At 40.2% G+C, this 57,671-nt stretch carries 60 protein-coding genes and 2 riboswitches (1 of these 62 running past the window's edge); of the genes, 11 read left to right on the forward strand and 49 right to left on the reverse strand.

Translation table 11 applies throughout. The features are described from left to right. Positions 1-206 precede the first annotated feature (206 nt). A complete protein-coding gene (locus tag CYJ36_RS20925; protein ID WP_101569200.1) occupies positions 207-653 on the reverse strand; it encodes a SprT family protein in 447 nt (148 codons plus the stop codon). 104 nt (positions 654-757) lie between these two features. Here CYJ36_RS20925 and cmpA point away from each other — a divergent pair, with 104 nt between their 5' ends. Then, positions 758-871, forward strand: coding sequence for a cortex morphogenetic protein CmpA (gene cmpA / locus CYJ36_RS20930; protein ID WP_101569201.1), 114 nt, complete (start codon positions 758-760; stop codon positions 869-871). A gap of 14 nt (positions 872-885) precedes the next feature. Here cmpA and CYJ36_RS20935 read toward each other — a convergent pair whose 3' ends face one another. The 14 genes from CYJ36_RS20935 to acpS all read right to left on the reverse strand — a co-directional run bounded on the left by CYJ36_RS20935 (position 886) and on the right by acpS (position 11,801). Continuing rightward, entirely contained in the window at positions 886-3,048 is a 2,163-nt protein-coding gene (locus CYJ36_RS20935) for a Tex family protein (protein ID WP_101569202.1), read from the reverse strand. A gap of 91 nt (positions 3,049-3,139) precedes the next feature. After that, the gene (locus tag CYJ36_RS20940) at positions 3,140-3,739 is read right to left on the reverse strand and encodes a PP2C family serine/threonine-protein phosphatase (RefSeq protein WP_101569203.1); all 600 of its coding nucleotides are present in this window, start codon (positions 3,737-3,739) and stop codon (positions 3,140-3,142) included. Beyond that, positions 3,739-4,527 carry an RNA polymerase sigma factor SigB gene (gene sigB, locus CYJ36_RS20945; RefSeq protein WP_101569204.1) on the reverse strand — a complete coding sequence of 263 codons (789 nt, stop codon included), beginning with the start codon at positions 4,525-4,527 and terminating at the stop codon, positions 3,739-3,741. The genes CYJ36_RS20940 and sigB overlap by 1 nt, the downstream gene beginning before the upstream one ends. Further along, positions 4,493-4,975, reverse strand: a complete 483-nt coding sequence (rsbW, locus tag CYJ36_RS20950) for an anti-sigma B factor RsbW (protein WP_101569205.1) — start codon at positions 4,973-4,975, stop codon at positions 4,493-4,495. Before rsbW ends, sigB begins: the two co-directional genes overlap by 35 nt. Then, positions 4,972-5,304 carry an anti-sigma factor antagonist gene (locus CYJ36_RS20955; RefSeq protein ID WP_101569206.1) on the reverse strand — a complete coding sequence of 111 codons (333 nt, stop codon included), beginning with the start codon at positions 5,302-5,304 and terminating at the stop codon, positions 4,972-4,974. Before CYJ36_RS20955 ends, rsbW begins: the two co-directional genes overlap by 4 nt. A gap of 55 nt (positions 5,305-5,359) precedes the next feature. Beyond that, the gene (locus tag CYJ36_RS20960; protein ID WP_101569207.1) at positions 5,360-6,367 is read right to left on the reverse strand and encodes a PP2C family protein-serine/threonine phosphatase; all 1,008 of its coding nucleotides are present in this window, start codon (positions 6,365-6,367) and stop codon (positions 5,360-5,362) included. An 11-nt stretch (positions 6,368-6,378) separates the two neighbouring features. After that, positions 6,379-6,780, reverse strand: a complete 402-nt coding sequence (locus CYJ36_RS20965) for an anti-sigma regulatory factor (RefSeq protein WP_101569208.1) — start codon at positions 6,778-6,780, stop codon at positions 6,379-6,381. Positions 6,781-6,782: 2 nt separating this feature from the next. Beyond that, entirely contained in the window at positions 6,783-7,148 is a 366-nt protein-coding gene (locus CYJ36_RS20970) for an STAS domain-containing protein (protein ID WP_101569209.1), read from the reverse strand. Beyond that, on the reverse strand, positions 7,145-7,981 hold the full coding sequence (locus CYJ36_RS20975) for an STAS domain-containing protein (RefSeq protein ID WP_101569210.1): 837 nt from the start codon (positions 7,979-7,981) through the stop codon (positions 7,145-7,147). The genes CYJ36_RS20970 and CYJ36_RS20975 overlap by 4 nt, the downstream gene beginning before the upstream one ends. Positions 7,982-8,120: 139 nt before the next feature. Continuing rightward, on the reverse strand, positions 8,121-8,471 hold the full coding sequence (gene ndoA, locus CYJ36_RS20980; protein WP_029286376.1) for a type II toxin-antitoxin system endoribonuclease NdoA: 351 nt from the start codon (positions 8,469-8,471) through the stop codon (positions 8,121-8,123). A gap of 4 nt (positions 8,472-8,475) precedes the next feature. Further along, the gene (locus CYJ36_RS20985) at positions 8,476-8,757 is read right to left on the reverse strand and encodes a CopG family ribbon-helix-helix protein (protein WP_029286378.1); all 282 of its coding nucleotides are present in this window, start codon (positions 8,755-8,757) and stop codon (positions 8,476-8,478) included. A 143-nt stretch (positions 8,758-8,900) separates the two neighbouring features. Then, the gene (alr, locus tag CYJ36_RS20990; protein ID WP_101569211.1) at positions 8,901-10,085 is read right to left on the reverse strand and encodes an alanine racemase; all 1,185 of its coding nucleotides are present in this window, start codon (positions 10,083-10,085) and stop codon (positions 8,901-8,903) included. Between the two features lie 203 nt (positions 10,086-10,288). Then, a complete protein-coding gene (locus CYJ36_RS20995) occupies positions 10,289-11,299 on the reverse strand; it encodes a LolA family protein (protein ID WP_101569212.1) in 1,011 nt (336 codons plus the stop codon). A gap of 136 nt (positions 11,300-11,435) precedes the next feature. Then, positions 11,436-11,801, reverse strand: coding sequence for a holo-ACP synthase (acpS, locus tag CYJ36_RS21000; RefSeq protein ID WP_101569278.1), 366 nt, complete (start codon positions 11,799-11,801; stop codon positions 11,436-11,438). 302 nt (positions 11,802-12,103) lie between these two features. On the opposite strand from acpS, the gene CYJ36_RS21005 reads away from it, so the two are divergent. Further along, a complete protein-coding gene (locus CYJ36_RS21005) occupies positions 12,104-12,706 on the forward strand; it encodes a rhomboid family intramembrane serine protease (RefSeq protein WP_101569213.1) in 603 nt (200 codons plus the stop codon). A gap of 45 nt (positions 12,707-12,751) precedes the next feature. On the opposite strand, the gene CYJ36_RS21010 is transcribed toward CYJ36_RS21005, so the two are convergent. The 7 genes from CYJ36_RS21010 to CYJ36_RS21040 all read right to left on the reverse strand — a co-directional run bounded on the left by CYJ36_RS21010 (position 12,752) and on the right by CYJ36_RS21040 (position 21,785). After that, complete coding sequence (locus tag CYJ36_RS21010; protein WP_101569214.1) at positions 12,752-14,203, reverse strand: PH domain-containing protein; 1,452 nt, start codon at positions 14,201-14,203, stop codon at positions 12,752-12,754. Beyond that, positions 14,193-14,672, reverse strand: coding sequence for a PH domain-containing protein (locus CYJ36_RS21015; RefSeq protein ID WP_101569215.1), 480 nt, complete (start codon positions 14,670-14,672; stop codon positions 14,193-14,195). The genes CYJ36_RS21010 and CYJ36_RS21015 overlap by 11 nt, the downstream gene beginning before the upstream one ends. Before the next feature lie 116 nt (positions 14,673-14,788). Beyond that, complete coding sequence (gene uvsE / locus CYJ36_RS21020; RefSeq protein ID WP_101569216.1) at positions 14,789-15,757, reverse strand: UV DNA damage repair endonuclease UvsE; 969 nt, start codon at positions 15,755-15,757, stop codon at positions 14,789-14,791. 761 nt (positions 15,758-16,518) lie between these two features. Beyond that, on the reverse strand, positions 16,519-18,009 hold the full coding sequence (locus CYJ36_RS21025) for a DEAD/DEAH box helicase (RefSeq protein WP_142382732.1): 1,491 nt from the start codon (positions 18,007-18,009) through the stop codon (positions 16,519-16,521). Between the two features lie 165 nt (positions 18,010-18,174). Next, positions 18,175-18,897, reverse strand: a complete 723-nt coding sequence (locus tag CYJ36_RS21030) for an alpha/beta hydrolase (RefSeq protein ID WP_308315390.1) — start codon at positions 18,895-18,897, stop codon at positions 18,175-18,177. Positions 18,898-19,240: 343 nt separating this feature from the next. Next, positions 19,241-20,611, reverse strand: coding sequence for a UDP-N-acetylmuramoyl-tripeptide--D-alanyl-D-alanine ligase (locus tag CYJ36_RS21035; protein WP_101569218.1), 1,371 nt, complete (start codon positions 20,609-20,611; stop codon positions 19,241-19,243). Positions 20,612-20,699: 88 nt separating this feature from the next. Next, complete coding sequence (locus CYJ36_RS21040; protein WP_101569219.1) at positions 20,700-21,785, reverse strand: D-alanine--D-alanine ligase; 1,086 nt, start codon at positions 21,783-21,785, stop codon at positions 20,700-20,702. A 515-nt stretch (positions 21,786-22,300) separates the two neighbouring features. Between CYJ36_RS21040 and CYJ36_RS21045 the strand changes: the two genes are divergently transcribed. Then, positions 22,301-22,621, forward strand: coding sequence for a thioredoxin family protein (locus CYJ36_RS21045; RefSeq protein ID WP_101569220.1), 321 nt, complete (start codon positions 22,301-22,303; stop codon positions 22,619-22,621). A 59-nt stretch (positions 22,622-22,680) separates the two neighbouring features. After that, positions 22,681-22,788: riboswitch (SAM riboswitch) on the forward strand. Positions 22,789-22,943: 155 nt separating this feature from the next. Continuing rightward, positions 22,944-24,008 (forward strand): LLM class flavin-dependent oxidoreductase, encoded by a 1,065-nt coding sequence (locus tag CYJ36_RS21050; protein ID WP_101569221.1) that lies wholly within the window; start codon positions 22,944-22,946, stop codon positions 24,006-24,008. A 13-nt stretch (positions 24,009-24,021) separates the two neighbouring features. Here CYJ36_RS21050 and CYJ36_RS21055 read toward each other — a convergent pair whose 3' ends face one another. The 8 genes from CYJ36_RS21055 to CYJ36_RS21090 all read right to left on the reverse strand — a co-directional run bounded on the left by CYJ36_RS21055 (position 24,022) and on the right by CYJ36_RS21090 (position 29,634). Further along, positions 24,022-24,777: a class I SAM-dependent methyltransferase gene (locus tag CYJ36_RS21055; protein WP_101569222.1), complete on the reverse strand. Its 756-nt coding sequence runs from the start codon at positions 24,775-24,777 to the stop codon at positions 24,022-24,024. Between the two features lie 90 nt (positions 24,778-24,867). After that, positions 24,868-25,467, reverse strand: coding sequence for a DedA family protein (locus CYJ36_RS21060; protein ID WP_101569223.1), 600 nt, complete (start codon positions 25,465-25,467; stop codon positions 24,868-24,870). 72 nt (positions 25,468-25,539) lie between these two features. Continuing rightward, positions 25,540-26,574 (reverse strand): sporulation integral membrane protein YtvI, encoded by a 1,035-nt coding sequence (gene ytvI, locus CYJ36_RS21065; RefSeq protein WP_101569224.1) that lies wholly within the window; start codon positions 26,572-26,574, stop codon positions 25,540-25,542. 292 nt (positions 26,575-26,866) lie between these two features. Continuing rightward, positions 26,867-27,112, reverse strand: a complete 246-nt coding sequence (locus CYJ36_RS21070) for a hypothetical protein (protein WP_101569225.1) — start codon at positions 27,110-27,112, stop codon at positions 26,867-26,869. A gap of 97 nt (positions 27,113-27,209) precedes the next feature. Continuing rightward, a complete protein-coding gene (locus tag CYJ36_RS21075) occupies positions 27,210-27,533 on the reverse strand; it encodes a DUF3889 domain-containing protein (RefSeq protein WP_101569226.1) in 324 nt (107 codons plus the stop codon). Between the two features lie 48 nt (positions 27,534-27,581). Further along, positions 27,582-28,460, reverse strand: coding sequence for a GNAT family N-acetyltransferase (locus CYJ36_RS21080; RefSeq protein WP_101569227.1), 879 nt, complete (start codon positions 28,458-28,460; stop codon positions 27,582-27,584). Beyond that, the gene (locus CYJ36_RS21085; RefSeq protein ID WP_180850522.1) at positions 28,457-29,011 is read right to left on the reverse strand and encodes a GNAT family N-acetyltransferase; all 555 of its coding nucleotides are present in this window, start codon (positions 29,009-29,011) and stop codon (positions 28,457-28,459) included. Before CYJ36_RS21085 ends, CYJ36_RS21080 begins: the two co-directional genes overlap by 4 nt. Beyond that, positions 29,011-29,634, reverse strand: coding sequence for a TetR/AcrR family transcriptional regulator (locus CYJ36_RS21090; RefSeq protein ID WP_101569229.1), 624 nt, complete (start codon positions 29,632-29,634; stop codon positions 29,011-29,013). Before CYJ36_RS21090 ends, CYJ36_RS21085 begins: the two co-directional genes overlap by 1 nt. Before the next feature lie 179 nt (positions 29,635-29,813). Then, positions 29,814-29,920, forward strand: a riboswitch (SAM riboswitch). Positions 29,921-29,998: 78 nt separating this feature from the next. On the opposite strand from CYJ36_RS21090, the gene CYJ36_RS21095 reads away from it, so the two are divergent. Further along, complete coding sequence (locus tag CYJ36_RS21095) at positions 29,999-31,285, forward strand: Na+/H+ antiporter NhaC family protein (protein ID WP_101569230.1); 1,287 nt, start codon at positions 29,999-30,001, stop codon at positions 31,283-31,285. A gap of 283 nt (positions 31,286-31,568) precedes the next feature. Here CYJ36_RS21095 and CYJ36_RS21100 read toward each other — a convergent pair whose 3' ends face one another. From CYJ36_RS21100 to CYJ36_RS21135, 8 genes are all read right to left on the reverse strand, one after another. After that, a complete protein-coding gene (locus CYJ36_RS21100) occupies positions 31,569-32,921 on the reverse strand; it encodes a glucoamylase family protein (protein ID WP_101569231.1) in 1,353 nt (450 codons plus the stop codon). Between the two features lie 264 nt (positions 32,922-33,185). Beyond that, positions 33,186-33,854: a TetR/AcrR family transcriptional regulator gene (locus CYJ36_RS21105; protein ID WP_101569232.1), complete on the reverse strand. Its 669-nt coding sequence runs from the start codon at positions 33,852-33,854 to the stop codon at positions 33,186-33,188. Positions 33,855-33,913: 59 nt separating this feature from the next. After that, positions 33,914-34,927 (reverse strand): ABC transporter permease, encoded by a 1,014-nt coding sequence (locus tag CYJ36_RS21110; protein ID WP_101569233.1) that lies wholly within the window; start codon positions 34,925-34,927, stop codon positions 33,914-33,916. Next, entirely contained in the window at positions 34,924-35,640 is a 717-nt protein-coding gene (locus tag CYJ36_RS21115) for an ABC transporter ATP-binding protein (protein ID WP_101569280.1), read from the reverse strand. The genes CYJ36_RS21110 and CYJ36_RS21115 overlap by 4 nt, the downstream gene beginning before the upstream one ends. 142 nt (positions 35,641-35,782) lie before the next feature. After that, the gene (locus tag CYJ36_RS21120; RefSeq protein ID WP_374702846.1) at positions 35,783-37,165 is read right to left on the reverse strand and encodes an aldehyde dehydrogenase; all 1,383 of its coding nucleotides are present in this window, start codon (positions 37,163-37,165) and stop codon (positions 35,783-35,785) included. Positions 37,166-37,365: 200 nt separating this feature from the next. Beyond that, a complete protein-coding gene (locus CYJ36_RS21125; RefSeq protein ID WP_101569234.1) occupies positions 37,366-37,854 on the reverse strand; it encodes a cupin domain-containing protein in 489 nt (162 codons plus the stop codon). Continuing rightward, on the reverse strand, positions 37,829-38,029 hold the full coding sequence (locus CYJ36_RS21130) for a hypothetical protein (RefSeq protein ID WP_101569235.1): 201 nt from the start codon (positions 38,027-38,029) through the stop codon (positions 37,829-37,831). The genes CYJ36_RS21125 and CYJ36_RS21130 overlap by 26 nt, the downstream gene beginning before the upstream one ends. 74 nt (positions 38,030-38,103) lie before the next feature. Next, entirely contained in the window at positions 38,104-38,712 is a 609-nt protein-coding gene (locus CYJ36_RS21135; protein WP_101569236.1) for a class I SAM-dependent methyltransferase, read from the reverse strand. 194 nt (positions 38,713-38,906) lie between these two features. Here CYJ36_RS21135 and CYJ36_RS21140 point away from each other — a divergent pair, with 194 nt between their 5' ends. Beyond that, entirely contained in the window at positions 38,907-40,154 is a 1,248-nt protein-coding gene (locus CYJ36_RS21140) for an MFS transporter (RefSeq protein ID WP_257962587.1), read from the forward strand. Positions 40,155-40,212: 58 nt separating this feature from the next. On the opposite strand, the gene CYJ36_RS21145 is transcribed toward CYJ36_RS21140, so the two are convergent. The 4 genes from CYJ36_RS21145 to CYJ36_RS21160 all read right to left on the reverse strand — a co-directional run bounded on the left by CYJ36_RS21145 (position 40,213) and on the right by CYJ36_RS21160 (position 44,097). After that, positions 40,213-40,947, reverse strand: a complete 735-nt coding sequence (locus tag CYJ36_RS21145; protein ID WP_101569238.1) for a YqcI/YcgG family protein — start codon at positions 40,945-40,947, stop codon at positions 40,213-40,215. 239 nt (positions 40,948-41,186) lie between these two features. Continuing rightward, positions 41,187-42,011 carry an ABC transporter ATP-binding protein gene (locus tag CYJ36_RS21150; protein WP_101569239.1) on the reverse strand — a complete coding sequence of 275 codons (825 nt, stop codon included), beginning with the start codon at positions 42,009-42,011 and terminating at the stop codon, positions 41,187-41,189. Positions 42,012-42,022: 11 nt separating this feature from the next. Beyond that, entirely contained in the window at positions 42,023-43,030 is a 1,008-nt protein-coding gene (locus tag CYJ36_RS21155; protein WP_374702847.1) for a FecCD family ABC transporter permease, read from the reverse strand. Between the two features lie 5 nt (positions 43,031-43,035). Next, positions 43,036-44,097: a FecCD family ABC transporter permease gene (locus tag CYJ36_RS21160; RefSeq protein ID WP_412059661.1), complete on the reverse strand. Its 1,062-nt coding sequence runs from the start codon at positions 44,095-44,097 to the stop codon at positions 43,036-43,038. A 214-nt stretch (positions 44,098-44,311) separates the two neighbouring features. Between CYJ36_RS21160 and CYJ36_RS21165 the strand changes: the two genes are divergently transcribed. Further along, on the forward strand, positions 44,312-46,027 hold the full coding sequence (locus tag CYJ36_RS21165) for an ABC transporter ATP-binding protein (RefSeq protein ID WP_101569241.1): 1,716 nt from the start codon (positions 44,312-44,314) through the stop codon (positions 46,025-46,027). Between the two features lie 233 nt (positions 46,028-46,260). On the opposite strand, the gene CYJ36_RS21170 is transcribed toward CYJ36_RS21165, so the two are convergent. Beyond that, a complete protein-coding gene (locus CYJ36_RS21170; RefSeq protein ID WP_101569242.1) occupies positions 46,261-47,244 on the reverse strand; it encodes a ring-cleaving dioxygenase in 984 nt (327 codons plus the stop codon). 381 nt (positions 47,245-47,625) lie between these two features. Between CYJ36_RS21170 and CYJ36_RS21175 the strand changes: the two genes are divergently transcribed. From CYJ36_RS21175 to CYJ36_RS21185, 3 genes are all read left to right on the forward strand, one after another. Further along, positions 47,626-48,573: an ATP-binding protein gene (locus CYJ36_RS21175; protein WP_101569243.1), complete on the forward strand. Its 948-nt coding sequence runs from the start codon at positions 47,626-47,628 to the stop codon at positions 48,571-48,573. Between the two features lie 3 nt (positions 48,574-48,576). Beyond that, positions 48,577-49,545, forward strand: coding sequence for a tetratricopeptide repeat protein (locus CYJ36_RS21180; protein WP_101569244.1), 969 nt, complete (start codon positions 48,577-48,579; stop codon positions 49,543-49,545). A gap of 130 nt (positions 49,546-49,675) precedes the next feature. Beyond that, positions 49,676-50,122: a DUF4385 domain-containing protein gene (locus CYJ36_RS21185; RefSeq protein ID WP_101569245.1), complete on the forward strand. Its 447-nt coding sequence runs from the start codon at positions 49,676-49,678 to the stop codon at positions 50,120-50,122. Between the two features lie 61 nt (positions 50,123-50,183). Here CYJ36_RS21185 and CYJ36_RS21190 read toward each other — a convergent pair whose 3' ends face one another. The 4 genes from CYJ36_RS21190 to CYJ36_RS21205 are packed head-to-tail and all read right to left on the reverse strand — an operon-like array spanning position 50,184 to position 55,609. Further along, positions 50,184-51,314 carry a mannitol-1-phosphate 5-dehydrogenase gene (locus CYJ36_RS21190; RefSeq protein WP_101569246.1) on the reverse strand — a complete coding sequence of 377 codons (1,131 nt, stop codon included), beginning with the start codon at positions 51,312-51,314 and terminating at the stop codon, positions 50,184-50,186. Between the two features lies 1 nt (position 51,315). Next, on the reverse strand, positions 51,316-51,750 hold the full coding sequence (locus CYJ36_RS21195; RefSeq protein ID WP_101569247.1) for a PTS sugar transporter subunit IIA: 435 nt from the start codon (positions 51,748-51,750) through the stop codon (positions 51,316-51,318). Positions 51,751-51,762: 12 nt separating this feature from the next. Next, the gene (locus tag CYJ36_RS21200) at positions 51,763-53,838 is read right to left on the reverse strand and encodes a BglG family transcription antiterminator (RefSeq protein WP_101569248.1); all 2,076 of its coding nucleotides are present in this window, start codon (positions 53,836-53,838) and stop codon (positions 51,763-51,765) included. Positions 53,839-53,860: 22 nt separating this feature from the next. Then, positions 53,861-55,609 (reverse strand): PTS mannitol-specific transporter subunit IIBC, encoded by a 1,749-nt coding sequence (locus CYJ36_RS21205; protein ID WP_101569249.1) that lies wholly within the window; start codon positions 55,607-55,609, stop codon positions 53,861-53,863. 193 nt (positions 55,610-55,802) lie between these two features. On the opposite strand from CYJ36_RS21205, the gene CYJ36_RS21210 reads away from it, so the two are divergent. Beyond that, positions 55,803-56,300, forward strand: coding sequence for a GNAT family N-acetyltransferase (locus CYJ36_RS21210; protein WP_101569250.1), 498 nt, complete (start codon positions 55,803-55,805; stop codon positions 56,298-56,300). Positions 56,301-56,416: 116 nt separating this feature from the next. On the opposite strand, the gene CYJ36_RS21215 is transcribed toward CYJ36_RS21210, so the two are convergent. Beyond that, positions 56,417-57,025 carry a flavin reductase family protein gene (locus CYJ36_RS21215; RefSeq protein ID WP_101569251.1) on the reverse strand — a complete coding sequence of 203 codons (609 nt, stop codon included), beginning with the start codon at positions 57,023-57,025 and terminating at the stop codon, positions 56,417-56,419. Between the two features lie 14 nt (positions 57,026-57,039). Continuing rightward, positions 57,040-57,671, reverse strand: the 3' portion of a protein-coding gene (locus CYJ36_RS21220) for a ring-cleaving dioxygenase (RefSeq protein ID WP_101569252.1). It continues 298 nt past the right edge of the window; only the last 632 of its 930 coding nucleotides appear in the window; the start codon falls outside the window, past its right edge — the gene reads right to left on this strand; it ends in the stop codon at positions 57,040-57,042.

The following is a 57,671-nucleotide window of genomic DNA, read 5'->3' on the forward strand; positions in this document are numbered from 1 at the left end:
TAGGACTCGAACCTACGACCGATCGGTTAACAGCCGATAGCTCTACCACTGAGCTACTGCGGAATAATTAATCATGACAGACTTCTTTAATTATAAGAAGGTTTGTTGATACTGTCAAGCCTTCATTTCATTTTCAAATGACGTCTCTTACGACGGCTTTTATAATTTATCATAGCTTGAAGCCCTTCGTCAACCCCTTTTTGCAGCTAAGATATAAGTTTAATTTTACCGCCGCATTTTCCGCAAACGTATTTGTTAATATTCATCCGTTTATAACGTTTATATAAGAGCAAACATGAGCTGCACTGATATTCAATTGTCTTCTTTGTTCTTGCTGCAGTCTGAAGAGGTTTGCAAAATCTCGGAGCTTTCACTTTTGCCAGCAATTCTTTAAATTCTGGATCGCCATGCTTGTACCCTCTTCCTTCAATGTGCAGATGGTAATGACACAGTTCATGTTTAATGATTCCAACGACTTCTTCTAATCCTTCGGCTAAGTATTTTGGATTGATTTCAATGTTGCTGGTCCTTAATAAGTATCTTCCGCCCGTTGTACGAAGGCGATTGTTAAAAGAAGCTTTATGTAAAAACTTTTTATTAAAGTGAGTGATAGAAATCGATTCTACAAGTTCTTGCAGCTGCGCTTCATTCATCGGTAACACCTCGCAATAGTTTGTATCTCCGAACAGGACATCTTGCGCCCGCATATAATAAGTAATACACATACTCCATTATAAACAATAAGGAGGAACGAGCAATGCCATCATGGTTAAAAAACCAAATGCAGCGTGCTTTTTTTGAAAAGGATCGGTATCAGATAAAAATGCTGAATCAGTGCTGGTATTTCTATAGAAAAAAACACTGCCCATAAGCAGTGTTTTTCAATTATTCATTGACCATCGTTAAAGCGACCCGGCCTTTATGCATATCTACAGAGTCCACCCAAACTGTTACAACATCACCTACCGAGACAACATCAAGAGGGTGTTTAACAAATGAGTTGCGCAGCTTTGAGATATGGACAAGGCCATCTTGTTTGACCCCTACATCTACAAAAGCACCGAAGTCTACAACATTTCGAACTGTGCCTTGAAGTTCCATTCCTGTTTGAAGATCCTCTAATTTCAGAACTCCTTTTTTCAAGAGCGGTTTGGCAATTTCATCTCGTGGATCTCTTCCCGGACGCACAAGCGAGTCACAAATATCTTTTAGTGTAAGTTCACCAAGCTGGATTGAATCAGCTATTTCTTTGATATCAATACCTGCTATTTTTTCTCTAAGCTGCTCCGTTCCAACATCTTTTAATGATAGACCCAGTTTTTTCAGAAGCTCTTCAACCTCTTTGTAGCTTTCTGGGTGAATGCCGGTTGAATCGAGCGGATGCTTTCCCTCAGGGATTCTGAGGAACCCGATGCATTGTTCAAACGTTTTTGCTCCCAGTCTTGGAATCTTCTTTAACTGCTTGCGGTCTTTGAACTTCCCGATTTCATCTCTTTGCTTCACAATATTTGTCGCAACTGCTTTGCTTAACCCAGCGACATACTGCAGCAATGATGAGGACGCAGTGTTGACATTGACACCTACCTGGTTAACTACTGTCTCAACGACGAAAGTCAGTGAATCATTTAATTTCTTTTGAGTTACATCATGCTGATATTGCCCGACGCCGACAGATTTAGGATCAATTTTCACAAGCTCTGCAAGTGGATCCTGCAGCCGTCTTGCAATTGAAACTGCACTTCTTTCTTCTACTTGAAATTCGGGGAACTCTTCTCGCGCAAGATCTGATGCTGAGTACACACTCGCACCCGCTTCATTGACAATGATATAAGCAAGATCAGAATCAAGTTCATCAATCAGATCTGCGATAAACTGTTCTGTCTCTCTCGAAGCTGTTCCATTTCCTATTGCAATTAATTCAATCTTGTTCTTTTTGATCACATCAATTAATTTCTGCTTCGCTTCTTTTGCTTTATTTACTGGGGGATGAGGATAGATGACACCAATTTCAAGCACCTTGCCCGTATCATCAACTGCCGCAAGCTTGCACCCTGTTCTGTAAGCAGGATCAACTCCAAGGACTATCCGTCCTTTTAATGGAGGCTGAAGCAGCAGATTGCGCAAGTTTTCGGAAAAAATATGGATGGCACGATCATCTGCTTTTTCTGTCAGTTCTTTTCTGATCTCCCGTTCTATCGAAGGCTGGATCAAGCGTTTATACGCATCTTCAATCGCCTCCACATAGACATCTTTTACTGATGTTTGGCGATTTTTTATTTCTTTTGTTTCAAGATATGAAGTTATTTGATCTGCAGGTGCCTGTATTGATACCTTTAGGACCCCTTCCTTTTCTCCGCGATTCATCGCCAGCACTCGATGAGGGACAACCTTTTGAATTGGTTCTTCATATTCATAGTACATTTCATAAACGTTCTTCTCATCTATTTCTTTATCCTTTGCAGCTGTGATGATTTTGCCTTTTCGGAAGGTTTGCTCACGTATCCATTGACGATACATAGGTTCATCTGAGATCCATTCTGCTAATATATCCTTGGCACCTTCAATAGCTTCTTCAACAGTTAAAATTTCATTCTCTTCGTTAATAAACTCAGCCGCTTTATTTTCTGGCGTTCCAGCTGAAGGCTGCTCCTTTATCCACACTGCCAAAGGCTCTAATCCTCTTTCTTTTGCAACAGTCGCCTTCGTTCTTCGTTTTTGCTTGTAAGGGCGGTAAAGATCTTCTACCTTTTGAAGCTTCAAAGCCTTTTCTATCTCTTTCTTTAAATCTTCCGTTAGCTTCCCTTGTTCATCGATCAATCGGATTACTTCTTCTTTTCTTGATTCAAGATTTTGAGTATACTGCCATTTTTCTGAGATATCCCGAATTTGAACCTCATCTAAAGCACCGGTCTGCTCTTTGCGGTACCTCGCAATAAAAGGAACTGTGTTACCGTCTTCTAACAATGCAATCACATTGGATATTTGTTTATATGTAATGGATAGATCCGCACTTATCGTTTTCATAATACGTTCGATTTTTTCTGACATCCTATTACCTCCCCAAAATATAGACTTAGAAACATTTTACCAAAAGAAGAGAATGATAAAAAACTTATTAAAATAAAAAATAGCCGTTCAACTAGAATAGCTGACCGACTACGTACGTTAAATCATCCTGTCTTGAAACGGTATATGGTTCAAGATGATGTGAGATATCTTCAATTGTCCTGTAATCCTTTAACAAAGATTTTACTGCAGGAATATTCAGTCCATCTGAATGGATAATAAATTTCGATCCAGCATCATACGGAAAGGATTGCACACGGAATTTTTGAGGTTTCCCTGACAGATACCCCAATACAGGAAGAGGATAGACAAATGTGCCGGCTGGAGAATAAAGGACAAAACGAATATTTCCTACAGAACTGAATGTAAATTGATTCTGTTTAAAGTATGCCTTTAAAATTGCAACTGTTGCGCCTCGCTTGTTTTTCAGGACCTCATTTGATTTTTTGATCAGGACTTCAACATCTTCTTCATGAAATTCTTCAACGACATCTTTTATGGCAGAAGATGATTCATTGGCACGCTCACCGCTGCCAAGTCCATCAGCGACGGCACAAATGAAATAATCTTCAGTTGCTTTTATAAGGAAACTGTCCCCGCATAACGTTTTACCTTTCTTTTGCATTTGGTATGCCAGTGCGTAGACATGTTTATTTTCTTCAATTTGAATCATTAATGCAACCCCAATGATAAGTCAGCCGAAAGGGCTTCTTTCAGTTTCGTAATCGCTCTTCTTTGCAGCCTGGAGACATGCATTTGGGAAATTCCCAAAATTTCTCCTGCTTCCTTTTGACTCTTATTTAAAATATATGTGTAGTGAATAATTTCTTTTTCACGATCAGAAAGGACGTGAAGAACACTTTCAAGCATAAGCTTCTGATTCACTTGCTCATACCCTTCTTCTTTTGAACCGACAATATCTAAAATGGTAACCGTACTGCCGTCAGAGTCCGCTTCAATCGAATGATCGACAGATAAAGCCTGATAGCTTTTGCCCATCTCCATCGTTTCAAGCACTTCCTCTTCAGTTACTTCAAGATAATCTGCAATTTCATAGACTTGAGGTGAACGCTGAAGGGAGTTGGTTAACTCATCAACTGCCATTTTTATTTTAGGGCCTAATTCTTTGATCCTTCTCGGTACATGCACACTCCATGTTTTGTCACGCAGGAAACGTTTTATTTCTCCGATGACAGTCGGAATAGCGAAAGCTTCGAATGATTTGCCGAATTCTGGATCATAACGGCGAATGGCACCTAGCAGTCCGATCATGCCAACTTGCTTCAGGTCTTCATGAAAGCTTTTTCCTCTAGAGTATTTTTTCGCAAGCGTCTCAACAAGCCCGCTGTAATATTCCACAAGAAAAAGCTGAGCTTCTTCATTTTGATTATGCTGGAAATCGTGAATCAATTCGTTAATTTCTTCTTTAGTTCGCTTCGTAGTTTTGGATGGTTGTGTCATGTTCTACTCGCTCCCCGTTTAAATACTTAGTCATAAAGACGGTAACGCCGGAATCGATCTGTACACGAACTTCATCCATGAGCGTTTCCATCAAGTAGAGCCCCAACCCTCCTTCTGGAAGTTGGTCAACAGGGTTTGCAGCAGAATATGGACCCAGCTCGTTTTTCTTTTGTTCAAAATTAAAACTTTGCCCGCTATCTGAAACCATGACTTCAAGACGATCTACATAAAGACCGAACCCAATTATGACTTCGCCGCTGTCAATTTTGTCATACGCATGCTGAACTGCATTCGTACATGCTTCACTTGTAGCGATTTTCAAATCTTCAATTTCATCGTAAGAGTATCCCATTCTACTTGCAATTCCAGAAAGAGTCAAACGGACAATTCCAACGAATTCCGCTTTAGCAGGTATCTTCACTTCAATGTAATCAACTAATTGTTTCATCTTACCCCACCTTCTGATTTAGAAGAAATATCAATAATGTCACTTAAACCAGTGATGTTAAATAGTCTTTCCAAACGAGCAGATAAATTCACAAGCTTTAAGTCGCCTTCATTTTTTCTTACAGCTTTCAGCAGGCCGACGAACGCTCCAAGTCCCGTGCTGTCCATATACGACACATCTTTGAGACTTACGATCATGAACGGTTTATTTCCTTCTGCCAAAGGCATTAATTCATCTCTTAATTTAGGAGCCGTGTACGCATCAATTTCTCCGGCTAATTCTATTTGAATATGTTCCTCTGTACGATTAACATTTATATTTAAATTCATCTCTATCACCTCAGATATATAAGCTACTAAAACAAATACCCACTTTTTTTACATGTTAAACCATGCGTTTTAAAATAATTAATGTAAAATCATCACGCAGCTCTAAATCCTGCATTTGCAGGAAATCATTATAAATATTATCAACGATTGCCTGAGAATTCAGATGACAGTATTTTGTGATTAAATCTGTGATGACATGGCGTTCTATGAATTCTTCATTTGTCTTTGATTCTGTTACCCCGTCAGATAGCAAAACAATCATATCGCCCAGTTCAACAGTGCGGCTATATTGTTTATATTTGATGGATTGATCAATCCCAAGAACGAGGCCTTTCGTGTTCATATCATGGAAACGATCCTCTGAAGCACTGTAATAAAAGCCAGGCTCATGGCCGGCAGAACCATATGTGAATTCGTGAGTTTCTGTATCATATATGCCATAGAACATCGTAATAAACATACTTGGGTCCACATTATGCTCAACAACCCTGTTTAAATTTTCCAGAACACGGCTTGGAGATTTGCGGGACTCCGGCAAGCTATCCATCGCGTACTTGATCATGGACATACAAAGTGCAGCGGGTATTCCTTTTCCAATCACATCAGCAATAGCAATACTTACACTTTTTTCGTTGTATACAAAGTGGTAATAGTCTCCATTCATATGCTTTGCAGGCACACTTATTGCGCCAATGTCCAAGCAAGGAACGGTCGGTACCGACGTTTCAAGGAGCATTTGCTGCACATTCAAGGCAACTTGAATTTCCGCCTTTATTTCCTGCTGCTTATCCCTCAAGCTTTGATGCTCCTGATACGCCAGTCCATAGCCCATCATGACTTCTAATAGAAAATCTAAAGAGTGCAAAACATCTTGTTGAATATCAGGAAATAAATCTTGCAGCACTTTACGGTGCAAACTGATAATTTCCTCAGGAGGGACTTGTTCCTCAATTGCTTTTCTGCTGAATTTTTGTCCCTGATACAAAGCCGTTTCTGTTAATTCTTGCATGTAATGACTTAGTATTTCGTGATATTTCGATTCAATGACTTCCTTAAAATCCATCTAGCTTCCCCCTAGCGAAGCCATTTGACTGCTTGGATATCCGTTCCCTCTCCCAAAACGGTATTAATGCTGAATTCATCCATCAGGCGTTTTACTCCAGGCAATCCGGCTCCTAACCCACCAGATGTAGAAAAGCCGTCTTCCATTACTTTTCGAATATCCGGTATCCCTGGTCCGTTATCAATGGCTATTATTTTTAAACCTTTTTTGCTGTATTCACTGATTTGTTCTATGCAAATCTGGCCTTGTCCAGCATACAGATATATATTACGGGCTAATTCGGAAATAGCTGTCGTAATTCTTGCTTGGTCTACCACACCAAACCCGAGTTCTTTTGCAACATTGCGCCCAAGCTGGCGTGCAGCAACAATGTCCCACTCTGTAATGATTTTTACACAGGATTGGTTATCCATGCTTATTCCCCCAGCTCCTGTTGTAATGTTTCAAGTCCTTTTTCTAGGTCAAGCGCCGTCTGAACATCAGCAAGATGAATGCCAAGCTCTATGAGAGTAATTGCTACAGCAGGCTGTATTCCTGTTAATACAACTTTGGCTCCCATTAATTTTGACATGCCGATAACGTCACCTAACACCTTTGCGATAAAAGAATCAATTACATCCACGGAAGTTAAGTCTATAACTACACCGCTCGCTCCAGTTTCATGAATCTTGTGAAGAAGATCTTCTTGAAACTGCAGGGCAGTCTGATCATCAAGTTCCCACTGAATGGAGACAAGCAAACAATTATAAAGCTTTAAAATCGGTATTCTTGGAGTTCTCATTTTGAATCCCCCATTTCTATTATTTGTCGATTTGTCATTTCAAGTGCAGCTTCCATTCCTTTTTGCAGGGTGTTTTTCGTAATAACCTGGCTAAGATCTATCCCAAGATTGACAATGGTTTGAGCAATTTCAGGTCTTATGCCGACTATCAGACATTTCGCACCTACTAATCGAACAGCTTCTGACGCTTGAATAATATGATGAGCGACCATTGTATCCACAACAGGAACACCAGTAATATCAATTAAAACAACTTGAGATCGGTGTTTGACTACACCAGTCAGCAAGTTCTCCATGATTTGTTTCGCTCTTTCTGTATCAATTGTACCAACTAACGGCATAATTGTAATGTTTTCAAAGATCGGAATGAGCGGAGCTGATAATTCCTGCAATGCGATCTTCTGCAAAGAAACGGTTCTCTCCCAAGAAGATGCATACTGATGAATTAATTCATTATTAATAGGAGAAAGTGAACGGTCAAACTCCCACACCATTTTCATCTTATCTTCTTCCGGAATACCATCCGTCATTTTTGTGAAGATAATTAAAGAAAGCTGTTTTAAACCTTCAGATATATACTTTAAGCTCCAGCCTAATTGAACAACTTTATGAGCATAATCAGCAACTTTTTCAGTGTGATCAGCCTCAGGGTTTGTCATATGGCTGATTAAGATTTGAAGATATTCATTGCAAGTATTTGAATACACTTGATCTGAAAGAACATTCGAGATTTTTTGATCGTCTATTGCTTTCAGACTGTCTTTCCATTCATTCAGAATCTCATTTTGATGAGCCTGAACGAAATCAAGCACTGGATTTGAAGAATCCTTCATGTGTTAGTAATCCCCCTCATATCAAATGGGTAAAAAGTAAACAAGTTATTCCACTTTACATTATACCGATTTATGATAATAAAATAAAAAAAAGTTGCTTAAATGGCAGCAACTTCCTTAAAAAAATAATTTTTTTTGTTTAAAAATCGATGAGTCCTAAGCTAATTTGCAGAGCTTCGTCCACTTTATCCATCATTTCATCATCTAAGTGTGTAATCTTATCAGTCAATCTCTGTTTATCAATTGTTCGAATCTGCTCTAACAATATAACAGAATCACGTTCAAACCCATAGCGTTTAGAATCAATTTCTACGTGAGTAGGTAGTTTTGCTTTTTGGATTTGAGCTGTAATCGCTGCTATGATGACCGTTGGACTGAACCTGTTTCCGATATCATTCTGGATGATCAGTACTGGACGGACGCCCCCTTGCTCAGAGCCAACAACGGGTGATAAATCAGCAAAATAAACGTCGCCGCGTTTGACAATCAAAGGATTAACCTCCGCTTACTAAGCGTTCAACGGTGTGATCAGCCTCTGATTCAGCCTGAAATGCTTCGGAAGCAATGTTTAAGTTAATCTTAGCCATTTCCATATATCCGCGTCTCATCGACTCGCGTATTTGGCGTTTCTTACGCTCGCGAATATACATCTTCGTTGCTTGATAAATTAACTCGCTTCGGTTCCCATTCTCTTGTTTAACAAGACCGTCTAATTCCGAGACCAATGCCTGTGGTAAACGAATTAAGATTTCTGTTGTTGCGCTGGATTCAGACACAAACATACACCTCCACCAAACTTACACACCTATTATTCCATTCCACATACAATAATACCATTATCAATGCAAGAAGCAAAGTTATTTTCTAATAATTCAACACTATTATCGGCTGATCAAGACTCTTTTTATTCATCTCTTCTTCATGCTTCATCAGCACCTGGCTGAACTTTCCCGCAAAAAAGCGAGTTTCTCACTTCAATTATACTCTTATTTTTCAAAAACATACGGGGAACGCGCAAAGTTATTGTACAAGGCACTTCATAATTGATGGTTTCTAGTTTTTCCGCAACATCATCAATTGAAATATACTCTTCTTTTTGTCTTCCGATTAGAGTAACTTTAGTGCCAACTTCTTTATAAGATGTCAGTTTTATCATGCATTGATCCATGCATATTCTCCCAACAATTGGCATTCTCACACCATCTATCAGCACTTCTGAATCTTTCAGTCTTCTTATCCAACCGTCTGCATATCCGATTGGAATTGTTCCGATCCACTCATCCTTCTCAGCTGTATAAGTAGCTCCATAACTCACTTTATCGCCTTTGCTTATTTTTTTCACATGAACAAGCTTTGAATGAAGAGAAAAAGCTTCTTTTAACTCGAATGGCAGTTCATCCTTTATTTCTCGTGAAGGGCTTAATCCGTACATAGAGATCCCAAGTCTGACAGCGTGAACCAATTTATCAGGAAAACGCAGGCCTGTCGCACTATTGCCGCAATGAATCATAACATTTTCATATTCAGCCGCTGTGCGGGTCATTGCTGTAAACCTCTCGTACTGTTTCTTAAAATAGGTCGTATCAAGCTCGTCTGCTGTTGCAAAATGAGTAAAGATACCTTCTATTTTCACTTTTTGTTTTCCTGCAGCAAATTCAAATGCCTGCAGAAGTTCATTTTCTGTTCGGATTCCAATGCGGCCCATACCTGTATCGAGCTTTAAATGAACAGACAGCTTCCCTGCTTCAGCATGTTTTTCAGCAGCCGTCAGCCATTCAAGTGAAGGCGATGTTAATATAATGTCATGATTAATTGCAATCTGTACATCACTTGGTCTTGAAGCGCCCAATACTAAAATCGGAAGATCAAACCCAGCATGACGCAATACAAGTGCCTCATCCAAAAAAGCAACGGCCAGCATATCGGCACCAGCTTCACTTGCAATCTTAGCCACTTCAACATCGCCATGCCCATAAGCATTTGCCTTTACTACCGCAATTAGCTTTACATTTTTCCCTATATGTTTTTTCATGGATTGAACATTGTTTTGAATCGCATCTAAATCAATTTCCGCCCAAGTATCCCGGTAAAAAGAGTTTCCCATGTCTACACTTCCTCATGATTGTCTTTATCTATGCTGATTATCAAGGGTATTCTGCTCATTTGTCAAATGAAATCGGTTCCAATCAGGAGATTTTAGATGAAGAATCCTGCGGGAGAGTTTGATCGGGTTAAAAAAGAACGAGGGCTTCAATTTCTTACAGAAATAAAAAAACTTGGATGGCTTTTCCCGCCACCCAAGTATCATTATTTAACCGCTTGACCTTGAACGGATTGAGCTACGCGGATCATTTCTTCCTGTGTTAAATCTTCCGATGCAATCATATATTCAACACCATCGTATGTCCAAGTTAACGATTGTTCAGTTAAAGCCCCTATTGCCACACCCAGATCAATCGGCTCTCCGCTTACAGACGTGGACGTTGCAACAGTTGCAGCAACTGCTTTTTCTTGAATAAAGGTGTATGACTTTTCGCCATCATACGTTTGGACCACACGTTTTCCATTTTCTGTTTTCATTTCTTTTTCCTCTGTCAGCTTCACCCCTTCTAATTTTTCAAGAGGATATTTCACAGCAAACGGCTCTGAATTAGCAGCAGCTGAGGTTTCAACATCCACACTGGCGAATGACATATTCTTTTGCATATCGAATGAATTCTCATCAAATGAGGCATTAAAATCAAACTCCGAAAATTCCACAACAACTAATGGATTGCGATCTGTATCCATTACCTTTACTACTGATGGTTTCAAATCTTTTTTATTGAAGGTAATCTCCTGCAAAGGAAGCATTTGACTGTTTTGGTAATTTGTTTTTGTTTCAAAAACATAAGCATCCTTGGTTGATTTGAAAATGGCATCTGCATCACCCTTGATGTCTTTTACCAATGATTCAAAGAGATACGCCTGACTGCTGTTTTGCGGCCAATCGCTCTGGAATCGGAAGCTTTTCTTCAGAGCTGGCGTAAGCACAAAAACGCCTTCTTTATTGCGGAGTATCATTTGACTTTGATCTTTTTCAGCATTTTTCAAATTCACCCTGTAAAATGAAGGCTGCTTATGCCAAATTTCCACCTCATAGATTTGAGGCTCACTGCCTGTTTGAAGTGTCATCCGCGCTTTCGCTTTATACCCCTTCAATTCTGCAACCTTATTATCCAAACCTTTTACAACGTCCTTCTGTGATTTCTCTCCGCAAGCAGCAAGCATCAATACTGCAAGTAATCCTATTACGAGTAATAAAACGCTCTTTCTCACCTTTTTTCAACCCCTTTGTCTCATATGACTTAAAAAGGAAGAAACGCTCTTGAATGGATCATGGACGATCCTTTCAAACGACTTGTCTCTCCTACCGCTGTACAAATATATGAGACAAAGTATATGAATATGCAGACTAGCTTGACGAGCTTTCAATAATTACTTGAGCAGCTGCATAATCCTTTGAGTGGGTAATGGAAACATACACGATAGAACCGTTCAATTCAGGTGATGCGACAACCGGTTTTCCTGAAGAATCGTTAAGAATTTGAATGTCCAGGAAACTTAATTGTTTACCAATCCCTGTTCCCATAGCTTTTGAAAATGCCTCTTTCGCAGCAAACCTTCCGGCAGCATATTCAATTTTTCTCCTCGGTGCAAGTGACTCGTATTTATCTTTTTCTTTTTCAGTAAGAATCCGATCAATAAATTTCGGCTGCCTCTTAATCAGACGTTCAATCCTGTTTAATTCAGTCAAATCCAGACCAATACCTTTAATCACAACTATCACTCTCATTTCCATTGGCTGATTTCACATTGATTGTTGTTTTTAATTATAAATTTCACCCGTGGATTTCCGCTGCAAGCACTTGTTTTCTTCGGGGAGGGATGGGAGCCTCCTCTATTTCCCGCAGGAGTCAAGTGTCTTCCGCTGCAATCAACTCAAGATTTTAAACATTTTTTCTAAAGGCAACAACCTATACGAGGAGAGCCTTTCCATAAAAAGTACTAATTTGCTTCAATTCCTCATAACCGTGGTAATATAGAAAGTACTATGAACTTAGATAAGGAGACACAATCCCCATGTTTACAAGATCGGAAAGTTTCAGGACGTTCATTCGGTTATATCCTGTCGTATCAGTGATTGTATGTATTCAAGTTGTACTCTGGCTTTTGTTTTTAATTCCAATTCCTACAATAACATATTTTTTCGCATCTCTTGTAGGATACAATGCCGGTGTTGCAAACGGTGAATATTGGCGTTTAGTTACTCCCATTTTCCTGCATGCAAGTTTTGCTCACATTCTATTTAATTCGGTTTCCATCATTCTTTTTGCTCCAGCATTAGAACGGATGCTCGGCAAGGTTCAATTTGCCGCTGCATATTTACTGACAGGCATTGTCGCTAACCTTGCAACCTTCTTCATTATTGAAGATTTAACCTATACTCATTTAGGAGCATCAGGGGCTATTTTCGGCTTATTCGGAATCTATCTTTACCTCGTTGTTTTCAGAAAGGATATGATCGATTCTTCAAACTCTCAGCTGATTATTACGATTTTAGTCATCGGGGTCGTGATGACATTCATAAATACAAACATTAACATCATCGCCCATGTATTCGGTGTAATTGGTGGCGCCCTGCTCGCTCCATTATTTCTAAAGAAAGATAGGAGATATACATAGAAAAGCGGAACCGACGGTTATTCTTTTCTGCATAAAAAAGACGCGTTAGTTGATACGCGTCTTTTTCATGTTCTGATTTTCATAGGAATACCATTCAAACATTTCACCGGCATCTTTTACTTCTACGCCCTTCACAATAAAATGTGTGCCGCCTATTCCAGATGTCGTTGAGGATTGGATGGAAGCTAAGTCTATCCGGCGCTGAAAAAAGGATTGCCTTGTTTCGATGACTTGAATTCTTTTTCGTTTTACAATAAATGTAGATTTAACAATGGTTCTTGCCGACAAAGTAAGCTGTTCTCCATGAATTGCCCATCCTGCATCCTTAAATGCCGCCAGACCGAATAATAGTCCAAGAGGAACTGTGACTAGTGCTAAATAACCCCACGGCTGCAGGAAGAAGCTAAGAAGAGCAGAAATGATCAAAAAAGGAATTGTATAAACAAGGATATAGCCTCTTTTTGCCTTTTTCGGCAATGAATTAAGGCTATCAGCCAAAGAAAAATCTGGTGTGAATTCGTTTAGCATCTGCTGGATTTTCGTTTTTTTAATCAGCGGAAAAAGAATGGCTGAAACATCTTGATCCTTAGCGCTGCCCCCAGCACTTACAATGTGAACAGTTGAATAGCCAAGCGGCTGCCGTAGCAGGTTTTCACTTATTTTTATAGCCTGTATTCTTTCAAGGGGAATCGTGAGCTGGTGTTTCTCAAAAATTCCGCGTGAAATTACCAGGTCTTGTTCTTTTTTTACAACTGTGAAATTGGCAAATTTAAGACATACTCCTACAATGCTAAGAATCCATGCAATGAAAAATGCCAGAAACACAAGGACCGCATAGACTGTAATGCTCGCATTGGAAAGAAAAGCGAAGCGATCTATAATGTCATCAAAGGGAATCAGTTCATCGAATTGCGAGAAAAAAGCAAACGCAGCAGATAAAACCACGCCAATCCCGCTTGAGGTTGATGCAGCGACGAGAAGCTCATTCAACCCAATTTTATAGGTTAAGTATTCTTTCTCTTCTTCTATTGTCTCAATGAATTCATCCTGATTAACCAGCTCTTTTTTTCTTTCCGTTAATGCTTTATTAATTTTGTTGGCCTCTTCTTTTGTAACAGCTGTAAGCACAGCTTCCGCTTCCACTCCGCCGCCCGCTGTTTCAAGCTGCAGTTTCACAAGTCCGAACAGCTGCTGAATAATGCCTGCACTTTCGTTAATTGATTGTATTCTTTCAATCGGGATATACCTTTTCTTTTTTACAAATAAACCATATTCAATCCGCAATTCATTTTCTTCAATTCGATATGTGTATTTCATCCAGCTGATTAAACTAAAGATGATCAAAGCTGCGAGAATAACACCAAGTCCAATAAAAAAATAGAACTTATAGTCATTTACAAAGAAAAGAACAATGACAGGAAATATTCCATCTTTTAATTGTTTGAAAAAGGTCAATATCGCTGATGCAGGATGCAGTCTTCTCGGTTTAGACATCATCTTCCGTCACCCTTGCAAGCTTTGATATAAAGTCACGCAGCTGATCTGCTTCTACCACATCAAGAGCAGGTATCTCATGAACAGTTGCTGCTGTGTGAATTGTGACAGTAGCAAGATTATTTTTTCTGAGCAGCGGTCCTTGCTTTGTGTTGACATGCTGAACCCGCACCATTGGAACAAGCACTCTTTTCACAACAAACAATCCTGACTGTATATCAATTTCGTTTTCATGAACCTCATACCGCCACGTACGGTGCTGTATTTTCGGTGTAATAAAGATAAATATGATCGATAAGATGAGCCATATCCCTAAACTGACAATGGCAATCCACATCGGCCAGTCAAAATAAAGAACAGCAAAAGTGATCCCTCCGGCCACAGATAAAAAAATAAGAGATTGTATAAGTGCGGATAGTTTCCATACTTTTAATGCTTTTTGACTGATTTGAAATTTAGGCGGTTCTCTCATGTTTGTTTCCCCCTGACGTAAAATTCTCTCTTTATATACGTTTTGTGAGTCATTATGTTTCATTATTAGTAAAACATACCAGTTTATTATAAAGGAAAAGAACCATTATTGGATAGTCATCTTACGTAAAATGAGGATCCGTCTATTTTTTCAATATTGGGATAGCTGCACATACTCTCCATCAGCTGAAACAGCGCATCATCCTTTTGCTTCGCTTCTATCATACAGTCCACTTGCTTAACAGTGCCTTTAATTTCATTTAAAAACGCCATAAAAAGCTCTGGATTCACATAATCAGCATGGGCTCTGAATTCTTTTTCATTTCTTGGACTCGAAATATGCATTTTTACAGGAAGAGATGAGTGCTGCCAGGTGCTTACGACACGTTCCCAATGTTTCTCCCAATTCGAATCATCTTCATGGTGTGCCAGGTGATGATGATAATCAAATACTAACGGAATAGCTAATTTTTCACATAAGTAAAGGGTGTCTTGAAGGGTGAATGTCGTATCGTCATTTTCCAGCATAAGCATGTTCTGGATTTTGACAGGTACGAATCCCCAGTTATGAATAAATTGCTCGAGTGCTTTTTCTTTATCATTGTAAGCACCTCCGACATGAATGACACACCTATGCTCGTGAGGTACATTCATTCCCCTTAGCAACGCTTCATGCATGCTTAACGTTCTTAGAGATGTGTTTAATATTTCCGGCTTCGGCGAGTTCAGCAGCACGAAATGATCCGGGTGAAAATCGACTCTCATCCCCGTACGAGAAACCCAGTCCCCAAGCGCTTTAAGCGTTTCTTTAAGAGTTCTCATATATTTAAAATCCTGAATTTCCTGATGGTTTGCCAGTGGAATTAATCTTGAACTGAATCTAAAAAAATGGACGTCATGACCATCGTTATGCTTTAAAATACGAAGACAATTTTCGAGATTCGATCTCGCAATCCTTTCAAGCTTCTCGATTGCAGCTTCCCGGTCTTTAATCCGCTGAAATTGAGAAAACGTCATCGTTTGTGAAGGAGAACAATTCTTGAGATTCACACTCATAGCTACATAACCTAAACGGACCATTGTCATTGCTGTCACCTGCTTTATTAAGGTTATGTATAGATTGTCCGTAATGTAAGGGAATTACCTTTCAAGTGATAGTTTGATTTAGATAATGTGAAACATGGCTTGTGGATAATAATATGGTGAATGCGGAGGAAAGGGCGCTTTTCAGATAATAAACGAAAGACATTAATTTGCAGGGAACAAAACTGACCATTCTTAAAGTTAATTTGTTGTGAAAATGCTTACTTTTCTCAAATTCAGATTGGATTTTGGTCATGCGAGAGCATCTTTCACAGATATTTGGCTTTGTTTTGGGTTTTATCAGTCTACTTCAGGTTTTCTGTGCACTCAACTAAATTCCTATGCGTTAAGCCACTTTTTTTGCGCTATTCCAATTTTCCCCAAACGAGTGCCTGACGCTACCCCCAGTACCCTGTTATTCCAAATTCCGTAGCAGAATACCTTTATTTCCAGCAAAAAATCACTCTTTTCTCCGTTGTCGATTAGTCAGATCAGTTCGACTATTCCGTTTAAAAATCGATCCTCGGCTACTTTCTGTGCGAACATTCAAATTTATGTGCGATACACCTGTTTTCTGTGCACTCAACTAAATTTCTGTGCGTTAAGCCACTTTTTCTGTGCAATCTTCCAGTTTTCTCCTAATGGAGTGACCGAATCTACGCCCAGTGCACCAAGGTTTATCCTTATTTCGAAGCCGCCATTTCTCTGATCCCAAAACTAAAAAAAACGCACCATGCCTAAAGGCACGGTGCGTTACTCATCTATTAGTTAGATGAAGACGAATTTGAGTAGCGTCTTTTGTTGTCTCTGTTCGGCTTGCCGCCTTGTTGTCCGTAAGAACGTTTGTTGTTCTTAGAATGAGGGCGCTGGCCGTCTCTTCTGTTGCGGTTGTTTGAAGAAGAAGACGATGAACGTTTTCCGCCTCTTTTCGCATACATTGGAGCTTCATCTGTTAAGTTAACCGGAGTTTGGTTCGGTTCTTTAGTCATTAATTTGATAGCAGCAGCAAGTACTGATACTTGATCAAACTCTTCGAGAAGAGCTTCAGCTGTGCTCTTATAGAATGACAAGTTCTCATCATTAATTGTTTGGCGAATCTTTTCGATTGAAACAGATTGCTGACCTTCAAGTGCCTCATCAAGAGTTGGAGCTTTCATTTTATCCATTTTACGCTTAGTTGTACGCTCAATGATTTTAAGCATATCCTGTTCTCTTGGAGTTACGAAAGTCATCGCAGCACCTGTTTTGCCTGCACGGCCTGTACGTCCGATACGGTGAACATAGCTTTCAGGATCCTGTGGCACATCGAAGTTGTAAACATGTGTTACACCTGAAATATCAAGTCCGCGTGCAGCAACATCTGTAGCTACAAGCACTTCAATTGCACCTTCTTTAAACTTACGAAGAGCAGACATACGTTTTGCTTGAGTTAAATCACCATGGATTCCTTCAGCAGCATATCCTCTAAGCATAAGAGCTTCAGAAAGCTCATCAACTCTGCGTTTTGTACGTCCGAAAACGATCGCAAGCTCAGGTGATTGAATATCAAGAAGACGTGTTAACACATCAAATTTTTTCTTTTCTTGTACTTCGATGAAGAACTGTTGAATGTTTGAAACAGTCATTTCCTTCGCTTTGACTTTAACAAGCTCAGGATTTGTCATGAATTTTTCAGCAATGCGTCTGATTGCATCAGGCATTGTTGCTGAGAATAACAAAGTTTGGTGTTCAGCAGGAACGTTCGATAAGATTGACTCGATGTCCTCGATGAATCCCATATTCAGCATTTCATCCGCTTCGTCCAATACAACTGTTTGAACGTCTGATAACTTCAATGTTTTACGGTTGATATGGTCAATTAAGCGACCTGGAGTACCAACGATAATATGAGGAGCCTTTTTCAATGAGCGAATTTGGCGATTGATATCTTGACCACCGTAAATCGGTAATACACGAGCGCGTTTCGCAGAACCGATTTTATAAAGTTCTTCAGATACTTGAATCGCAAGTTCGCGAGTTGGAGCAATGATAATCCCCTGAATCTTATCTTGTCTTACATCAATTTTTTCGATAAGAGGAATACCGAATGCAGCTGTTTTACCTGTTCCTGTTTGTGCTTGGCCGATCACATCTTTATTTTGAAGCCCCAGCGGGATCGTTTGGGCTTGGATAGGTGTTGCTTCTTCAAACCCCATTTTGTTAATTGCATCCATTAATAATGGGCTAATACCTAGTTCTTGAAACGTAATTGTCAATTTGTTCTACTCCTTTTAATCTCTATAGCTTCACAGACTTTCATGTATGGTGAAACAAAAAACGCCCCATCGGGCAAAACGTTAGCTTTATAAAAGCCCGTAAACACTTAAAGTTAATCATACCACTTTTTTTACTTTTTTACAACAAGTGCTAAAGATGTGGTTTTATTTTAGACTCATTCTATCTTGTGTTATTAAAAAACTTTCTATTACATCAATTAGCATTGGAAAATCTTCACCGTGACAAACAAGATGCTTTGAACACGGCAAAAAGCACAGCTCCTTCTGATCTGAAGGAATTCTTTCATACAGATATTGGGCGCTTTTTATGGGTACTATACCGTCACATTCCCCTTGAACAATCAAAACAGGTATTGTTATTTTATCCAATATTGGTCGAATGTACCTCACAAGCTTCCTGAATTCAAGTGCAGCAGCCAGCGGTGTTTCAAGTACTTTTTTTCTATATCTTATATAAATTTCACTATTTGCTCCATTTCCTCTTATCGTATCCGTGATGAGTTCTTTTACATCAAGAAGCATTTGCCGCGGATTTAGATAATAGGCAGCAGCACTTAATAAAACTAATTTTTCCACCTGATACTCAGAAGCAAGATATGCAGCTATCAATCCACCCATTGAAAATCCGATAATATAGACTTCTTCGCATTCATTCATTAAATCTCTCAGCTCGTTTTCGGCATGGGCTATCCATTGGGTGAACTGAATTCCCTTCAAACTTGGCACATCTCCATGACCGGGCAGGGTAGGTGCTTTTATCATCCAGTCAGTCTCTTCCTTTAAATGTCTGACAAGAGGCTCAACTTCAAATGGAGCACCGGTAAAACCATGTATACATAGGCATCCCTTCATATCACTCTCTCCCATACATCTTTTTTGATATGCATGCTGTTTTAAATAAAAAAACCCCGGGTATATATAAAGTACCCTGGGTTACTATATTTCAAAACAAAAAGGAGCGTTAACAATGACAGTATTAAAAAACAGCGTGATGGAAGTTATGAGTGAATTGACACCGTATGCACTTGGAATTGCATTAGTTATTTTATTAATAACACCATTTATTTTCTAATAAACATAAGGGCCCTTTTACGTGTAATTCATTTTCCTTTGCTGGCAATCCATTATACATATGCTAATTTATGCTTTTTCTTTTGGATCTAGACAACCGGTATGACCAGTTCTTTGTTTGCTTAGGCAGATATTCTACTTAAACGAGTGCATTTACTACTTCTTCAAGCTTCATGCCTCTTGAGGCTTTTATTAAAACGAGATCTCCTGGATTAGCTGTCTGTTTTAACTGATGAACAAGCTCTTGTTTGTCTTGGTAAACATGCACATGGTTCTTATCCATATTAGTTAAAGCACCCGCAGCTATTTCTGCTCCTAATTTTCCAAACGTGAAAAGATGATCGATTTTCTGTGAATCAATTGTCTTGCCTACCTCTTGATGAAACTTAACTTCAAGATCTTCTCCAAGCTCAAGAATATCTCCAAGGACCAGTATCTTCTGATTGTATCCCTGCATGTCTACAGCCAGCCTGATTGCAGCCTTCATTGAGGTTGGACTTGCATTATAGGCATCGTTAATGACCGCAAGATTGCCTTTTGTTTTTCTTAATTCCAGGCGCATTCCCGTCATTTGAATTTCTTTTAATCCTTCATTTATATTCTCTGGAGAAACGCCCATGTATTCTGCAGCTGCAATTGCTGCAAGCGCATTATTGACATTATGCTTGCCGAGGACAGGCAGAAATAACTTTTCATTGCGGCCCTTTATTTTGAAAAATGTGCCGTTTTCAGTTTGGCTTATTTCTTCAGGAGCGTATTGATTGTGAGCAGATCCTCCAAATGGAATGGATTTAATCGTCATGGATTGAACACGTTCTGTAAGCAATGGTTCATCACCATCATAAATCAGAATACCATCAGGCTTTAGACCGCTGACAATTTCAAGTTTAGCTTCTGCAATTCCTTCTCTTGAACCGAGATTCATTAAGTGAGATTCGCCAATATTGGTAATGATTGCAGCGTCTGGTTTTGCAAGATTTGATAGAAGTTCGATTTCCCCTCTATTGCTCATTCCCATTTCCAGTACAGCTGCTTCAGTATCCTCGCTCATACTCAGGATTGTAAGAGGCAAACCAATGTGATTATTAAAATTGCCTTTTGTTTTATGTACCTTGTATGTAGTGGAAAGCAAGGCTGCGACCATATCTTTTGTAGTGGTTTTCCCGTTGCTTCCTGTTACTCCGACCACTTTCAGCTGCAGCTGCGCCAAATATTCACTTGCTAACTGCTGGAGAGCCTTTAACGTATCGTCTACTAAGATAACGGCACCGAATGATGGCGGATTAGGTTCTGAACGATTCCATAAAGTTGCTGCTGATCCTTCTTGCAGCGCTTTTTCTGCGAAACGGTGTCCGTCAAAGGTTTCGCCGACAATCGGGATGAACAGTGTCCCTGATTCAATCTTTCTAGAATCCGTCAATACTCCTTGAACCATCACTTTTTCTTTATCCGAAGGTAATCCAGATCCATTCACCATCGTTTGTATGTCCAGTAAAGATCGTTGTATCATTTTCAGTTTAGCTCCTTTCGGGGTCTTTCTTTTCATCAATATGTAGAACAAGAAACACTATTCCTATGAATAGTGTTTCCAAGCTTTCTTAAAACGTATGTTTAATTTGCTGTTTTCCTTCATGGCGCTCTAGTGCAAGGTCAACCAGCTTTTCGATCAGCTGAGGATATTCAACGCCTGTATGCTTCCAAAGAAGCGGGAACATGCTGTATGGGGTAAAGCCAGGCATTGTATTTACTTCATTGATAAGGGCTCTGCCGTCCTCCGTTAAGAAAAAGTCAGCTCGCACTAATCCAGATCCATCAATCGCTTTAAATGATTTGATGGCCATTTCTTTTATAAGAGCATACTCTTCTTCCGTAACTTGTGCCGGAATAATCATATCCGTGTCGCCATCTTCGTATTTTGCTTTGTAGTCGTAAAACTCTTTCTTAGGAGCAATTTCACCAACAACAGAACATATTGGCTCATCATTTCCAATCACGCCTATTTCAATTTCGCGACCGATGATACCTTCTTCAATAATAATTTTGCGGTCATATTCGAACGCTTCGCCAAATGCTTTGATTAATGACTCACGATCCTTGCACTTGCTGATTCCGACACTTGATCCCAAGTTTGCAGGCTTTACAAAGCATGGATAGCCAAGCTCTTGTTCAACCGTCTCATACGCTTTTTCAGGTGATTTTGTCCAGTCGCTTTTAATGAATGAAACGTATTTAGCCTGATCTAACCCAGCCTGAGCAAATAAGTTTTTCATGATGATTTTATCCATGCCTGCAGCTGAAGCAAGAACTCCATTGCCTACGTAAGGTATATTCAGCAATTCAAGCATGCCTTGAACCGTTCCATCCTCTCCGTTAGGACCGTGCAGGAGCGGGAATACAACATCAATTTGATCTTGCTGAATTTCATTTTTTGATGGAAATAAATCCTGATTTAAGGCAACAGGCGAAACAATCGTACCTTCCTCTTTAAACTGAAGAGCTTTTACATTTTCTGCTGGCCCCTGCAGCTGCTGGCCGCGGACCCATTCGCCTTTTTCCGAAATGTAAATTGGATGTATGTCAAATTTGTTTGTATCTAATGCTTTTATTACAGCAAGTGCGGTTTGCAATGAAACCTGATGCTCTGCTGACTTGCCGCCGTATAAAAGTCCGACTTTAATTTTCATATGGATATCCCCCTAAAGAAAGTTCATCTCTTCTATATTATCATTTTCAAATCAAATTGTTATAGCCCATCAAGGAATTCTTTATAACATTCGAACGACACGCCTTTTTTCGTCCGCTTTTAACCACCTCATTTTGAGCTTTTTGAGCTATATCACTGATCCTGCCGACTGTTTATGTTTAGTTACCTCATTTTGAGCTTTAACCTGTTTTGGGGCTCCATTCCGATTCTTTGGTTACCTCATTTTGAGTTTTATCCTGTTTCGGGGCTCCATTCCTACTCTTTGGTTACCTCAATCCGGCTTTCAATCTGTTTCGGGACTCCTTACCGGCTCTTTGGTTATCTATTGCAGATCTTAAGCTATTTGAATTGAAGATCTGCTAAACCACATTTCTCCCTTTCCATTCAACGTAGCATCTGACCATAGCACTTAATACCTTTATTTGGACTTGAATAAGCATTTCATGAATGCAAAATTCCCTTTTTGTATTAAAATAAAGGCAAGGAGGCATGATCATGAAGCAAATTACATCGCAAGAACAGTTTCAAAACTTAATTACCCAAGATCAAGAGGTGCTAATCAAATTTTTCGCAGACTGGTGCCCTGACTGTACGAGAATGAATATGTTTATTGATGAAATCATTGAGACTTATTCTAAATATGAATGGTATGAAATCAATAAAGATGAATTCCCAGAGATTGCAGAAACAAACCAAGTAATGGGTATTCCTAGTATCCTGATTTTCAAAAATGGAGAAAAGCTGGGACACCTTCACAGTGCAAATGCAAAAACGCCGGAGCAAGTGACAGAGTTCCTTCAAGAGAAGCTCGCTTAATGTTTTTAGAATTGACAGATTAAACAAATTTCTTTATGATACAACTAATTTCATATGTTTTCTTATCAAGAGAGGTGGAGGGACATGGCCCTTTGAAGCCTCGGCAACGGATCTTTTTTAAAGAAACCGTGCCAATTCCAGCAAACGTTATGTTTGGCAGATGAGATGGATGGAAACTGCAGATTCTGCCTCTCTTCTTAACGAAGGGAGGCTTTTTTTGTAGCTCTTTTCTTAGATAATGATGCAATGAAAAACATTAACTTTCGAAAAGCAGCAAAAGAATGAAAACAATTTCTATTGAAAAGACAGGGAGTGTTCATGGATGAAATACGGTTTTTGGCTGCCGATTTTCGGGGGATGGCTTAGAAATGTAGAAGATGAGAAAATGCCTCCAACATTTGCTTATGCACAAGAGGTTATCCAAAAGGCTGAAAAATGGGGGTATGATACAACCTTGATTGCTGAGTTATACTTAAATGATATTAAAGGGCCTGAGCATGATTCACTTGAAGCTTGGACAACGGCAGCTGCGCTTGCAGCCGTTACAGAGAAAATTGAAATCATGACGGCTGTACGGCCAGGCTTCCACAATCCGGCGGTAACCGCTAAGATGGCAGCTAACATTGATCAAATCAGCAAGGGAAGGTTTACCTTAAATGTTGTATCAGCTTGGTGGGAAGAGGAGGCGCGCCAATATGGCGGGATTTTCACAGAACATGATGCAAGATATGACCGCACAGAAGAATTTATTGAGGTATTAAAAGGGCTCTGGGAAAAAGAAACGTTTACCTATCAAGGCAGCTTTTATCAGCTAAGCAATACACACCTTCATCCCAAGCCTGTTCAAAAGCCAAATCCAATTCTTTACGCAGGCGGTGAAAGCCCGCGCGGAAAAGAAACCATTGCAAAGCATTGTGATGCCTATGTCATGCATGGCGGAACCGCCTACGAGATTACTAGAAAAGTTGACGATATGAAAAAGTTAAGAGCTTCTTTTCAAGCAAAACCGTTTCAGTCCTTTGGAATGGCTGCTTATATTGTCTGCAGGGAAACGGAAGCAGAAGTTCAGCAGGAGCTTGAGAGAATCACTCATCTCAAGGAATCATCGGCTTATTCAGGATATAAGGATTTCACAACAAAATCTCAGCTTGAACAAAAGCTCGAACTCTATGATTATTCTGTGTCCAATCGCGGACTTCGCCCAAATCTAATTGGAACTCCTGAACAAATTGCAGATAAGATTCTTCAGTACGAAGAGGCTGGCCTTGACTTGCTGCTGCTTCAATTTTCACCTCAACTTGAAGAAATGGAACGTTTTTCAAAGCAGGTTATGCCTTTGGTTGAAGAAAAGAGAAAAGACATCGTAAAAGAAAGCACACACTCTTAAATGAGTGTGTGCTTTACAATTTTCTTGCTTCATATGTAATTGTTTGCCCTGCATGATCAGGAGCCTTTCCATATGTATAATCAGCAGATATCACGATATCCGTAAATCCAAGCCGTTCTAAAATCAGTTTGAATTCACGTACCCCGTACCATCTCATTGCTAATCGCTGCAGTTCTGTGTCAATCAGTTTTCCATTCTGCCACTTTTCATATTTCAAAAAGCTGACGGAATACTGATCAATGAAGTTTACTTCAACTCTCTTTGATTCCATAGTAATGATGTTTTGCTCTGGGGTCTGCCAAGACTTTGTAATGACCTCATTCAGCTCTGTGTCATGCTGTAAGTAAAGATCAAGAATCAGGCGTCCATCAGGTGCCAGATGCTCATGAAATTTCTTCAGTGCAAGGATTGATGATTTCCGGTCTTCAATCAGCAAAAAAGTTCCTGCTGGAATAATGATTGCCTCGTATGAACGCGGCAGTTTCAGCTCACACATGCTCATTTCAAGGAGAACCGGTGAAAGCCCTCTTTCCTCACAGCGCCTTTTGCAAGATTCCAGCATAACGGGAGAAGTATCGATTCCCTCTATTCTCAGACCGTCTTCAAGCAAAGGAATATACATACGTCCCGATCCTGTTCCCGGCTCTAAAATCCGGCCTTTAATCCCTGATAGACGTTCACGATAATATTCAACATCGCCAAAAGAATGGCCGACTGGTTTGTCTAAATCGTACACTTCAGCTGCCAGATGACTATAAGAGCTGAACATAGTTTCACCCTCCCTAGTATGATGCATGTTATTATTAATAGCCTTTTTAGGTTTCCTCATACATTCGGAATGCATTAATCAAACGTTTGTTTAAATTTTGCGGGACCGATGGCTATTGCGTTTCACAATGTAATAGCCGATTCCCGCTAGAACCATGATGATAACCATTGGAATAATGTAAGGCTCAGCAACATGCTTTATTTCCGTCCAATTTGTGCCAAGCTGTATTCCAAGATATAAAAAGAAAATGGTCCAAGGAATCATGGCAGCAGCTGTATAAACCGAAAATTGCCATAATGGCATCTTTGCAATTCCGGCTGGAATCGAAATGGCATGCCGTACTATGGGTATAAATCTGGCTGTGAAAATAACACCAGCGCCATATTTTTGAAACCAATTCTCTGAAAGATCCAGGTGATGCTTATTAATAAATAGATATTTTCCGAATTTCTCAAGGAACGGTCTTCCGCCGTAATACCCCATCCAATACAGAAATAACTGGGCAAACGTCCCTCCTATAACCCCGGCGATCACTGCTCCAGCAAACTCGATTTGCCCAAGTGATATTAAATAGCCTCCATACCCTAACACAATCTCGCTCGGAATAATCTCAATCATTAATCCTAATGCAATTCCGTAATAGCCTAAATCCGCCAGCACCTCTAAAAGTGAATAAATAAATTCCTTCATATATTCTCCTCTGATTCATCTGTTTTTTAAGTAAGCATCCGTTTATCTCATACATTTTTAGATATCGGGTGATTAAATTTTGAAATCGGTTCGGATCACACGGGCTTTTCGAAGCGTTTCAAAAACAATGACACATGCAGGGCCAGCGAATAATCCGATGAATCCAAGCAATTTAAAACCGATGAATAGGCTGATCAGCGCTGCTAAAGGCGTAATTCCCATACTGCTTGAGAAGATTTTTGGTTCAATCACTCTTCTGACAACAGTGATGACTAAGAAGAGAATCACTAACCCAAGCGATAAGGCCTGGTCATTTTGGAAAAATGCGTAGATTGCCCATGGGACAAGGAAAGATCCAGTTCCTAGAATCGGCAGAATATCCACTATGACAATCAAGAGGGATAAGACAGCCGTATAGGGAACACCAAGTATGGAAAGCCCTGCAAACGCCATGACAAAGGTAAGTGCACTTAAAAAAATCTGTGCTTTCACAAAGCCAATTCCCGCTTTATTTAATTCATCAAGGATAAGAGTCAGTTTTTCTTTCGTTTTCTCAGTTAAGCTGTTTGCAATCATCTTTTTTAATCGCGGCAGCTCAAGGCTGAATAAGTACAAAGCAATTAGATAAATAAGGACTTCGAACATAAATCCCGGCAGAAACGCAATAAAATCAAGCAAGCTGTTTAAAAAGCCGTTGACACCCTCTTCAAACGACTTCATCCCGTTTGTAAACGATTCTTCAAGCGATTGAACAACCCCATTAGGAATGGTTTCCTGCACCTGTTCCCATTTCGTTAACGTTGGCTGAATGATATTGGAATAAATATCTTCAATGATTTGAGGCAGACTTTTTGCAAATGAAACAAATTGATCGAATACAACTTTAACAGTAAAGTAGCCAATTATACCCAACAGCGCCACATAACCCGTAAAAGCACTAAAAACAGCAAGACCCCGTCCGAATTTCATATGCTTTTGCATCCTCTGCACAAGTCCTTCGAGTAAAAGTGCGGTAATTAGTGCAAGCAGAAGAGATATGCAGAGCGGCAAAAGGATGATTGCGATTAGAATTAACACACTCAGCAAAATCCATTTTTTCTTGTTCACCTTTTCGTTTCCCCTTTTAATATTGGCTCTTATCTAAAACATTGTTGGTTTACAATCGTATTTAGTGCGTCTAATCATTATGTACAGGCGGATTTCAATCGATTTTATTAGAAAAGAGCAAGAAACCCTACTACTAACAGTCGTGAATGAGTCTTAATACGAAAAACAACAATCTTAGCGAACACAGCCTTAATATATATGCTTGTTTGTTTTATTATAATCTATTATTTGGCAATCAAGTTATGAGATATAAAAAAAAGCAAGCCATTTTCCGGCCTGCTTTTTAGATCATTTATCGGGAAGAAACGGTTTTTACTGCGGCTTTCATTAATACGAACCATCCTAGTCCGAGAAAGATCAATCCGACTGCAATCAAATATGCATACTGGAGAATAGCCTGATCGCCTCCAAATTCAAAAACAAGTTTAATAAACACATCACGGATACTCGGAATAAAAATTAGTACGGCTGCAAATCCAACTGCAGCATATCCTCCAATTAAGCCTTTATTAGCGAAAATCAGTAAATTACTTTCCAATTTCCGTGATTTACTTTCTTTTTTACATTTGCCTCCTAATTCGACGCCTTCAAATCACGCTCAAATAAAAGACAGGCGATCCCGGGATCGCCTGTCTTTATGATACTTTTTCTAAAGTAACCTTGATGACTTTTTTTGTTTTCTCGTTGTATTCGATGAAAACAAAAACCTCAAATGGTTTGTTATTCTCTTTGAGAGTAAGTTTAAAGGTTTCAATTGATGTTTCTCCTTTTCGCTTTTTTCCAACGTGGAGGTAGTCTACAATCTGGGCATCAGGGAACGTTTCCTTCGCCTTTTTCATTGCCTCTCTTCCGAATTCTTCATAGGATTGCGTTTTTGTTTCGGCATGACCTTGAACAGGAAGCACGCTGGCACTGACTGCCATACAAAAAATCAGAAAGATATTCATACCTATTTTCATTTACAATCCCCGCTTTCTTTTTCCTTAGGTTTTGTAAATGAGTGGATTCTATGCATTCATCTCTTTTATCATAAATACTTGTTCTGCTTTTTCAACAAACCCAATATTCCCCAAAACCTCATGGGCGACCTGGTTTGACTTAGACAGATTGACTGCTGTGCGGTGGAGTTCATCATTGTGTGAAAACGCGAATGCCTCGTGGAGCAGGGATCGAACGATGGTTTCTTGCTCCTGATGGTCTGGTCTTGCTTCACATTGAAATAAAAGAATATCTGATAGCTTTCCCTCATCATCATACTTCCGTTTTGACAAGGCAAATCCGATTGTCTCTCCAGTTTCATCTATCGCTAGAACGGATTCCCCGTCCCGAATATTTTGCCACTGCACCTGCCATGGAATTTGTTTTTTGTAAAAAGAGATATCCTGCACTTCGTGTGGTTTTTTCACCTGAATGGAGAATCCGCTGTTTGGTTTCTCAACATTTATTGGTGCAGAATGCCCAAGATGCGCAATTCGATCAATAATTTTATAGCCCATTTTTTCATAGAGCTTAATGGCACGATTATTATGAGATACAGCTTCAAGGGTAGCTATATCTACTTCTTCTTTTTCATAGAGTGACAGAACCTCTTCCATCATCTTTACTCCTACTCCCTTGCTGCGGTACTCAGGAGCCACACCGGTTCCCCCATTCCATGCTACTTTCTTGCCATTGATTGTTCTGATTCCATTTAAAATAAGACCAACAGGTTTTGCCTCATGGAAGGCGACCACGGATAAAACTGGAGATAGATTTTCAAGCACCATTCGATTAAAAAAGTTTTCAATAGATAGTGTCATATCAAAATAGTATCCCTCAAAGCCTCTGTTCCAGGCAGTCAAAGCTTCTTCAAGTGTACATTGGGATAATCGCTTCATTGTGATCATGACATCCCTCTTTTCTTAATTGCTTCCCAGAATTCCTCAGCTAAAACGCCCATTAAGATATTGTCATGAAACTCACCTTCATAAAAAAGGTCTCCTCGAATGACCCCTTCCTGTTTAAAACCGAGCTTTTCATAAGACCTTTTTGCTCTTTCATTGAAGTGATACACATTCAGCCCAATCCGGTGGAGTCCCAAGTTATGAAAACCATGTTCGAGAATTAATTTCATTGCTTCTGTTCCAAGCCCTCTTCCTCGCTGCTTTTCATCGTTTAAGGCGATTCTGACACTGGCATTTCGATTTAAAAGGTCCATATCCAGCAAAGCAAGATCGCCTATCGGTTCGTCTGTTTCCTTTAACACAATGACAAGATCCATTCTATTTTTGTCCAGTGCAAAGCTTTCATATGCCTTTTCGATTTTTTCCATTGTAAAAAACGTTTGCGTCCCGGTAAGCCTGCGAATCTCTTTGTCTTGAACAGATTCAAAGACCATCTCAAAGTCTTCTTTTCTAAAAGGACGCAAATAGACATTTTCTCCTTCTAAAAACCTCATCAAACTTCCCCTTTTTTTAGATACATTAGGACCATTTCTTCTAATGCACAAATTTGTTTTTGAAAAGGATAGCTCTCGCCGATAACTGAATAGTGCAGGCATATACCGTCAATGGATCCCCACACCATAGACGACACAAGCCCTGGATCAGCATCGTCTTTAAATTCATGCTGTCTGATGCCTTCCTCAATAATCTCGATTAAAAGCGCTTGATAAACGTTTTGATAGCGATCTGTTATGACTTCCTTCAGCTCTTCATCACGCCCGGAATGAATCCAGAATTCAAGATGAACCCCAATCATTCTTTGCCATTTTTGCGATAGCTCGATATCTGCATAATTTGTGAAAAACTGATGCAGCTTCTTTATCGCCGACTTGCTCTCTAAAAAACTGGTTTTCAGCTTGTTAATATTCTGCTCTGTTCGCAACTGCATCAGCTGCATATAAATGTCTTCCTTGCTTTTGAAATAGTTGTAGATAGCACCTTTGCTTAATCCGGATTCAGCGACAATATCGTCGATCGTCGCAAGCTGGAAGCCTTTTTCACCAAATGCCTTAAGCGCACTTTCTAAGATATGCTGTTTCTTTTTCTCCTTGTATTCCTCTGTTACGATCGGAGCCACGAATTCACCTTCTTAGGATGATGGTCAAATTAATAAACCGACTGTATAGTCTATTTTATTCTATTATAGATATAAAATTCAAATAATTTCGATAAAATTTTTTAATAAAAACTACCATTTGACTTTTGCACTTTTACCCCTTAATGTAGAAAAGGTCATTTTTTAAACACACATATATCTTCTTATTAAGAGAGGCAGAGGGACTGGCCCTGTGATGCCTCGGCAGCGGACTCGGATTTCGAGTGCTGTGCCAATTCCAGCAAGCTTTGCGCTTGAAAGATGAGAAGAGGTTTATTCCATTCCGGATTTAAGATCTCTTCTCCTTTAGAAGAGATCTTTTTTTATAAAAAGAAAGGTGGTACACATGGATAAAAAAGGAAATGGACTTGCTTTATTGCCATTGATAATATTTCTTGCCCTATTTGTAGGATCTGGAATCATTACAGGCGATTTTTATAAAATGCCAATACTTGTTGCAATTATCATTGCAGCTGGAGCAGCTCTTATGATGAATCGGAAAGAGACGTTCACTGCAAAGGTTGAGAATTTTGCTAAAGGTGCAGGTCATCCCGACTTAATGATTATGGTCTTTATTTTTATTTTAGCCGGTGCATTCTCAGAAGCTGCAAAGGGAATGGGTGCTGTTGAATCCACAGTTAACCTTGCTCTATCTATTCTGCCGCAAAGCTTTTTGATCGTTGGACTTTTTATCATTGCAGCCTTTATTTCACTTGCTATGGGTACTTCAATGGGAACCATTGCTGCCTTGGCTCCAATTGGAGTCGGCATCAGTGCAGAGGCTGATATCTCGATTGCCCTCGCAATGGCTGCGGTTATAGGCGGAGCGATGTTCGGTGACAACTTATCTTTTATTTCAGATACAACCATTGCAGCAGTTCGGACACAGCAGACAGAAATGAGAGATAAGTTCAAGGTAAACTTTTTCATTGTATTGCCTGCTGCCATCATTACGTGTGTTGTTTTAATTTTGATTACACATGGCAGCCAATCTCCTGTTTCACCTGGAGATTTCAGTTTTATTAAGATGATTCCGTATATTGCGGTTCTAATCACAGCTCTGCTTGGAATGAATGTCATTATCGTATTAACTGGAGGCATTCTTTTGAGCGGAATTATCGGGTTATCTGATGGGAGCTATCAATTAACGAGCTTTTTTCAAAAAATAACGGAGGGTATCATGGGGATGGCCGAACTAGTCATTCTTTCCCTCTTAATTGGCGGTATGGTTGAACTGATTAAACGAAACGGAGGCATTCACTTTATTTTAGATGCGATGACACGCAGAATATCTTCTAAAAAGGGTGCTGAATTTGCCATTGCCGGTCTAGTCAGTACGACAAACCTTGCGACGGCGAATAATACCATCTCTATTATTGCAGCAGGTCCGCTCGCAAAAGATATGGCCGATACGTATGAAATCGATAAACGCAAATCTGCCAGTCTATTGGATATTTTCTCTTGCAGTATACAGGGTTTAATTCCTTATGGTGCTCAAATGCTTACTGCAGCTCAGTTTGCTTCGATTTCACCAACAGATATCCTGCCTTATTCGTTTTATCCGATTTTGATTGCATTATGCGGAATTGTGTCCATCCTTATTCGATATCCGAGATTCAAAGCAGTTCGTTAAGTTTTATATAAAGGCTGTTTTCGCATTGATTGTTATTATTGGTTATTCATTGTACCCGTGGATTTCCGCTGCAGGCACTTGCTTTCCGGGGAGGGATGGGAGCCTCTATTTCCCGCAGGAGTCAAGTGCCTTCTGCTACAATCCACTAAAGGTTTAAACCATTTTTTCTAAAAGCAGCAAACTTTACGAAAAGAGCCTATATAAAAGCGTCCGTCGCACGGACGCTTTTTGTTTATGGTTGAAAAAAACACCAGAAAACCAAAGGCTCTGATGATTCCTTCTATTATTGAATTGAAAATTTTTCTTTCTCTAATAGTTCTTCAGGTTTTTCCCCAATCGGATCATCATGGAAATATTCCCGAATTACACCATCTTTCAGATAGTTGGCGATTGACACCATAATCATCCCCTGATCCAGTGCAAGATATGCTTTTGCTACCTCACCCGTCTGTACATTTACTGAATCATAAAATCCGTATTTGCTGTAGGTTTTTAATTTTTTTAGTGCTTTAATGTTTTTATGTGCTTCCCTTGGTGCATATTCTAAAGCGAGGAACGTCGCATGAGCAGTAACTGTTGCGCCATCCTTGTAACCGGAAGTACCAAGTGGCGTTGCCGCAAACTCACTGTATCCCTCAGGCGTCGCAGCTGGAGAGAATCCCCACGCAGGGTAGCCCTTCTCTTTTGCAAAAGCGACTTGAAGATCCACATGACGCTTGTTATTTAATCCTAGTGCATCTTTCCCAAGCTCTTTTTCCTTTAAGACGATCCCAGGCATGAGTCCTTCAAACATACTGCCCCCCCAGCTCGGAACAAACTTTACATCTTGGTAAGTGTAATGCCCTTCATATACTGTTACTCCATCATATTCTGCGTTTTGGCCTTCTGGAATTTGCGCCTGCCAGTCCCATTCTCTTGGCATTGTCCGGTACATTTTCCACCAGTGCTCACTTGGCACATCCCCTTTGCCGATGGAAATATAGCTCGCAACACGAGGCTCTGTGTAGAACAATCCGTAATGATGATCGGTGAGCTTTCCTTGTGCTGCATCGTATCCTCCGCGGAACTGTCCCACTTGCGGGTCATAGAGAGTAGTATAGTTCATATCATTAACCAACTTGCTTGTCTGAGAGTTTAACTCCTCATACGCTTGTCCGACAACGATTAATCCCGCTGACAGCCATCCATTGTCCACCTGGGAGATAAATTGGCCCCATTCCTTCTTAAGTGAGCCATCATTCGTGTTATACCAATTATAAAATAATCCATTCCACTTTTCTAATTTTTCCAGTGTATTTAATGTCAGCTGAATGCGCTTAACTGCTTCACTCTTTGAAATAAAGCCCATTTCTTGAGCAGAAACCGTACTCATCATGTACATTCCGATATTTGTAGGCGATGTATGAGTCGCATCCTTTTTACCAGTTTCCGTATATCGCGTTTCATCATAAGTAAGTCCAGTTTTCGGATCCGTGTGATCCTGAAAATAGGTATAGGTCTTCTTTGAGATCGCTTTCAATTCTGCCCGAAAAGCACGGTCGTTTCCTTCATCTCCAGCGGATGCAGATGGGACAACCAATAGATTAACTAAAAGACTGAACATGAAAAGTAAACTTAACCAATTTGCTTTATTCATTATTTACCCCTTTCAATTCATTTTGGTGCAATCGAAACGTTTCACCAACATTTTATCATATACTTATAACTGGTTTAAGTATTATTCTCAATTTTCTGTTATTTGGTTCTTTAGAAGGATATGACAGAACAAACGCTGTCCCATTCAAATGAGTGACCACACTAATAGAACACCACTTTTTAAAAATGAGAAAAGCAGCGCGATTTCAAATTAGAAATCCCACTGCCTTTCTTTTTTCTATAAGGACGCAAAAGAAACATTTTTCTAGCTATGTTCTCCTTTTTGGGTCAATCCGTGCAAGAGAAATTGAATCGTATACTCTTTTTCCGCTTCATCATCCCAGTTCAGATCTGGCAGGATAATAAACCTTCCAATCAAGAAACCCATGATCGTGGTGATGATCATCCGCAGAACAGTTTCAGGCGGGAGATCGATAATTTCCCCTTTTTCCTGAAAATGTGTAATCAGCTGTTTCAATTTCTCCACCGCATGTTCTTCAACGACTTTACGGAGTTCACCTCTGAATTCTTCATGGAAAAAGGCTTCCTGCAGTAAAATCTTGATGACAGGGTGGTTCTTTTTTATAAAATCATACCGGTTTTCAAGAATGTACCGCAGCATCTGTTCAACGTCCTGATGGTTCTGCTTCGTAACGTCCTGGAGAAAATTCCTTACTAAAAAAGGAGCGATAAACTTTGTAATGGTAGGCATGACAATCGCGAACAGCAAATCCTTTTTCGTTTGATAATGACGGAAAATAGTTCCTTCCGCAACTCCTGCTTTTTTGGCGATTTCACTTGTTGATGCTGCGGCAAACCCTTTATCTGCAAAAATTTCAATTGCTGCTTCGACTACCTTTTTTTGTTTTTCACTCATCTTTACATCTTCGTCTGTAAGCTTTAAAAGCTCTTCAATGGAAAACTGATTGCTCATCTTTTAAAACTCCTCAATTATATATGCCCTTATTATAAATGAAAATGATAGAACAAGCATTATAGCCTTCTTACCTTTTTCAAAGCAAAGATATTAAGAATCAGAAAAAAGAGTGAAAAGCCAAGGAGTATATAGACATTCTGCGCAATCTCGTGCCAGCCATACCCTTTTATCATGATTCCCTGCAGTGCCTCAGCCCCATATCTAAGCGGCATGGCATAACTAATTGACTGCAGCCACTCTGCCATTGTTTCTAATTTAAAGAGACCTGAAAAGAATACTTGCGGCACAATGACCAGAGGGATGAATTGGAACATTTGCAGTTCATTGTTTGCGAATGTTGATAGCAGCGTTCCCAGTGTCAAAGATGTCATCGCCAGCAGAAATGTGATAAGCAATACATAAAAATAAGACCCTTCCATCATCATGTCCAGCACACTGATCGAATATGCCGAAATCAAAATAGCCTGAAACGTCGTGAAAATTCCGAAACCGATTACGTATCCAAGGACGAGCTCCCAGCGTTTAAGCGGAGTAGCCATAATCCGGTCCAGTGTCCCGCTGGTTCTTTCCCGCAGAAATGAAACACCTGCAATTAAGAAAACAAAGAAAAAGATAAATACGCCAATCAGGACTGGACCAATGTAATCAAAAGACGTCATTTCATCAGAACCATGCAAGTAGTTCACAGATGATTGAGCCTGCTCATCCGGCTGTGCGCTTTTTTGAATGAGACCCAGCACCGCTTGACTTACACCAGGGTCAGAGCCTTCTAATGTAATCTCTTTTTCTCCTTTATCGAAAGAAAGAAATGCGTCTAAATCGTCTGCTTCAATAAATTCTTCTGGACTATTTTCTTCGTATTCTTTTACCTTGATATCATTCTCTTCGAACGCTGTTATCAATTGCTCCGGTGTCCCATGTACACCAAGTTTGGGAGAATATGCATCGCTGTCAAAAATAAAGTTCATCAAGGTCAGGATAAAAAGCGGAGCGATCAGCATTAAGGCAAGCGTCCGTTTATCGCGGTAAAATTGCTGTATAATTCTAATGACTATTGCTTTTACCCTCATCCTCTTACACCTCCATATGCTAAAAACGCTTCTTCAATGGTGGCTGCCTTCGTATCGGCCTTAAGCTGCTGCGGAGTGCCTGAAGCAATCAATACCCCTTCACGGATGAACCCGATCCGATCACACTTTTCAGCCTCATCCATCACATGCGTTGTGACGACAATAGTCGTTCCAGTACGTCGGATATTCTCAAGCTCCTCCCAAATCGATTGACGCAAAATCGGATCGATTCCAACTGTCGGCTCATCCAGAACGAGAATTTGCGGTTCATGCAGCATGGAAATCGCAAGCGATAAACGGCGCTTCATTCCGCCGGAATAATCACCTGCCCGTTTAGAAGCATGCTCAGATAGGTTAACGAGATTCATCACATATTCAATTCTCTCTTTTTTTATTTTTCCTTTCAGACCGCTGAGCGCTGCAAAAAAAGCAATGTTTTCTTTTCCTGTAAGCTCGCCGTATAAAGCATCAGATTGTGCCATGAATCCGATTTTTTGCAGAGAATCCAGATTCGGCATCTTTACCCCGAGAACCTTTGCTTCACCTTTACTTGCTTCTTCTATGCCTACAATCATTTTAATTAACGTTGTTTTACCAGACCCAGAAGGTCCAAGCAGAACGAAGATTTCTCCCTTCCCTACTGAAAATGAAACGTCTTTTATGACCTCTTTTTTAGCAAATGACTTTGAAACAGAATGGAGAACGATGCTCATTTCATTCATATGAAGCTCCTCTCTAAATAAAAGTGAGTAATCACTCACTAACAATGTAATCCATATTCCGATATTTGTAAAGTGAGTAATCACTTTTTATTAAAAACTAAAACAGCGAACCCCCACGGGTTCACTGCATTCTTTATTTTAATAATCTCCTTATCCATTTAAGTCCGTTTTTCGCATGAGGATAGCGGAAACTAAAATCAAATTTTGTTGTTTGATGAAGAACGCTTTTATAATGAGAAAAGGCGTCAAAGCTGTATTTTCCATGATAATTTCCCATTCCGCTTTCACCCACTCCGCCGAACGGAAGATGCGGTGTGGCAATATGCATTAGTGTATCGTTAATGCACCCTCCGCCAAAGGAAACATGCTGAATGACCTGCTGCTCCGTCTGTTTACTGGAGGTAAACAAATAAAGGGCAAGCGGTTTTGGACGATCTTGAATAAACGATATCACTTCATCTAAATTTGAGTAATCCATGACAGGTAAAATCGGTCCAAAGATCTCTTCTTGCATAACATTTGCATCGGCATTCACTCCATCTAAAATGGTTGGAGCGATCTTTAACGTTTCAGGGTCAGCTGCTCCACCAATTATGACTTTTCCATCTGAAAGAAATTGAATCAATCGGTCGAAATGCTTTTTACTGATCATTCGGCTAAAATTCTCATTTTGAAGCGGATTAGTACCAAACATTTCGTTGATTTCACGTTTAAGCATTATAAGAAATTCAGCTTTTATTTCTTTATCTATAAGCAGATAGTCAGGCGCAATACACGTTTGACCAGCATTCGTAAACTTCCCGAAAGCAATTCTTTTTGCTGATAGCTCTAAATTAGCATCTTTATGAACGATGCATGGGCTTTTTCCGCCAAGCTCTAGTGTAACGGGTGTAAGATGCTCAGACGCTGCTTTCATAACAATCTTCCCGACTGGGACACTGCCTGTGAAAAAGATGGTATCGAATTTTTGAGCAAGCAGCATTTGATTCGTTTCAATGCCGCCTTCTATCACGGTTACGAGCTCTGGAGGATATATTTCTTCAACAAGATCCTTGAGCAAATTTGATACATTTGGTGCAAATTCCGAAGGTTTCAGCACAGCTGTATTACCTGCTGCAATTGCTCCTGCAAGCGGAGATAATGCAAGCTGAAACGGATAATTCCAAGGAGCGATGATTAATGCTGTCCCAAAAGGCTCAGGTACAATCTTTCCTGTTGTACCTATATGAGTCAATGCCGTTTTCACTTTTTTAGGCGCTGCCCATTTTTTTAGATTCTTTTTTGAGAATTGAATCTCTTCCAGCAAAATCCCGATTTCAGTTGAATAGGCTTCAAATTCAGATTTGTTTAAGTCTGTTTTCAGTGCATCCATGATGGCACGTTCATTTTTCTTTATCGTCAGATACAGCTTTTCCAGCTGATCATATCGCCCTTGAACATTTCTTGTATTCCCTTTGTAAAAGTATTCTTTTTGTTTGGAGATAATCAATTGTATGCTTTGTTCTAGAGTCATCATTTATTTTCTCCGCCTTATTGTGTTTATACGTTTAATCTCTTAAACACATAGTACAATGAGGGGGAAATGGTGTCAAGGATATGATTTTATGCAGTGGTGAAGAAAACGGCTTTATATTTGATTTTTGAGAAATTAATTATTTTGGTAATTAACGATAGTAACTTCATAGAAAAAGCATGAATCATTAACCGATCCATGCTTTACTTCCAATAATCAAACATCGGACCGTCCTTTCCAAATAAAGGATCATTTTCAGGTAAAGGGACGTTTTGAATATTTTTAAGTGCACTTGGCCGCTCATCTTCTTTTCCTGTGCACATATCCATTTCCTGATGATCTGGATAGGCTCCCATCACTTGAAAATCCCTGCTTTTTTCGATGCATTTATGTCCAACACCTGCTGGAATCACGACAACATCTCCATGTTTCACAGAAACGGCTTTCCCGTTTTTGCCGCCAAAGAGAACCTCTGCATGTCCGCTGATTACACCCAGTACTTCATGGGAGGTACTGTGATAATGATGATAATTATATACACCATTCACCCAGGTTCCTGACCAGCCATGGTCCAGCAGCGTGGCTTCAAAACGATCCTTAGATTTTAATGCTTTTTCATAAATAAGCAGCGGCAGCCTCGGATTGTTGGGAATACTGCCGTCATCCTCAAACATGATCGTTTTGATCTTCATTTTGTTCCACTCCTTTTTTTACACCGTAATCAGGTATTAAAAGATATCCTGTCAGACCCAAAATTCCTGCAAAAAGTTTAAGATAGGCTGCTTCTTTGAAAATCAACACGCAGCTGATTGCAATCACACAAGCTGTTATGAAAAGAATCATTCCAATATTATTCCGGTTTACCATACTTTTCACTTCCCACCCTTATTTTTCCTTTTTCATTATAACAAGGATGATTCACCGCTTATATTAAATTTTACTTAAATCTTCCTTTTTCTCCCTGTTACACAGACTGTAAGCTCAGGGCGAACCTTTTTATATTCAACTTTGATATCTTCATATCCGCAGGCTGACATGTCATCTTGAATTTTCCGGCCAAACATTCTTGTCTTTTCTGCACTTGCATCCTCTTCTCTGGGCTGCATGGTGATGGCAATTCTTCCGCCGGGCTTTAGGGCACTTGTAATGTTTTCAAGTCCTTTGCGCGGATCTTCCCAAATCGTGTAGTTATTAACGGAGAGAATTTTATCATAGTAATCATGGTATAGATCTACATTCTCTGCATCCTCAGTAATGAGATTCACTCTCCCAGCTTCTACATAAGCTTCCAGATGCTTCTCTGCCTGTTCTTTCATTGTTTCTGAAACATCCACTCCATCAATTTTAATTTGACGATAATGCTTAAGCATATATCCCATGCTGTAGCCAGGTCCAAATCCGATTTCTAAGATGGTATCACCTGGTTTGATTTTCAGCCTTGAAATGGTCCATTTGTTAATGGTTTGATTTTCCAATGCCATAATCTTGCCTGCTATGATTCCTAAGAATCCTTTTGGTTTGCTGAAATTTTTCGTAAATGCAGAAAACATATCTGGCACCTCGTACGATTTTGTCTTTCCTTATTTTTATCACCAAACCCAGCTTTATAAACTTTTTTGTTCTCTTGACTTGATGCAAGTATGAACGTAAACTTAACTTAAACGTTTAAGTGATGTAAGATATTTATTCAATAAAATTTAAACCACTGCTAACTTAAACGATTAAGCAAAGGGGGTTGGCAATGATGGAAAGTCCCCATTCATTCCAAGTAAAATCAGCTATTCATATGAACAGCATATGGCGTAACCGAACATTTTTATCCCTTTTCACAGCATACACTCTCTCGATTTTCGGAGGTACCTTTCACACGATCGCATTAAATATTTGGGTCCTGAAAACTTATGACAGCGCAACATTAATGTCAGTCATATTAATTACACACCTTGTGGTCACCACTTGCTTCTCTTCCATTGCAGGGACAGCAGCAGACAGGATGAACCGGAAAAAAATGATGTGGATTTCCGATCTTATTCGGTGTGTGCTAGTTATCGGAATGGCGATTGCAATTGCCGTTCAGTCTCCTTTTTGGGTCATTATTCTTTTAACTGCTTTAACAGCTTTGTCAGGATTATTTAAGGCACCGGCATTCAACGCATCCCTTATTGATGTGGTCGGGAAGGAAAAGATTCAAACCGCTGCAGGTGCGATGAGTCTTGCTGATAATATTGCAAGAACGCTTGGCTTTGCAGTCGGCGGAGTTATCGTTGCTGCTTATGGCGGTGTCACTGCCATTTTAATCGATGCCTTTATGTTTTTTTTATCTGTCATCCTCGTTTTGATCGTCAAGGATTTCCCTGAACATCGTGAAGCTCTTTCAGCAAAAACAAGTTTTAAAGAAGATTTTATTACTGGTTTCACTTATATTTGGAAAGAACCATTTGCAAGAGCCATCACCATTCTATCGCCTATGCTCATTTTGTTTTTCACAACGTCGCTTATGATTATTCAGGTCATGGCCATCAAGGAATGGAATGCAAGTCCAATTGAATTTGGTTTAATTGAAGCAAGCATTCCCCTTGGATATATGGCAGGCGCAGGATTGATTATGTTTTTAGGGAAAAGACTGGCGCATCGTGGCGTCTTCATTATCGGCAGCATGATTGGGCTTGGACCTCTTTACATGCTGCTCGGCGGAATTGAATCAGCGACTGTCGGTATTCCTCTAATTCTCTTAGTCGGCTTCATGTTTTCTTTCTGTACACTTCTTGTCAATGTCATTCTCCGTCTTGAAGTAAGCAGTACTCTCCAAGGCAGAGTGTTTGGAATTATCGGGGCATTAACAAGTGTTCTGCCTCCTGCGGGATTAGCTATTGCTTCTTTTTTCACGGATAAATTCGGCGGAGGCAGCGTCTTGTTTACTTGCGGACTTTCTTTATTTGTAATTGGGATTGTATGCTGGGTGTTTTTGAAGGATATTAGGAGATATGAGTAGCGAAGGACAGTATGGAATTCATTAAAAAGCTGCTTGAGAACCAAGCAGCTTTTTTCCATTATTTCAGCTTTCCATGCTGAAATGGGCACTTTCCGACAATCGGCTCTGCATCATCTCCAATGAAATATTGCTTCCACTCTCTGTGCTCTGGGTCGCCGTAGTGGCTAATGTTAGGGTGTTTCGGGAGCTGATCCCACTTCTCCACCCGTTCTCTCACTTTTTCGCGCGACATGCTGCCGCCCTCTGATGTTCCTTCTAGGCCTTCAAAAATTCTGCGAGGCTGAAATCCAAGTACTAAGCTATTTCCTAAATCTCTCGTTTTCCGCTGTTTATATGCTGGTGCATTTCCGAATACAAAGAATGGTTCATTGGCAAAGGAAAAGGCCCATAGATGATGATCAGGATCGTATGGATAATCTTCTGGCCAAGGATGCTTATCGGTATCATGAAGATACTGGAGAATGTTCCAAAAGTGTTCCCTGTAATACGAAATTGATTTTTCTTCTTCTTCAGGTTCGACGAAAACAAATAGGCCGTGGCGAATCAATTTTGGAGCCTCAAACAATTTGATAAAAGCTTCCAGCGCCTCAGGAAGATTCGACCAGTCATCCTTTGAAATATAGGCATATCTTAGCTCTCCCTTTTTCTCAGCAGCCATTCCAAAATAACAAGGGAAGGTTTTATCGGTTACAACTTGATGAAAATTTTTATACTCGCGTATCACCCATTCAGGTACGATTTCAGGGTTTGTCATATCTTCTTTTTCTAAAAGGAATTGATTTTTGGTTATCATCTTTTCACTCCTTATGCGATTATGAATAAAGCACTACCCCTTTTAATACCCAGCAAATCCTTTATTAAACCTGGTTAAATCTTTTAAACAAACGTTTGATTATATTCACAATCTAACTAATCAGACCCTTATTATCCTCAATCCAAATCTATATTTCATCAGTAGCAAGAGCATTCATAAAAGGAACCAATCAAACAAAAAAAACGAGCAATCCTAAAATTAGGATTACTCGCTTAAATTTACACAGGTACTTTTTCTCTTTGCACAACTGATGCAGAATCTTTCATCAGATCATAGGTCAAGCATACAGGCGTGCCATTGCGGGGATCAACTACAATCTCCGCATCGATGTGGAAGACTTGTTTTAAAACGTCTTTAGTCATGACTTCTAACGGTGAACCTTCACAAATGACCTTACCTGATCTGACGGCAATTAAATGATCTGCAAAACGGGCAGCATGGTTTAAATCATGCAGAACCATGGCAATTGTGCGATTTTCTTCTCTGTTTAATGTCTGCAGCAACGATAGTACTTCTAATTGATGAGCAAGATCGAGGTATGTCGTTGGCTCGTCGAGCAGAAGCAAATCGGTTTCCTGAGCAAGCGCCATGGCAATCCATACTCTTTGTCTCTGGCCGCCTGATAAAGCATCAATCGGTCTGTCTTTAAATGGCAGCACACCTGTCATTTTAAGGGCCCATTCAATGATTTGGCGGTCCTTTTTCGTCAGCTTGCCAAACCCGCTTTGATGAGGAAAACGACCGTAGGCGACTAATTCAGATACCGTGAGCCCGCTCGGCGCTTCTGGTGTTTGCGGAAGAATGGCCATATTTTTAGCGATTTCTTTTGTTGATTGTGTAATTATATCTTTTCCGTTTAAAAGAACAGCACCCTGTTTAGCTTTCATAATCCGGGCCATCGTTTTTAAAATTGTAGACTTCCCGCAGCCATTCGGACCAATAATGGCCGTGATTTTCCCTTTTGGTATGGAAACATTCAAATCACGAACGATATCTGCATCACCATAACTGATTGATAGATTCAATGTTTCTAGTGCTTTCATTCGTATCACCTCTACTTAGTTTTCATTAAAAGATATATGAAGTATGGAGCTCCTAAAGCCGAGACTACGAGCCCAACAGGTATTTCAGATGGTGCAAGCAAATTTCGTCCGATCGCATCTGATATGATCAGCAGCAGCGCTCCCATCAATGCTGAAGCAGGAATAAGCATTTGATGCTTCGGTCCAACTAATCTTCTTGCTAAATGCGGAGCTACAAGCCCAAGAAACGCGATTCCGCCTCCGACAGATACACAGGAGGCTGCAAGTGCCACAGCGAGGATCAGCAGGAATCTGCGTTCCTTTTCAACGGCTGCCCCAAGTCCCGCTGCAACAGAATCGCCTAAATTCAAGACATTCAGATAACGAGCCTTATAGATGGCTATGGGCAGAAGAATAACAATCCATGGAAGCGTCGCTAAGACAAACTTCCAGTTCGTTCCCCATATGCTTCCAGACAGCCAAACGGTCGCACGCATAAAATCGCGCGGATCCATTTTTAATTGAATTAATAATAATACAGCAGCAAGACCGGCATTCACGGCAATGCCTACTAGAATCAGCCGAATCGGGGTGATCCCATTTTTCCATGCTAATAAATAGATCAGCAGCGCTGCAAGCAATCCGCCCATTAAAGCAAAGAACGGAAGAATGAAGATTTGCAGCGTGCCAAGGTCATAGGAGCTTTGGAAAAAGAACATAAACACAACCGCTCCGAGACCTGCTCCTGTATTAATTCCCAGTATACCGGGGTCAGCCAAATCATTTCTTGCAACGCCCTGCAAAATAGCACCAGATACAGCAAGACCGGCACCAATCAGCAAGGCAATGACCATTCTTGGAAGTCTGAATTCATATAATACGAGTTCATCCTGCATCGTTCCATATCCAAATATCGTTTTCACCACATCAAGCGGCTCTATGCGAATGGTCCCCAGTCCAAGACTGATGAGAAAGGCAATCACAATCAAAATTAATAATGCGGTTAAAATCCACAACGGATTTCTTTTTCCTTGTAAAATAGCTTTCACATAAACCCTCTCCCTTCTTTTCTTGCAATATAAAGGAAGAAAGGCACTCCTAGAAGAGCAGTCAGCACACCCACCGGTATTTCAAACGGAGGGTTTATCATTCTGGCAGCAATATCAGCCATAACTAACAGCAGAGCTCCCAAAATTGCTGAACATGGAATAATGAATCGATAATCAACACCTACTAAAAATCGGGTCAGATGCGGAATAATCAGTCCAATAAAACCGACCGTGCCTGCTATAGAAACAGCTGCGCCCGTCAGAAGCAAGACAACGACTACTCCTAAAAACTTTACAAGCCCAGTACGCTGGCCAAGGCCTTTTGCCACATCTTCACCAAGACTCATGATCGTCACTGATCTTGAGATGAAAAGGGCGAGCAATAGACCTCCGATTGCAAACGGCAGTACAAATTGAATACTAAGCCACTTCGTTCCCACCAAGCCGCCTGCATACCAGAAGCTTATATCCTGTGAGACATCAAAGTGTATCGCAATGGCAGATGAGATTGAGTTAAGAAAAGCCCCAATCGCGGTTCCGGCCAGTGCAAGCTTTACCGGGGTCAAACCTCCTTTGGACATGGAGCCGATCCCAAAGACCAGTCCTGCTCCGAAACCTGCTCCTATAAATGATGCAATCATAAGACCTAAAAACGTCGTGCCCGGAAAAAAAGCAAACACAACGGCAATGGCAAACGCTGACCCATTCGTAACACCCAAGATGGAAGAGTCTGCCAAAGGATTTCTCGTCATGCCCTGCATAATGGCACCTGACACAGCCAAAAATGCTCCAACAAATGCTCCTGCAATCGCTCTTGGCATTCTAAGCTCATTAATAATCTGATGGGATGTTATAGCCGGATCAAAGTTAAAAAGAGATGTCCAAACTGTTTTCAGACTGATCTCAGCAGCTCCAACCGAGATGGACACACCCATCATCAGCAGCAAAATGGCCATTCCGGCAATCATGATAAAAAAAGCTGTAAGCGGCCTTGACGTTATCTCTTCTGCCTCTTTTAATTCATCCTCCTGTACTGCGTCGTTCGTACTCACAAAAATCAAACCTTTCTGCAACAAAAACTTATCTATTTAATGGAATTGAAAATCATTATCATTTATACGATCCAACTTTATTATAATACCTTCTAAGTAAAAAGTAAGCCTTTTTTTCACATTTTCCTGATGATGGCAGGATCAGGTAAAATGTGATTGTTTTTATGTGCGAACAATCGCTATACTTATTATAGAAAATGGATAAGAAATGAGTGGTATCATGCTTAAGCGTTTTTTTGCCTATTATCGCCCTTATAAAAGGTTATTTTTAATTGATTTTTCTTGTGCAGTCATTGCCGGACTGCTGGAACTTGGCTTCCCGCTCGTCGTCAATGCATTTATTGACCGCCTTCTTCCCAGCGGCGACTGGAATATAATTATCTGGGCATGCGCCGGGCTGCTCCTGCTTTACATATTAAATACAGGCTTGCAATATATCGTCACCTATTGGGGCCACATGCTTGGAATTAATATCGAAACAGATATGCGCAAAAAGCTGTTTGAACATATTCAAAAGCTGTCATTCCGCTTTTTTGACAATACAAAAATAGGTCACTTAATTTCACGTCTGACAAATGATTTGATGGAAATCGGGGAACTCGCGCATCATGGACCTGAGGATTTATTCATCGCTGTGATGACATTGATCGGTGCTTTTTCCGTTATGCTCGCGATTAACGTAAAGCTAGCCTTGCTTACGTTTTTGGTGATTCCATTCCTGCTTTTCCTTGCCGTATTTTTCAACAATAAAATGACCGGTGCTATCCATCAGCTTTATACAGATATTGCAGACTTCAGTGCACGTGTAGAAAATAACGTCAGCGGGATTCGTGTTGTTCAGGCTTTTGGAAATGAGACATTCGAGAAAACTCAATTTCAGAAAAATAACCTGCGCTTTCGTTTGTCCAAATTGCTTGCTTATAAAATTATGGCATTGAATATATCGATCAGCTATTTTCTTATGAGGCTTGTCACACTGTTTGTTCTTGTATGCGGAACATGGTTTGTCATTCAAAATGAACTTTCTAGCGGGGGATTTATTGCATTTGTTTTATTAACGAATGTTCTCTTTCGCCCCATCGAAAAAATTAATGCAATCATTGAAAGCTATCCTAAAGGAATTGCAGGCTTTAAGCGCTATATCGAACTGATTGATACAGAGCCTGACATCAAAGATAAGCCTGATGCAGCTGAAGCAGGAAAGTTAACGGGAGACATTCGTTATGAAGGTGTATCCTTTGGGTATCAAAATGAGGATAACGTGTTAAACGAAATTGATTTAACCATCCATGCTGGGGAAACCGTAGCATTTGTGGGGCCTTCTGGAGCAGGCAAAACAACATTATGCAGCCTTCTGCCCCGCTTTTATGAGGTAAGTGCAGGAAAAATCATCGTTGACGGAATGGATATCCGCGATTTGACGCTTTCTTCTCTTCGCAAGCAGATTGGCATTGTTCAGCAGGATGTATTCCTTTTTTCAGGAACAATGAGAGAAAATATCGTGTATGGAAAGCTAGGGGCCACAGAGCATGACATCTGGCTGGCGGCGAAGCATGCACAATTAGAAGAAATGATCTATTCTCTTCCGAACGGACTTGATACTGTCATTGGAGAGCGCGGCGTCAAATTATCAGGCGGCCAAAAACAGCGCTTGTCCATCGCAAGAATGTTCTTGAAGAATCCGCCAATCCTTATTCTGGATGAAGCTACCTCTGCGCTGGATACAGAGACAGAAAAAGCCATTCAGGATTCCTTGGCAAAGCTGTCTGCAGGCAGGACTACACTTGTCATTGCCCACAGACTGGCTACGATTAAAAACGCAGACAGAATCATCGTTGTAAATAAAGATGGGATTGCCGAACAAGGCTCCCACGAGGAACTGATGGCAGAAGGCAAAGGATACCGCAGACTTTATGAAGCTCAGTTTCAGTCTTAATTCGGTATGTTTATGCAGAGTATTGGGATTTAACTGATAAAAGCAGAATTTCAACTGACTAGTAATTTAACTGATAAATGATGAATTTTCACTGATAAAATACAGATATTGACTGATAAACTTTGAATTTCCACTGATAGAATCCCATTCATTGACCAATTACAATTTAAAATGGGAAAGAATGTTTCTCAGCATAAGCTAAAAAGCTGATCCGACAACCGGATCAGCTTTTTTTAGTTTAATTTTGTATTCAAAGGTTTCAATTTTGCCTCTATTTCAGCACGTCGGTTTTCAAGAAACGGCGGAAGTGCAAGGGATTCTCCTAAATGGAGAAGATCTTCATCTGTATCGAACCCTGGTCCATCCGTTGCAAGCTCGAACAGGATGCCATTTGGCTCTCTGAAATAAAGAGAACGGAAGTAAAAGCGATCGACAAACCCTGAGCTTGGAATTCTCTCTGATTTCAGTTTTTCAACCCATTTGTGCATTTCTTCTTCATTATCGACACGGAAGGCAACATGATGCACACCCCCGCGGCCTAGGCGTTCTGACGGAAGGTCTATACGTTCTTCAATATGAATCTCTGCTCCTGAGCCGCCTTCACCTGTTTCAAATACTAAGATGTCAGGCTGGCCAGGCACATCTGATGGATAGCTCCCTTTTGCTCTAAAGCCGAGAAGCTCTGTTAAAATTTCAATTGTTCTTTCAGGGACAGCTACTGTTAATTTCACTGGACCGAGACCAATGATTGCAAATTCAGAAGGAATCGGGCTCTTATCCCATGGCTGTCCTCCAGCCACCCCTGTGTTATTTTCATCAGAAACTAATTTCAGGCGCTGCCCTTCGAAATCTTTGAAAGATAAGGTCGCACGATTGCCGGCCTGAACAATCTCCCCATGCTCTACGTTTTGCTCTTCAAATCTTTTTTTCCAGTAAGCGAGAGCTTCATCGTTTCGGACACGCAAGGAAGTTGCCGAAATACTGTTGACTCCTTCATGAACTCTTCCTGCATTTGGTATTTCAAAGAAAGTCAGCTCTGTGCCTGGATTGCCCTTTTCATCTCCATAAAATAAATGGTACACAGATACATCATCTTGGTTAACCGTTTTCTTAATTAATCTCAATCCTAATGTTTTCGTATAAAACTCGTAGTTTTCAGGTGCTTTTGCCGTGATTGCGGAAACGTGGTGAATACCTTTTAACGGTTGCATGTTCATCCCTCCGAATATTATCTCGAATTCGAGATATTTATTATACTCATAATATACACGCAATAAATAGTGTTGTCAAATATAGGTGGCTGAATCCAAAAGATCCGAATAGGATCAAGATTATATGGCCAAAGGCATCTAGAAAAGGACAATTCTCCTTTCTAAAAGCTTTCTAAAAGACAGCTGGCGAATTGGATGCTTGTTTTGGCGAATTGAACTGGGATTTCGGCGTGTTGGAAACCTTTCTTGGCTCGTTGAACAGCGATTTCGGCGTGTTGGACACTTTATTTTCAGCTAAACCCTTATTAATCCAATTTCAATGTTGGAAAAAGTTTCATATTTTGCTAGTATCAAAGAGGAATATTTGTTCATTATAGGAGGGGTCGCATGAGCTCTGGAGATGACAAGAGACGCAAAAACTTAAAAGTGATTCAGTTTGATAAAGATAAAAACAGCTTGATTGAGACGATGCAGCCGAAAGAAACGTTTGAAGATGTCGGAGGGCTGGAGGAAGTTAAAAAACGGATTCGAATGGACTTTATTTTGCCGATTCAATCTCCGGAGTTTTTTCAGGCTTACGGGAAAACCGGCGGGGGGAGCCTGCTGCTGTATGGTCCTCCCGGATGCGGGAAAACCTTCCTTGCAAAAGCGATTGCAGGAGAAATTGATGCAAGCTTCATTCATTTGGAATTGCAGGCGATTCTTTCGATGTATGTAGGTCAAAGCGAGCATAATCTTCATGATATTTTTGAAAAAGCTAGGGAACAGAAGCCATGTGTTTTATTTATTGATGAGCTTGATGCTTTAGGAGGCAACCGCCACAGGATGAACCAGCATCATGATCGCGTGCTCGTGAACCAGCTTTTAGTTGAGCTCGATGGCCTGCAATCCTTTAATGACCAAGTCTATATAATCGGAGCTACAAATACTCCGTGGTATTTAGATCCAGCTCTGCGCCGTCCTGGCAGGTTCAATTCGCTGCTGTTTATTCCACCGCCCTCTGAGCAGGAACGAGAGCTGATTCTTTCCATTAAAACAAAGGATAAACCGCAGGAAAAACTTGAGCTTTCTAAAATTGCAAAGACGACCGCCCATTTCTCAGGCGCAGATTTAACACAGGTGATCGATGACGCGGTTTCAAAAGCCATTGAACGTTCTCTTGAAAAAGGGAGTCTCCAGCCAATGTCTAATGCCGATTTACTGAAATCAGCCAAAGATCGAAATCCTACAACACTTGAATGGTTTGCTACAGCAAAGAATTACGCCACATTCAGCGATACGAATAAAGATTACAAGAATGTTCTTCACTATATGAAGACACATGGAATCAGGTAAGCCATGAATGATTGGCCTATTCATACGACCCAGCGAATTCATAAGCTTAGAGAATTAAGAAGATATGATGAGGCGATTGAAGAAGCGCAAAACCTTATCGCATCTGATCCAGAAATTGCTCATTTCTATTCGATCTTGGCACACGTTTATTATCATAAAGAAGACTTTGAAGCGTCGATTCACTTTTCAAAAGAAGCATTAAAAAAAGATCCTGAGGATTACACGGGGAACTTCCTGCTCGTCAGCTCCTATTATCAGAGCGGTGATATGAAAACGTTCGATATTGTGGTAGAAGATGCATTACAGCTGTATCCGGATGTTGCCCATTTCTATTATTTAAAAGCCATGAGAGCCTTGCAAAAGAACAAAATCAAGGATTCACTCAAGTTCATGGAAACAGCCCTTGATTATGAGAGCGAAGATCCGGTTTACCTTGCAGCCTATAGCAATTTTTTACTCTTGTCTAACAAAAAAAAGAAGTCTAAGGAATTTGAACAAGTTGCCTTAGTGAAAAATGACAATGATCCACATGTTTTTTACTCATTGGCCAACACGGCATTTAATCGCGGAGACTTCAAACAAGCCAGAGAGCTCAGCCGGCTTGCTGCAGAAATAGAACCGGAAGAAGAAGCGTATCGCGAACAATACTTGGAATTCTTAAAAACTTCTTATGTTTTTCATAATGCTATCTTGCGAGTTGTGCAGGTTAACACCTTCTTGAGAAGGATATCCCCCGTCTTATTTTGGATCTTGATGCTCTTTATCTTTTTTGTCTTCAATCCATTATTTTGGATGTATCTCTTCTGTACGCTGGGTCCCTATTACCTCAGCAATTTTATAACAGGGGTGCTGATTAGCAGGAAGCTGGGTATTTCCCGCAGGAAGCAGAAGATCAAAATCTCAAATGCTATTATTACAGGCTTGTTTCTTGTTTTAGTTGGTATGGGTGTAGCTGGTCTGTTCTTGGAGTAAAGGTCAGAATACCAAGTTTCATCCCCGGCTTTTAAAACTTTCTGCTTAAAGAGGGTCTTCTTTATTTCCAGCACACCCTAACGTTTCACAGTTTATTCCAATCAGGTATAGTACTTTGGGGGTGAGTCGTTTGACTTTTAATTACGATGAAGACTTTGAAAACACGGATTTCAGAAAACATCCCGAGAAATACCGCGTTGGCAGAGGCGAGCAGGGTGTTCTGCTTGTTGAGCCTTACAAAAGTGAAATTCTTCCTTATTGGCGCTTTAAAACCCCTGAAATGGCAAAGGAATCTTCGGAAAAGATCTACCATCTTTTTCTTGAATATAAGGATAATGACGACTTTGTCGGAATGGACATGGCACGTAAATTCCTGCAGATGGGCTATACCCGGGCAAGACGATATGCCAATTATAAGGGCGGGAAAAAGTACAAAGAAGATGGAGACATTTATAAAAGGCAGATTAACGAGGAAAAGGCAGAGTCTGCTGCCATTTTTAAAGAAATGTGGATGGCAGCAAAGGAAGATGAAGAGTATTTTATCATGAAGAAAGAACATCAGAAAAAGTATGGATAGCATTGCTTCTTTCCAAAAGTCAGAAAAACCTATCATTGCTAAGAATGATAGGTTTTTCTCTTTATAGATTATTGTATTTTTCTTCAACTATTGCAATCAGCGGATGATTTTCCGGAAGCTGAGAAACTTCCTGCAATGCTCCAGATACACCCTTGTCTTTAATCAGCTTTTGAATTTCAGCTGCTTCTTCATCTTTGTTAAAATCATATTTCAGGCCTGCTGCTATGCCAACCGCAAGATAATCAGGCGTAATCCCCATATCAAGCAGTCTTCTTGCAGGCGCCACAAGACGATCGTCAAAGCCCAGTTTTCGTTTTGGCGATCTGCCAACACGTGTAACCTCATCTGAAATGTGTTTATTTTCAAATCTGGTAATAATTTTTTTCACATAGTTCAAATGCTCTTCTTCATTAAAGCCATACTCTTTTACAAGCAAAGTGCTTGTTTCATTCAGTGCGCTTAGAACAATGCTGCGAACCTCTGAATTCTCAATAGCTTCTTTAATTGTTGCCAGCCCTTTATGATAACCGGCATAAGCTGCCACAGCATGCCCTGTATTCACTGTAAAGAGTTTGCGCTCAATATAAGGAATAAGGTCATCCACATATGTGACTCCTTGAATCGAAGGCATGTTTCCTTTTACCTTTGATTGCTCAATGACCCACTCAAAGAATGGTTCAACGGAAACACTTAGAAGATCTTCGTTTTCCTGAATGGGCACAATGCGATCGACTGCTGAATTAGGAAAGCCGATTAAGCCTGATATTCTAGTTTGTTCTTCTTCACTCAAATGCTTGAAGATTTCGCTTTTCAAATGATCCGTACCGCCAATCATATTTTCACATGCGATCACATTTGCTGCTTGATTTTTCTTTTTCAGACCTTCGGCAATTGTTTTTGCAACAAACTTTAATACGTTTGGCCCTACCGCAGTCGTGATCAGGTCAGCCTCTGCAATTTTTGAAATCACGTCTTCCGCATTTTTATTGCTGTTTATTCCTTTAACACCTGATACAAGAAAGGATTGATTCTCATCAGAAGCTAATCTGACTTCATACTTTCCTTTTTCATTTAATGCGTCAATGACATCCTTATTGATGTCAGCAAAATAAACTTCATATCCAGCACCGCTCAATAAGGCTCCTATAAAACCGCGTCCAATGTTCCCTGCTCCAAAATGTACGGCAATCATCTTAATTCTCCTCTTCAAATAAAGCAATCAGCTCTTGTTTTGAGGTTACTTCAAGTAATTTTTTTACATTATCTTCTTCTGAGCAAAGAATCGCAATCTTTGATAGAAGCTCTAAATGCTCGCCATCTTTACCGGCGATTCCAAATAGGATTTTCGCGTCCTCTCCTGTTCCAAAATCGACTCCGCCCGGAACTTGAACAACAGAGATGCCTGAATGATTGACTTCTTTTTTAGCATCTTCTGTGCCATGAGGGATTGCAACGCCGTTCCCCATATAGGTAGTAGACAGTTCTTCACGCTCAAGCATTTTTTCTACATAGTCCTCGTTTACATATCCGTTTTCAACGAGTAGGTTTCCAGTTAAACGAATTGCTTCTTCCTTTGATCCAATTGTTTGATTTAGGAGGATATTTGTCTCATCCAGTATTTTTTTCATTGTCGTACACTCCTATTTCGTAAATTTTTGTGATAGCCATTTGTGAAAGGTTTCATTTAACACTGCTGTCATTTTTGCTCCATCACCTGATTGAAAGAGCTGAAGATTTTCCTCGGTTTCAATTAAAGTCGCACTGATCAGGCTTAGAATTTCAAGACCTGTATGAGAAAAATCTTCAGGTGCCAGCAACAAAGCAAGTGTCTTCATTTCAATTTCCTTGTTGTCCATGCTCGGGACCTTATAAGGGTGTTCAAGATTAAAAATAACGAAAACAGGTTTAAGGTTGCATGCATCTCTGCAATGATAAAGGGCAATCGAAGAATCGGGGATACCTAGTCCCCCAAGCTCCTCCCGCTTTAAAAGTTCACGTGTCAGCGTTTCAGAATCGGTAATGAGCCCCTGTTCCTTCAATACCTCTGCTGCTGATAATAAAACGTCCCGGTGATTTTCCTGATTATAGAAATGGTAGACTCTGAAATGCTGAAGAAGTTCTTTGACCGTCTTTGCTGCTTTATCAAATACTTCTATTTTCTCAAGTAAATTTACCTCACCGAGAGCCTCTGCATAGCTTGGATGCTTCGTCATCTTTTTAGACTTGGTCATTCTTTTTAATAGATTGCGGATTTTTTCAGCTTCATGATCGGCAAGCAGCGGACCTACCTGTATATATTCAGTGGAATCAAGCGGCAAACTGACGGTTGAGATAATTAAATCAAATTCCTCTATTTTCAGCTTTTTTAATCCGATCAATGAAGATAAGGTTGTTTCCGTTATTTCCGGAATCTCTTTGTGTATTCTCGTTGCGAGCATTTTCGATGATCCAATCCCGCTTGAGCAAACGATTAACGCTTTAAATGAATAGACTTGCCTTCTTTCTTCCAGCGCTGAACCAAAATGCAGGACGACAAAGGCTGTTTCATCATCTGGAAAAATGAGTGAAGGGAACACAAGCTCCAATCCTTTTTTCACAGCTTCATAAAGCTTTGGATAATTTTCTTTTGTCTCCTTGGCAAACGGATTATGTGTAAAAATGCCATCCTTCATTCGGTAATACGCTGGTTCAAGATGTGAAACGAGTCCATTGTACAGCGATTGATTTTTCCTGAGAGGAGCTCCAAGTTCATCAGCAACATACTCAATTAACTGCTTCACATGCAGGGAGATCAATGAATTTCTTTGTTCAAAGTTAAAGTCTTCATTTTGCCTTCTCGCTCTCCGCAGATGTACAGCAATCTGTGCAATTTCTTCATCTGGAATCAGGATGGAGAACTTTTTCTCTAACTGATCTCCTATTTGTGAAGCGATTTTATATTCATCACCCTGCAATTCATTCTTTTCAAATGAGACAGGTTCATGCTGCAAGAGCCTTTTTATGGCAACACCTAAATGAATCAACAATGCAAAATAAGCGTTATCTGTGATTTCATATGGCATCATTTCAAAGATTGGCTTCAATGCATCATCAATTTCAGTTAGCTCACAGCTGGTTAGAATCCCTAGATACGTTTGGCTTTCAGTCTGTGCTGGAGGTTTCTTTTCAATAACATGAATAAACTCCTGCTCATCAATCGTTTCAAGCAATAACGCTTCGAGCAATCTTCTTTTTGCTGTTTCCTCACCTGTCAGCTGAACACCAAAGCCTCTTTTTCTTACTAATTCAAGCTGATACGCCATTATTTTCTCTTCTACACGATCTAAATCATGGCTGATCGTGGCAGAAGATACAAGAAGCTTTGAAGCAAGGGAAAAGAGCTTCATTTGTTCCTTCGACTGAATTAATTCACATATAAGTAAATTTACCCTCTCATCCTGCAGATAATCATAAGAAGACTGCGAGGACAAGTCATTCCGCAGCTGGTCTATATCTTCCTTTAGACCAGTCAGCTTCACTCCTTGCCCTGCCTTCTTCTCAATGATGATGCGATATTGCTTCAGTGTATCTTCAAGCTTTTTCATTTCTCTATGAATGGTCCTCGAGCTAACTCCGATATCCTCTGCAAGCTTTTGAACTGTGATGAAATCGTGCTGTTCAAAAAGCTGTTTTAAAATATCCCGTTCTCTTGCTGTTATATACACATTCATCACCATCCTTGCTTACCAAGCAGACGGATTACTTCCTTAACTGCTCAACCAGCTCATCATATTTAGGGCTGTTCAAAAAGTTATCAACGGATATATGGTCAGCCTGAGGAACTTTAGCCTTTGCACGTTCCGTTAAATCCTTATGTGTAATAATAATATCCGCATCACTTGGCAAATTATTTATAGCCGAATTCGTGACCTCAATATCAAGTCCTGCTTTTTTGAATTTACTTTTCAATACAGAAGCTCCCATTGCACTTGACCCCATTCCGGCATCACATGCGAAGATTACTTTTTCAACAGGTTTTGCAGATGTTTGATCTCCTTGAGATAAAGCTTTCTCAGGTTGCTTAGCTTCCTTTAAATCCTCCACTAGTTTTTCATAGATAGGACTGTTCAAGAAGTTTTCTACAGAAAGATGAATCGCATTTGGCAATTTTTCTTTTGCCCGGCTTGTTAAATCTTTATGTGTAATCACGACATCCGCATCATTTGGCAGCTGCGCGATTGCTGTGTTAGTAACGTCAACGTCAAGCTCTGCTTTTTTCATTTTGTTTTTCAAAACAGATGCACCCATTGCACTTGATCCCATTCCAGCATCACACGCAAACACGACTCTTTGCACATCTTCGTAGCTGTTTGCTGCAGATGGTTTCTTTTCTGCAGTTAGAGTGCCTGCCACACTGCTTTTTTTGCCTTTCATTTGCTGCATTTTCTCTGTTGCCGCTTCAATACTCTCGTCATCGGATGATTTCGATGATTTCAAAATGACGCTTGCTACTAAGAATGAAATAGCTGTAGCAACCAATACCCCTAAAATCACACCTGCAAAGTTCCCTTTAGGCGTCATAGCCAATAGAGCAAAGATGCTTCCAGGTGATGGCGTAGCTACAAGTCCTGCATCAAACAGCATGAATGTCATAACTCCACTTGCTCCGCCGGCAATAGCAGCTAAGATTAAAAGTGGCTTCATTAAGATGTAAGGGAAGTAAATTTCATGAATTCCCCCAAAGAAATGAATAATCGCTGCTCCTGGTGAAGACTGTTTAGCATTTCCTTTTCCAAAAAACATATAGGCAAGCAAAATGCCTAGCCCTGGTCCAGGGTTTGATTCGATTAAGAATAAGATTGATTTACCTGCATTTGATGCTTGCTCAATCCCGATTGGACTAAAGATTCCATGATTGATTGCATTGTTTAAGAATAAAACTTTTGCCGGCTCTACAAAAACACTTGCCAGAGGCAGAAGACCTGCGGAAACGATGGCTTCAACTCCGCCGATCAGAATATTTGTTAATCCTGAAACTAGAGGTCCAATTGCTTTAAAAGCTACTATTGTTAATAGTCCAGCTAAAATACCAGCTGAAAAGTTGTTGTACAGCATCTCAAAACCAGATTTGACTTTATCTTTGAAAAGCTGATCCACTTTTTTGATTAAATACCCGCCGAGCGGACCCATAATCATGGCACCGAGGAACATCGGTATTTCTGAACCTACAATAACCCCCATTGTTGCTGTCGCACCAACGACTCCTCCGCGCAGGTCATACACCATGCGTCCTCCTGTAAACCCGATCAGCAATGGCAAGAGATATGTGATCATCGGTCCTACAAGCTCAGCTAATTCCTTATTCGGCAGCCAGCCTGTTGGAATAAATAAAGCTGTAATCAGTCCCCATGCAATAAATGCCGCAATGTTCGGCATAATCATTCCGCTTAGATGACTTCCAAAGCGCTGAATACGGACTTTTATATCTGAATTGTTTTGTTTAGACATGTATTAACCTCCTAATGGAAAAATTATGAAAGCGTTTTACTAAAGTGCTATATGTCTATCTTAAGACTCAGATCCTGTTCCTACAATTTAAAGAAAACCTATTTTTGTCACTTGTGCTGTTGCCAACTATAAAATGACTGGAATTCACGCTCTAAGACTTGTAAAATAGAGGAAAACATTCGGGGAGGAACTCATGAAGATTCGAATCTTGAATGAAACGGATGCCAGTGCCTACCGTGCAATCCGGCTGGAAGGTTTAAAAAACCGCCCTGAAGCATTTGGATCAAGCTTTGAGGAAGAACAGCACTTTACAATCAATCTTTTCAAATCGAGAATTCAATCAGAGTTTGCCTTTACGTTTGGCGCCTTCGAAAATGAAGCACTTGCAGGCGTTGTCACTCTGGTAAAAGAAACGAAGATCAAGCTCAAACACAAAGCTTCGATTTTCGCGATGTACGTCTCTCCTTATTACAGGGGTAAAGGAATTGGGAAAGAGCTAATGCTTGAGGCCATAAAAAAAGCAAAGCAGCTGAACGATATTGAACAGCTTCAACTATCAGTTGTGAGCACTAATCAATCAGCAAAGCAGCTTTACACTTCATTAGGATTCTCTGAGTATGGACACGAAAAACGAGCACTTAAGGCCGATGGAGTTTATTATGATGAGGATCACATGGTTTTATTTCTGTAAGAAAGATGAGCGATTTGATTACTGCCAGCTAACAAGGAAACAATGATTTCTACTTTACAATTCATACACTACTAATTATCCACAATGAAAAACTGGACCAGCATGCGGTCCAGTTTTTATTTCGGCCTTTCAATTGAAAACACTTCTCCGATTCTGGCGTAATCATTTCCAGCAAGCCTGCTGACAGCTCCAAGTTCATCACGATGGATTCTTCCTTTTTCATAAATACTTTCTTCTATATGAAACTGAACGATTTTGCCGATGATTAAATCGCATCCTGGAGAATCTGCTCCGCCCAGCTCAATAATTTGTTCCAGTACACACTCCATACGCACTTTCGATTCCATTATTCCAGGCACGGCAATCTTGGTGCTAGTAACTGGGGTTAATTTCGCAAGCTCAATCTCACTCTGGTCAGGCGGAAGGTTGGCTGCTGTGATGTTTATTTTTTCGACGTTTTCATGATCCACGATATGAACAACAAATTCTTTCACATCACTTATATTTCTCGCTGTATCTTTTTGCTTTCCTTCACTTCGTTGAACCGACACTGAAATCATCGGAGGATTGGATGAGACGATATTAAAGTAGCTAAACGGTGCACCGTTCAGTGTACTGTCTTCTGCCAATGATGTGACAAATGCAATCGGCCTTGGGATGATGCTGCCGGTTAAGAGCTTATAGTTCTCCCTTTCCGTATTTGAAGCTGGATCTATCGCTAGCATGATACTCCCCCTCTTTACAGTTCTCTTATCTTAAATGGCGCAAGCACTTTTTCAATTTTGTCTCTTTGCGGTTCATACCATTTTGGCAGCATCAGCTTTTCACCAAGTATCTCTTCATCATGTGCAAACCCCGGAGGATCAGTTGCAATTTCAAAAAGAATTTCTCCGTGTTCTCTGAAATAGATTGCATTGAAATATTGACGATCCTGTACAGGCGTAACTTGATACCCGCCGGCTGCAACATGTTTTTGCCATTCTAGCTGATCTTCATCATTTTCTGCACGGAATGCAATATGGTGAACCGTTCCAACTCCCATTTGTCCGCGTCCGATTGAAGTCATTTTTAAATCAATCCTATTTCCAATTTCTGCTGATGATCGAAAACGGATAAAATCTCCTTCTTGGCCGATTTTTTCAAATCCCATAATATTTTCTAAAAGGTCAGCTGTTTTTTCAGGCTGTCCTGATAAAAGTGTGGCCCCTCCGAACCCTTTTATCGCAACATCAGATGTCACTCCGCCAAATTCCCAGGTGTTACGTTCTCCCTCATCTCTTTCTACAATTTCAAGATGAAGGCCATGGGGGTCATCAAATTCTAAATACTGCTCGCCAAAACGCTCCATTTTTGTGAATGGCACGTTATGTT

Origin of the sequence: Bacillus sp. UMB0893 (assembly GCF_002858905.1) — a bacterium.
Classification (GTDB): domain Bacteria; phylum Bacillota; class Bacilli; order Bacillales; family Bacillaceae; genus Bacillus_P.

Coding starts and splice junctions, on each gene's coding strand:
- CYJ36_RS20925 (WP_101569200.1), bottom strand. CDS start 653: ATGAATGAAGCGCAGCTGCAAGAACTTGTAGAATCGATTTCTATCACT.
- cmpA (WP_101569201.1), top strand. CDS start 758: ATGCCATCATGGTTAAAAAACCAAATGCAGCGTGCTTTTTTTGAAAAG.
- CYJ36_RS20935 (WP_101569202.1), bottom strand. CDS start 3,048: ATGTCAGAAAAAATCGAACGTATTATGAAAACGATAAGTGCGGATCTA.
- CYJ36_RS20940 (WP_101569203.1), bottom strand. CDS start 3,739: ATGATTCAAATTGAAGAAAATAAACATGTCTACGCACTGGCATACCAA.
- sigB (WP_101569204.1), bottom strand. CDS start 4,527: ATGACACAACCATCCAAAACTACGAAGCGAACTAAAGAAGAAATTAAC.
- rsbW (WP_101569205.1), bottom strand. CDS start 4,975: ATGAAACAATTAGTTGATTACATTGAAGTGAAGATACCTGCTAAAGCG.
- CYJ36_RS20955 (WP_101569206.1), bottom strand. CDS start 5,304: ATGAATTTAAATATAAATGTTAATCGTACAGAGGAACATATTCAAATA.
- CYJ36_RS20960 (WP_101569207.1), bottom strand. CDS start 6,367: ATGGATTTTAAGGAAGTCATTGAATCGAAATATCACGAAATACTAAGT.
- CYJ36_RS20965 (WP_101569208.1), bottom strand. CDS start 6,780: ATGGATAACCAATCCTGTGTAAAAATCATTACAGAGTGGGACATTGTT.
- CYJ36_RS20970 (WP_101569209.1), bottom strand. CDS start 7,148: ATGAGAACTCCAAGAATACCGATTTTAAAGCTTTATAATTGTTTGCTT.
- CYJ36_RS20975 (WP_101569210.1), bottom strand. CDS start 7,981: ATGAAGGATTCTTCAAATCCAGTGCTTGATTTCGTTCAGGCTCATCAA.
- alr (WP_101569211.1), bottom strand. CDS start 10,085: ATGGGAAACTCTTTTTACCGGGATACTTGGGCGGAAATTGATTTAGAT.
- CYJ36_RS21005 (WP_101569213.1), top strand. CDS start 12,104: ATGTTTACAAGATCGGAAAGTTTCAGGACGTTCATTCGGTTATATCCT.
- CYJ36_RS21010 (WP_101569214.1), bottom strand. CDS start 14,203: ATGATGTCTAAACCGAGAAGACTGCATCCTGCATCAGCGATATTGACC.
- CYJ36_RS21015 (WP_101569215.1), bottom strand. CDS start 14,672: ATGAGAGAACCGCCTAAATTTCAAATCAGTCAAAAAGCATTAAAAGTA.
- uvsE (WP_101569216.1), bottom strand. CDS start 15,757: ATGACAATGGTCCGTTTAGGTTATGTAGCTATGAGTGTGAATCTCAAG.
- CYJ36_RS21030 (WP_308315390.1), bottom strand. CDS start 18,897: ATGGGAGAGAGTGATATGAAGGGATGCCTATGTATACATGGTTTTACC.
- CYJ36_RS21035 (WP_101569218.1), bottom strand. CDS start 20,611: ATGATACAACGATCTTTACTGGACATACAAACGATGGTGAATGGATCT.
- CYJ36_RS21040 (WP_101569219.1), bottom strand. CDS start 21,785: ATGAAAATTAAAGTCGGACTTTTATACGGCGGCAAGTCAGCAGAGCAT.
- CYJ36_RS21045 (WP_101569220.1), top strand. CDS start 22,301: ATGAAGCAAATTACATCGCAAGAACAGTTTCAAAACTTAATTACCCAA.
- CYJ36_RS21050 (WP_101569221.1), top strand. CDS start 22,944: ATGAAATACGGTTTTTGGCTGCCGATTTTCGGGGGATGGCTTAGAAAT.
- CYJ36_RS21055 (WP_101569222.1), bottom strand. CDS start 24,777: ATGTTCAGCTCTTATAGTCATCTGGCAGCTGAAGTGTACGATTTAGAC.
- CYJ36_RS21060 (WP_101569223.1), bottom strand. CDS start 25,467: ATGAAGGAATTTATTTATTCACTTTTAGAGGTGCTGGCGGATTTAGGC.
- CYJ36_RS21075 (WP_101569226.1), bottom strand. CDS start 27,533: ATGAAAATAGGTATGAATATCTTTCTGATTTTTTGTATGGCAGTCAGT.
- CYJ36_RS21080 (WP_101569227.1), bottom strand. CDS start 28,460: ATGATCACAATGAAGCGATTATCCCAATGTACACTTGAAGAAGCTTTG.
- CYJ36_RS21085 (WP_180850522.1), bottom strand. CDS start 29,011: ATGAGGTTTTTAGAAGGAGAAAATGTCTATTTGCGTCCTTTTAGAAAA.
- CYJ36_RS21095 (WP_101569230.1), top strand. CDS start 29,999: ATGGATAAAAAAGGAAATGGACTTGCTTTATTGCCATTGATAATATTT.
- CYJ36_RS21100 (WP_101569231.1), bottom strand. CDS start 32,921: ATGAATAAAGCAAATTGGTTAAGTTTACTTTTCATGTTCAGTCTTTTA.
- CYJ36_RS21105 (WP_101569232.1), bottom strand. CDS start 33,854: ATGAGCAATCAGTTTTCCATTGAAGAGCTTTTAAAGCTTACAGACGAA.
- CYJ36_RS21110 (WP_101569233.1), bottom strand. CDS start 34,927: ATGAGGGTAAAAGCAATAGTCATTAGAATTATACAGCAATTTTACCGC.
- CYJ36_RS21115 (WP_101569280.1), bottom strand. CDS start 35,640: ATGAGCATCGTTCTCCATTCTGTTTCAAAGTCATTTGCTAAAAAAGAG.
- CYJ36_RS21120 (WP_374702846.1), bottom strand. CDS start 37,165: ATGATGACTCTAGAACAAAGCATACAATTGATTATCTCCAAACAAAAA.
- CYJ36_RS21125 (WP_101569234.1), bottom strand. CDS start 37,854: ATGAAGATCAAAACGATCATGTTTGAGGATGACGGCAGTATTCCCAAC.
- CYJ36_RS21130 (WP_101569235.1), bottom strand. CDS start 38,029: ATGGTAAACCGGAATAATATTGGAATGATTCTTTTCATAACAGCTTGT.
- CYJ36_RS21135 (WP_101569236.1), bottom strand. CDS start 38,712: ATGTTTTCTGCATTTACGAAAAATTTCAGCAAACCAAAAGGATTCTTA.
- CYJ36_RS21140 (WP_257962587.1), top strand. CDS start 38,907: ATGGAAAGTCCCCATTCATTCCAAGTAAAATCAGCTATTCATATGAAC.
- CYJ36_RS21145 (WP_101569238.1), bottom strand. CDS start 40,947: ATGATAACCAAAAATCAATTCCTTTTAGAAAAAGAAGATATGACAAAC.
- CYJ36_RS21150 (WP_101569239.1), bottom strand. CDS start 42,011: ATGAAAGCACTAGAAACATTGAATCTATCAATCAGTTATGGTGATGCA.
- CYJ36_RS21165 (WP_101569241.1), top strand. CDS start 44,312: ATGCTTAAGCGTTTTTTTGCCTATTATCGCCCTTATAAAAGGTTATTT.
- CYJ36_RS21170 (WP_101569242.1), bottom strand. CDS start 47,244: ATGAACATGCAACCGTTAAAAGGTATTCACCACGTTTCCGCAATCACG.
- CYJ36_RS21175 (WP_101569243.1), top strand. CDS start 47,626: ATGAGCTCTGGAGATGACAAGAGACGCAAAAACTTAAAAGTGATTCAG.
- CYJ36_RS21180 (WP_101569244.1), top strand. CDS start 48,577: ATGAATGATTGGCCTATTCATACGACCCAGCGAATTCATAAGCTTAGA.
- CYJ36_RS21190 (WP_101569246.1), bottom strand. CDS start 51,314: ATGATTGCCGTACATTTTGGAGCAGGGAACATTGGACGCGGTTTTATA.
- CYJ36_RS21195 (WP_101569247.1), bottom strand. CDS start 51,750: ATGAAAAAAATACTGGATGAGACAAATATCCTCCTAAATCAAACAATT.
- CYJ36_RS21200 (WP_101569248.1), bottom strand. CDS start 53,838: ATGGTGATGAATGTGTATATAACAGCAAGAGAACGGGATATTTTAAAA.
- CYJ36_RS21205 (WP_101569249.1), bottom strand. CDS start 55,609: ATGTCTAAACAAAACAATTCAGATATAAAAGTCCGTATTCAGCGCTTT.
- CYJ36_RS21210 (WP_101569250.1), top strand. CDS start 55,803: ATGAAGATTCGAATCTTGAATGAAACGGATGCCAGTGCCTACCGTGCA.
- CYJ36_RS21215 (WP_101569251.1), bottom strand. CDS start 57,025: ATGCTAGCGATAGATCCAGCTTCAAATACGGAAAGGGAGAACTATAAG.